The sequence below is a fragment of the Microvirga sp. CF3016 genome (assembly GCF_036314085.1).
GTDB lineage: Bacteria > Pseudomonadota > Alphaproteobacteria > Rhizobiales > Beijerinckiaceae > Microvirga.
Map to the genome: position 1 here is coordinate 167,898 of NZ_JAYGGM010000003.1, position 55,567 is coordinate 223,464.

General features: G+C 64.9%; 54 protein-coding genes and 1 tRNA gene (1 of these 55 running past the window's edge). 14 read left to right on the plus strand and 41 right to left on the minus strand.

From position 1 onward, the window contains the following. The 3 genes from cobT to VB672_RS05315 form a co-directional block, all read right to left on the minus strand. A protein-coding gene (cobT, locus tag VB672_RS05305; protein WP_329783135.1) for a cobaltochelatase subunit CobT crosses the window boundary here: on the minus strand, positions 1-1,413 show its 5' portion. It extends 486 nt beyond the left edge of the window; 1,413 of the gene's 1,899 nt are visible here — the first part of the coding sequence; its start codon is at positions 1,411-1,413; its stop codon lies off the left edge, out of view. 146 nt (positions 1,414-1,559) lie between these two features. Continuing rightward, positions 1,560-2,549 (minus strand): cobaltochelatase subunit CobS, encoded by a 990-nt coding sequence (cobS, locus tag VB672_RS05310; protein ID WP_329783136.1) that lies wholly within the window; start codon positions 2,547-2,549, stop codon positions 1,560-1,562. 116 nt (positions 2,550-2,665) lie between these two features. Continuing rightward, entirely contained in the window at positions 2,666-3,295 is a 630-nt protein-coding gene (locus VB672_RS05315) for a J domain-containing protein (protein WP_329783137.1), read from the minus strand. A gap of 90 nt (positions 3,296-3,385) precedes the next feature. Between VB672_RS05315 and VB672_RS05320 the strand changes: the two genes are divergently transcribed. Further along, positions 3,386-3,652: a BolA family protein gene (locus VB672_RS05320; RefSeq protein ID WP_329783138.1), complete on the plus strand. Its 267-nt coding sequence runs from the start codon at positions 3,386-3,388 to the stop codon at positions 3,650-3,652. Positions 3,653-3,814: 162 nt separating this feature from the next. Here the strand turns inward: VB672_RS05320 and VB672_RS05325 are convergent, their stop codons facing one another. Next, positions 3,815-4,981, minus strand: coding sequence for an acetyl-CoA acetyltransferase (locus tag VB672_RS05325; RefSeq protein WP_329783139.1), 1,167 nt, complete (start codon positions 4,979-4,981; stop codon positions 3,815-3,817). A gap of 166 nt (positions 4,982-5,147) precedes the next feature. On the opposite strand from VB672_RS05325, the gene VB672_RS05330 reads away from it, so the two are divergent. Next, positions 5,148-5,726: a TIGR00730 family Rossman fold protein gene (locus VB672_RS05330; RefSeq protein WP_329783140.1), complete on the plus strand. Its 579-nt coding sequence runs from the start codon at positions 5,148-5,150 to the stop codon at positions 5,724-5,726. Then, a complete protein-coding gene (locus tag VB672_RS05335) occupies positions 5,723-6,133 on the plus strand; it encodes an NUDIX hydrolase (protein WP_329783141.1) in 411 nt (136 codons plus the stop codon). The genes VB672_RS05330 and VB672_RS05335 overlap by 4 nt, the downstream gene beginning before the upstream one ends. Here VB672_RS05335 and VB672_RS05340 read toward each other — a convergent pair. Both VB672_RS05340 and VB672_RS05345 read right to left on the minus strand, forming a co-directional pair. Further along, entirely contained in the window at positions 6,121-7,275 is a 1,155-nt protein-coding gene (locus VB672_RS05340) for a 2OG-Fe(II) oxygenase (protein ID WP_329783142.1), read from the minus strand. The genes VB672_RS05335 and VB672_RS05340 overlap by 13 nt on opposite strands. A gap of 70 nt (positions 7,276-7,345) precedes the next feature. Next, positions 7,346-8,248, minus strand: coding sequence for an EamA family transporter (locus tag VB672_RS05345; protein ID WP_329783143.1), 903 nt, complete (start codon positions 8,246-8,248; stop codon positions 7,346-7,348). Positions 8,249-8,440: 192 nt separating this feature from the next. Between VB672_RS05345 and VB672_RS05350 the strand changes: the two genes are divergently transcribed. The 3 genes from VB672_RS05350 to VB672_RS05360 all read left to right on the plus strand — a co-directional run bounded on the left by VB672_RS05350 (position 8,441) and on the right by VB672_RS05360 (position 12,038). Continuing rightward, the gene (locus tag VB672_RS05350) at positions 8,441-9,871 is read left to right on the plus strand and encodes a serine hydrolase (RefSeq protein ID WP_329783144.1); all 1,431 of its coding nucleotides are present in this window, start codon (positions 8,441-8,443) and stop codon (positions 9,869-9,871) included. 117 nt (positions 9,872-9,988) lie between these two features. Next, a complete protein-coding gene (locus tag VB672_RS05355; RefSeq protein ID WP_329783145.1) occupies positions 9,989-10,897 on the plus strand; it encodes a DMT family transporter in 909 nt (302 codons plus the stop codon). A 4-nt stretch (positions 10,898-10,901) separates the two neighbouring features. Next, on the plus strand, positions 10,902-12,038 hold the full coding sequence (locus VB672_RS05360) for a CobW family GTP-binding protein (RefSeq protein WP_329783146.1): 1,137 nt from the start codon (positions 10,902-10,904) through the stop codon (positions 12,036-12,038). 33 nt (positions 12,039-12,071) lie between these two features. Here the strand turns inward: VB672_RS05360 and VB672_RS05365 are convergent, their stop codons facing one another. Genes VB672_RS05365 through VB672_RS05375 form a run of 3 tightly spaced genes read right to left on the minus strand, consistent with a single transcriptional unit; the run spans position 12,072 to position 14,736 of the window. Further along, positions 12,072-12,839: an ABC transporter permease gene (locus VB672_RS05365; protein ID WP_329783147.1), complete on the minus strand. Its 768-nt coding sequence runs from the start codon at positions 12,837-12,839 to the stop codon at positions 12,072-12,074. Positions 12,840-12,846: 7 nt separating this feature from the next. Beyond that, positions 12,847-13,638, minus strand: a complete 792-nt coding sequence (locus VB672_RS05370) for an ABC transporter ATP-binding protein (protein WP_329783148.1) — start codon at positions 13,636-13,638, stop codon at positions 12,847-12,849. A gap of 60 nt (positions 13,639-13,698) precedes the next feature. After that, on the minus strand, positions 13,699-14,736 hold the full coding sequence (locus VB672_RS05375) for an ABC transporter substrate-binding protein (RefSeq protein ID WP_329783149.1): 1,038 nt from the start codon (positions 14,734-14,736) through the stop codon (positions 13,699-13,701). Positions 14,737-15,038: 302 nt separating this feature from the next. On the opposite strand from VB672_RS05375, the gene VB672_RS05380 reads away from it, so the two are divergent. Continuing rightward, complete coding sequence (locus tag VB672_RS05380; RefSeq protein WP_329783150.1) at positions 15,039-16,046, plus strand: TerC family protein; 1,008 nt, start codon at positions 15,039-15,041, stop codon at positions 16,044-16,046. A gap of 42 nt (positions 16,047-16,088) precedes the next feature. Here the strand turns inward: VB672_RS05380 and VB672_RS05385 are convergent, their stop codons facing one another. Then, on the minus strand, positions 16,089-16,550 hold the full coding sequence (locus VB672_RS05385) for an Lrp/AsnC ligand binding domain-containing protein (RefSeq protein WP_201839525.1): 462 nt from the start codon (positions 16,548-16,550) through the stop codon (positions 16,089-16,091). A gap of 112 nt (positions 16,551-16,662) precedes the next feature. Between VB672_RS05385 and putA the strand changes: the two genes are divergently transcribed. Beyond that, positions 16,663-19,761 carry a bifunctional proline dehydrogenase/L-glutamate gamma-semialdehyde dehydrogenase PutA gene (putA, locus tag VB672_RS05390; protein ID WP_329783151.1) on the plus strand — a complete coding sequence of 1,033 codons (3,099 nt, stop codon included), beginning with the start codon at positions 16,663-16,665 and terminating at the stop codon, positions 19,759-19,761. A 125-nt stretch (positions 19,762-19,886) separates the two neighbouring features. On the opposite strand, the gene VB672_RS05395 is transcribed toward putA, so the two are convergent. The 8 genes from VB672_RS05395 to VB672_RS05430 form a co-directional block, all read right to left on the minus strand. Then, the gene (locus tag VB672_RS05395) at positions 19,887-20,399 is read right to left on the minus strand and encodes a 2'-5' RNA ligase family protein (RefSeq protein ID WP_329783152.1); all 513 of its coding nucleotides are present in this window, start codon (positions 20,397-20,399) and stop codon (positions 19,887-19,889) included. A 57-nt stretch (positions 20,400-20,456) separates the two neighbouring features. After that, positions 20,457-20,858 carry a F0F1 ATP synthase subunit epsilon gene (locus VB672_RS05400; protein ID WP_329783153.1) on the minus strand — a complete coding sequence of 134 codons (402 nt, stop codon included), beginning with the start codon at positions 20,856-20,858 and terminating at the stop codon, positions 20,457-20,459. Between the two features lie 115 nt (positions 20,859-20,973). Further along, on the minus strand, positions 20,974-22,428 hold the full coding sequence (atpD, locus tag VB672_RS05405; protein WP_329783154.1) for a F0F1 ATP synthase subunit beta: 1,455 nt from the start codon (positions 22,426-22,428) through the stop codon (positions 20,974-20,976). A 23-nt stretch (positions 22,429-22,451) separates the two neighbouring features. Then, positions 22,452-23,324: a F0F1 ATP synthase subunit gamma gene (locus VB672_RS05410; protein WP_329783155.1), complete on the minus strand. Its 873-nt coding sequence runs from the start codon at positions 23,322-23,324 to the stop codon at positions 22,452-22,454. Between the two features lie 55 nt (positions 23,325-23,379). Next, positions 23,380-24,909 (minus strand): F0F1 ATP synthase subunit alpha, encoded by a 1,530-nt coding sequence (atpA, locus tag VB672_RS05415; protein ID WP_329783156.1) that lies wholly within the window; start codon positions 24,907-24,909, stop codon positions 23,380-23,382. Beyond that, positions 24,909-25,481: a F0F1 ATP synthase subunit delta gene (locus tag VB672_RS05420; protein ID WP_329783157.1), complete on the minus strand. Its 573-nt coding sequence runs from the start codon at positions 25,479-25,481 to the stop codon at positions 24,909-24,911. The genes atpA and VB672_RS05420 overlap by 1 nt, the downstream gene beginning before the upstream one ends. Positions 25,482-25,722: 241 nt before the next feature. After that, positions 25,723-26,283: a histidine phosphatase family protein gene (locus VB672_RS05425; protein WP_329783158.1), complete on the minus strand. Its 561-nt coding sequence runs from the start codon at positions 26,281-26,283 to the stop codon at positions 25,723-25,725. 32 nt (positions 26,284-26,315) lie between these two features. Further along, a complete protein-coding gene (locus VB672_RS05430; protein WP_329783159.1) occupies positions 26,316-28,478 on the minus strand; it encodes a primosomal protein N' in 2,163 nt (720 codons plus the stop codon). Positions 28,479-28,524: 46 nt separating this feature from the next. Here VB672_RS05430 and VB672_RS05435 point away from each other — a divergent pair, with 46 nt between their 5' ends. After that, on the plus strand, positions 28,525-29,511 hold the full coding sequence (locus tag VB672_RS05435) for a tyrosine recombinase XerC (protein ID WP_329783160.1): 987 nt from the start codon (positions 28,525-28,527) through the stop codon (positions 29,509-29,511). A 794-nt stretch (positions 29,512-30,305) separates the two neighbouring features. Here the strand turns inward: VB672_RS05435 and VB672_RS05440 are convergent. From VB672_RS05440 to sdhC, 14 genes are all read right to left on the minus strand, one after another. Beyond that, on the minus strand, positions 30,306-30,929 hold the full coding sequence (locus VB672_RS05440) for a thymidine kinase (RefSeq protein ID WP_329783161.1): 624 nt from the start codon (positions 30,927-30,929) through the stop codon (positions 30,306-30,308). Between the two features lie 9 nt (positions 30,930-30,938). Then, the gene (gene lpdA / locus VB672_RS05445) at positions 30,939-32,339 is read right to left on the minus strand and encodes a dihydrolipoyl dehydrogenase (protein WP_329783162.1); all 1,401 of its coding nucleotides are present in this window, start codon (positions 32,337-32,339) and stop codon (positions 30,939-30,941) included. A gap of 117 nt (positions 32,340-32,456) precedes the next feature. Continuing rightward, complete coding sequence (gene odhB, locus VB672_RS05450) at positions 32,457-33,701, minus strand: 2-oxoglutarate dehydrogenase complex dihydrolipoyllysine-residue succinyltransferase (protein ID WP_329783163.1); 1,245 nt, start codon at positions 33,699-33,701, stop codon at positions 32,457-32,459. A 66-nt stretch (positions 33,702-33,767) separates the two neighbouring features. Beyond that, entirely contained in the window at positions 33,768-36,728 is a 2,961-nt protein-coding gene (locus tag VB672_RS05455; protein WP_329783164.1) for a 2-oxoglutarate dehydrogenase E1 component, read from the minus strand. Between the two features lie 58 nt (positions 36,729-36,786). Then, positions 36,787-37,674, minus strand: a complete 888-nt coding sequence (gene sucD, locus VB672_RS05460) for a succinate--CoA ligase subunit alpha (RefSeq protein ID WP_329783165.1) — start codon at positions 37,672-37,674, stop codon at positions 36,787-36,789. A gap of 12 nt (positions 37,675-37,686) precedes the next feature. Next, positions 37,687-38,886: an ADP-forming succinate--CoA ligase subunit beta gene (sucC, locus tag VB672_RS05465; RefSeq protein ID WP_329783166.1), complete on the minus strand. Its 1,200-nt coding sequence runs from the start codon at positions 38,884-38,886 to the stop codon at positions 37,687-37,689. A gap of 111 nt (positions 38,887-38,997) precedes the next feature. Further along, entirely contained in the window at positions 38,998-39,960 is a 963-nt protein-coding gene (mdh, locus tag VB672_RS05470; RefSeq protein ID WP_329783167.1) for a malate dehydrogenase, read from the minus strand. Between the two features lie 224 nt (positions 39,961-40,184). After that, positions 40,185-40,814 (minus strand): TetR/AcrR family transcriptional regulator, encoded by a 630-nt coding sequence (locus VB672_RS05475; RefSeq protein ID WP_329783168.1) that lies wholly within the window; start codon positions 40,812-40,814, stop codon positions 40,185-40,187. Further along, positions 40,811-42,004, minus strand: coding sequence for a cell division protein ZapE (gene zapE / locus VB672_RS05480; protein WP_329783169.1), 1,194 nt, complete (start codon positions 42,002-42,004; stop codon positions 40,811-40,813). Before zapE ends, VB672_RS05475 begins: the two co-directional genes overlap by 4 nt. 81 nt (positions 42,005-42,085) lie before the next feature. Then, entirely contained in the window at positions 42,086-42,670 is a 585-nt protein-coding gene (locus tag VB672_RS05485; RefSeq protein ID WP_329783170.1) for an AprI/Inh family metalloprotease inhibitor, read from the minus strand. Between the two features lie 167 nt (positions 42,671-42,837). Continuing rightward, positions 42,838-43,620 (minus strand): succinate dehydrogenase iron-sulfur subunit, encoded by a 783-nt coding sequence (locus VB672_RS05490; RefSeq protein WP_329783171.1) that lies wholly within the window; start codon positions 43,618-43,620, stop codon positions 42,838-42,840. A gap of 15 nt (positions 43,621-43,635) precedes the next feature. Beyond that, positions 43,636-45,459, minus strand: coding sequence for a succinate dehydrogenase flavoprotein subunit (gene sdhA, locus VB672_RS05495; protein ID WP_329783172.1), 1,824 nt, complete (start codon positions 45,457-45,459; stop codon positions 43,636-43,638). A gap of 11 nt (positions 45,460-45,470) precedes the next feature. Next, a complete protein-coding gene (sdhD, locus tag VB672_RS05500; protein WP_329783173.1) occupies positions 45,471-45,890 on the minus strand; it encodes a succinate dehydrogenase, hydrophobic membrane anchor protein in 420 nt (139 codons plus the stop codon). Between the two features lie 12 nt (positions 45,891-45,902). Further along, positions 45,903-46,298, minus strand: coding sequence for a succinate dehydrogenase, cytochrome b556 subunit (gene sdhC, locus VB672_RS05505; RefSeq protein WP_329783174.1), 396 nt, complete (start codon positions 46,296-46,298; stop codon positions 45,903-45,905). A 200-nt stretch (positions 46,299-46,498) separates the two neighbouring features. Between sdhC and VB672_RS05510 the strand changes: the two genes are divergently transcribed. From VB672_RS05510 to VB672_RS05520, 3 genes are all read left to right on the plus strand, one after another. Continuing rightward, complete coding sequence (locus VB672_RS05510) at positions 46,499-47,392, plus strand: LysR substrate-binding domain-containing protein (RefSeq protein WP_329783175.1); 894 nt, start codon at positions 46,499-46,501, stop codon at positions 47,390-47,392. A 186-nt stretch (positions 47,393-47,578) separates the two neighbouring features. Continuing rightward, on the plus strand, positions 47,579-48,421 hold the full coding sequence (locus tag VB672_RS05515; protein WP_329783176.1) for a hypothetical protein: 843 nt from the start codon (positions 47,579-47,581) through the stop codon (positions 48,419-48,421). Between the two features lie 207 nt (positions 48,422-48,628). Continuing rightward, positions 48,629-49,267 (plus strand): hypothetical protein, encoded by a 639-nt coding sequence (locus VB672_RS05520; RefSeq protein ID WP_442931931.1) that lies wholly within the window; start codon positions 48,629-48,631, stop codon positions 49,265-49,267. A 176-nt stretch (positions 49,268-49,443) separates the two neighbouring features. Here VB672_RS05520 and VB672_RS05525 read toward each other — a convergent pair whose 3' ends face one another. The 4 genes from VB672_RS05525 to VB672_RS05540 form a co-directional block, all read right to left on the minus strand. Continuing rightward, a complete protein-coding gene (locus tag VB672_RS05525; RefSeq protein ID WP_329783177.1) occupies positions 49,444-49,743 on the minus strand; it encodes a TM2 domain-containing protein in 300 nt (99 codons plus the stop codon). A gap of 108 nt (positions 49,744-49,851) precedes the next feature. Continuing rightward, on the minus strand, positions 49,852-50,757 hold the full coding sequence (folD, locus tag VB672_RS05530; RefSeq protein ID WP_329783178.1) for a bifunctional methylenetetrahydrofolate dehydrogenase/methenyltetrahydrofolate cyclohydrolase FolD: 906 nt from the start codon (positions 50,755-50,757) through the stop codon (positions 49,852-49,854). Further along, positions 50,754-51,071, minus strand: coding sequence for a DUF167 family protein (locus tag VB672_RS05535; protein ID WP_329783179.1), 318 nt, complete (start codon positions 51,069-51,071; stop codon positions 50,754-50,756). Before VB672_RS05535 ends, folD begins: the two co-directional genes overlap by 4 nt. Positions 51,072-51,085: 14 nt before the next feature. Beyond that, positions 51,086-51,376 carry a YggT family protein gene (locus VB672_RS05540; RefSeq protein WP_329783180.1) on the minus strand — a complete coding sequence of 97 codons (291 nt, stop codon included), beginning with the start codon at positions 51,374-51,376 and terminating at the stop codon, positions 51,086-51,088. A 183-nt stretch (positions 51,377-51,559) separates the two neighbouring features. Here VB672_RS05540 and VB672_RS05545 point away from each other — a divergent pair. Further along, positions 51,560-51,635, plus strand: a tRNA-Ala gene (locus VB672_RS05545). Positions 51,636-51,730: 95 nt separating this feature from the next. Here the strand turns inward: VB672_RS05545 and VB672_RS05550 are convergent. After that, complete coding sequence (locus VB672_RS05550) at positions 51,731-52,381, minus strand: hypothetical protein (RefSeq protein WP_329783181.1); 651 nt, start codon at positions 52,379-52,381, stop codon at positions 51,731-51,733. 203 nt (positions 52,382-52,584) lie between these two features. Continuing rightward, positions 52,585-52,893: a hypothetical protein gene (locus tag VB672_RS05555; protein ID WP_329783182.1), complete on the minus strand. Its 309-nt coding sequence runs from the start codon at positions 52,891-52,893 to the stop codon at positions 52,585-52,587. 324 nt (positions 52,894-53,217) lie between these two features. Here VB672_RS05555 and VB672_RS05560 point away from each other — a divergent pair, with 324 nt between their 5' ends. Beyond that, complete coding sequence (locus VB672_RS05560) at positions 53,218-53,952, plus strand: hypothetical protein (protein ID WP_329783183.1); 735 nt, start codon at positions 53,218-53,220, stop codon at positions 53,950-53,952. A gap of 82 nt (positions 53,953-54,034) precedes the next feature. Here the strand turns inward: VB672_RS05560 and VB672_RS05565 are convergent, their stop codons facing one another. The 3 genes from VB672_RS05565 to VB672_RS05575 all read right to left on the minus strand — a co-directional run bounded on the left by VB672_RS05565 (position 54,035) and on the right by VB672_RS05575 (position 55,530). Then, complete coding sequence (locus tag VB672_RS05565; RefSeq protein ID WP_329783184.1) at positions 54,035-54,325, minus strand: hypothetical protein; 291 nt, start codon at positions 54,323-54,325, stop codon at positions 54,035-54,037. Between the two features lie 199 nt (positions 54,326-54,524). Then, positions 54,525-54,722 (minus strand): hypothetical protein, encoded by a 198-nt coding sequence (locus VB672_RS05570; protein WP_329783185.1) that lies wholly within the window; start codon positions 54,720-54,722, stop codon positions 54,525-54,527. Positions 54,723-54,957: 235 nt separating this feature from the next. Continuing rightward, positions 54,958-55,530, minus strand: coding sequence for a PRC-barrel domain-containing protein (locus tag VB672_RS05575; RefSeq protein WP_329783186.1), 573 nt, complete (start codon positions 55,528-55,530; stop codon positions 54,958-54,960). Positions 55,531-55,567 lie beyond the last annotated feature (37 nt).

Genomic DNA, 55,567 nt, shown 5'->3' on the forward strand with positions numbered 1-55,567 from the left:
GCCGTTCTGCAGCCACGTCTCGCGCGCCTGCCCGCCCTTCCAGGCGCGGGTGGTGAAGCCGAGGATCTCGACCTTCACGCCGCAGCGCTCGAGGGTGCGGGCGAGGATGTCCGCGCAGGTGGCCGCGACCGTGATGGGGCGCCCGCGCATGGAGCCGGAATTGTCGAGGAGCAGGGTCACAACCGTGTCGCGGAAATTGGTGTCCTGCTCCTGCTTGAAGCTGAGGGGCTGGAACGGATCCATGACGATGCGCGGCAGGCGCGCGGGATCGAGCGTTCCCTCCTCAAGATCGAACTCCCAGGACCGGTTCTGCTGCGCCATGAGGCGGCGCTGCAGGCGGTTCGCCAGGCGTCCCACCACGCCCTGGAGATGGGCAAGCTGCTTGTCGAGATAGGCGCGAAGGCGCGTCAGCTCGTCCGCGTCGCAGAGATCCTCCGCGTGGATGATCTCGTCGTATTTCTGGGTATAGGCCTTGTAGTCGGGGCCGCGTGCCTCGTTGGGGCGCGAGGGCGGCCGCCAGGATTCGCCGGCATCCTCCGAATCCGCCTCCTCGGATTCTTCAGGCAGCTCGCCGGAAGGGCCGTCGGCCTCCTCGGACGCGCCATCCTCCATCTTGTCGCTCGAATCCTCGCTGATCTCCACCTCGGCCCGGTCGCCTTGGGATTCCTGCTCGGATTCGCCCTCGCCCTGCTGCTCCTGCTCCTCGGACTCGTTCTCGTCCTCGTTCTCCTCGTCCTCGGAATCGAGGGCCGCCTCGTCGGCCATGTCGAGGGAGGAGAGCAGGTCGCGGATGGAGCGGGCGAAGCTGCGCTGGTTCTCGATGTTCTTGAGCAGGCCGTCGAGGTCGCGCCCGGCGCGGTCCTCGATGAAGTCGCGCCAGAGATCGACGATCTTGGCGGCCGATTCAGGCGGCTTCGCGCCGGTCAGGCGCTCGCGCACCATGAGGGCGAGCGCGTCTTCCAGCGGGGCATCGGCGCGATCCGTGATCTCCTCGTATTTGCCGCCGCGATGATAGCGGTCCTCCAGCATGGCCGAGATGTTGGAGGAGATGCCGGCCATGCGCCGGGAGCCGATGGATTCCACGCGCGCCTGCTCGACCGCATCGAACACGGCACGCGCCGCCTGCCCCTCGGGAGCCAGCTTCCGGTGAAGGGAGGTGTCGTGGCAGGCGAGGCGAAGCGCCATGGCGTCGGCATTGCCGCGCAGGATCGCCACGTCCTGCGAGGTCAGCCGCCGGGGCGGCTCCGGCAGGCGGGCCTTGTCCTGTCCCATGAGCACCGGGCGGTCGGACGCGAAGGCGACCTCGAGATCCGGCTTGCGGGCGATTGCCTTCATGGTGCCGGCGATGGAACGCTTCAGCGGCTCCGCCGGCGCTTCCTTCTTCTCACCTGGCTTGCGGTTCGAGATGGACATCTTTGCCTGTCGCTTCCGATAAGCCCTCATTCCGAGGAGGCCGAAGGCCGGCTCGAAGAACGAGGGCGCTTCCAGAAATCGCTAGACCCGGCATCCTCCTCCTTCGAGACGCTATGCTCCTCAGGATGAGGGTGCCTGATCGTCGATTAGCTGAGCACCATGTTCACCGCGCTCTCCGGCAGTTCCTTGCCGAAAGAGCGCTGGTAGAACTCGGCCACCAGGGCCCGCTCCAGCTCGTCGCACTTGTTGAGGAAGGTGACGCGGAAGGCAAAGCCCGTATCGCCGAAGATTTCGGCGTTCTCGGCCCAGGTGATCACCGTGCGCGGGCTCATGACGGTCGAGAGATCACCGTTCATGAAGGCCGAGCGGGTGAGATCGGCCACGCGCACCATCTTGTTGACGATGTCCCGCCCGGACGCATCCTCCTGATAGTGCTTCGCCTTGGAGAGGACGATGTCCACCTCCTTGTCGTGCGGCAGGTAGTTGAGCGTGGTGACGATGGACCAGCGGTCCATCTGGCCCTGGTTAATCTGCTGCGTGCCGTGATAGAGGCCCGACGTGTCGCCGAGGCCCACGGTGTTGGCGGTGGCGAAGAGGCGGAAGGCCGGGTGAGGCCGGATCACGCGCTTCTGGTCGAGGAGGGTGAGCTTGCCCGACTGCTCCAGCACGCGCTGGATCACGAACATCACGTCCGGGCGGCCCGCATCGTACTCGTCGAACACGAGCGCCACGTTGTTCTGAAGCGCCCATGGCAGGATGCCGTCCTGGAAGGCAGTGACCTGCTTGCCCTCCTGCAGCACGATGGCGTCCTTGCCGACGAGATCGATGCGGGACACGTGGCTGTCGAGGTTGACGCGCACGCAGGGCCAGTTGAGGCGGGCGGCGACCTGCTCGATATGGGTCGACTTGCCGGTCCCGTGATAGCCGGTGATCATGACGCGGCGGTTGCGCGCGAAGCCCGCCAGGATCGCCAGGGTCGTATCGCGGTCGAAGAGATAGTCGGGATCGAGATCGGGCACATGCCCTTCGGCTTGCGAGAAGGCCGGGACTTCCAGATCCGAGTCGATGCCGAAGACCTGTCGCACGGACACCTTCATGTCCGGCGTAAGGGTCGCTGTCTCGGTATGTGCCGTCATTGGGGCCTCTCGGTCTTTGAAGTGTATCTCGAAAACGTCCTGGGCTTCTTAACTCTCAGGACGGAATGGCGCAATTTCCTAATCGGCTGATCAGCCCTGCCTGAAAGGATACCGCGTCAGCACAGGCCGGCGCTCTTGAGGGCATCGTGCGCCTTGATGATGTCGCGCAGGCGCTCCTCGAAGGAGCGATCGCCCCCGTTGGCATCGGGGTGGAAGCGCTTCACCAGAGCCTTGTACTGGGCCTTGATGGCAGGTCCGTCGGCGGTCTCGTCGAGGCCGAGGACGTCCAGGGCCCGGCGCACCGCTCCCGTATGGCGCGGACGCTTCGGCTCAGGAGCGGCCCGCCGGGTCCGCGCCTGGGTGAAATCCTCGCCCTTGAGGATCCCGAGGGGATCGAAATAGCCCCAGTCCCGCGGCTCCGCCTTGGCGTCCTGCTCCTCGCCCTGGCCCGAGGCGTTCATGCCCATGGTCCAGGTGGGGCGATGGCCAACGATCGAATCCTTTTGGAAGGCCGCCACGGCGGAATCGGACATGCCCGCGAAATAATTGTACGAGGCATTGTACTCGCGCACGTGCTGGAGGCAGAAGCGCCAGTACTGGCCCTCCCGGTCCCGCCCCTTGGGCGCGCGGTATTCTCCCGCCGCCTTGCAGGCAGGATGCTCGCACACGGGTCCCTTGGCCTCCTGCGGCTCGTCGCAGGAAGGCTTGATCCGGATGCGGTCGAAAAGAGGCGAGTTGAGATCCATGATTCAGTGATTATGAGTGGCTTGGGGCCTTGAGCCAAGGCCTGAACGCTTTTCGCCGCAGACCCGTTCAAAAAGGTTTTACAAAACAGCATGACCCTTCAGCACTGGATCACACAGACTTTGCAGGAGAGCCTGCAGCCGACCGAACTGACCGTCATCGACGAATCAGAAAAGCACCACGGCCATGCCGGCTGGCGGGAGGGCGGAGAAACTCATTTCCAGGTTTATATCGTGTCGGAAGCCTTCTCCGGCAAGAGCCGGGTCGAGCGTCACCGCCTCGTCAACGAGACCCTGAAAGGTGCTTTCGACAAAGGCCTGCACGCCCTGGCCATCCAGGCGAAGGCGCCGGGGGAGTGAGCGAAAACCACTTGCGACGTCATCACCGGCCTTGTGCCGGTGATCCCGACCAGGAAAGGCTCAGCGTCTCACAGGATCGGGATGGCCGGGACAAGCCCGGCCATGACGGCGGAGGGTATTATGGCCGGAGCGTCAGCCAAATGGCCGAGCCCTTATGCTTCGTCACTTGATCCGCTCGAGCACGCTCACGTAGTTCGCCACCGCGGCGCCGCCCATGTTGAAGACGCCGCCGAGCACCGGGTTCCTCACCTGGATGCCGCCGGCCTCCTCGCAGAGCTGCATGGCCGAGAGCGCATGCATGGAGACGCCGGTCGCCCCGATGGGATGGCCCTTGGCCTTGAGACCGCCGGAGGGGTTCACCGGCAGCTTGCCGTCCCGGTTCGTCCAGCCTTCCTTGACCGCGGTCGCGCCCTGGCCGCGGGGCGTGAGGCCCATCGCCTCGTATTCGATGAGCTCCGCAATGGTGAAGCAATCGTGGGTCTCGACGAAGGAGAGATCGTCGAGCTGGATGCCGGCCTGGGCGAGCGCCCGGCGCCAGGCTTCCGTGCAGCCCTCGAACTCGACGATGTCGCGCTTCGACATGGGCAGGAAATCCTGCGCATGGGCCGTGGCCCGGAAGGCCACCGCGCGCTTCATCCGAAGGGCCGTTTCCGTATCGGCCAGGACCAGCGCTGCGGCGCCGTCGGACACGAGGGAGCAATCGGTGCGCTTCAGCGGACCTGCCACGTAGGGGTTCTTCTCGCTCTCGGCGCGGCAGAAGTCGAATCCTAAGTCCTTGCGCATCTGTGCATAGGGATTGTCGACGCCGTTCTTGTGGTTCTTGGCGGCGATCATCGCCAGCGCGTCGGACTGGTCGCCGTAGCGCTGGAAATAGGTGCCGGCGATCTTGCCGAACACCCCGGCGAACCCGCCCGGTGTGCCGCCGTCCTCCGGCAGGTAGGAGGCCTTGAGGAGAATGTTGCCGATCTCCGGTCCCGGCGTCGTCGTCATCTGCTCCACGCCGACCACGAGCACGGTCCTGGCGCGGCGCGCCTCGATGGACTTGATCGCCTGGTGCACGGCGGCCGAGCCGGTCGCGCAGGCATTCTCGATCCGGGTCGCCGGCTTGAACCGGAACTTGTCATTGGCCTGCAACACCAGGGAGGCGGTGAAATCCTGGGCCGAGAAGCCGCCGTTGAAATGGCCGAGCACCACCTCGTCCACGTCTTCGACGGCAAGGCCGGCATGCTCCAGCGCCTCGTTGGTGACGCGGACGATCAGGCTCTCGACGGTCTCGGTATCGAGCTTGCCGAAGGGGGTATGGGCCCAGCCGACGATGCAGGCGGTCATGGATGTCTCCTCAGGGATTGTCTTGTTGGGAGACAAGGTGGCCCTCTTTGGGGCTTTCAGCAAGTCGCCCGATCGCATGTCAGATGCGCTCTTCCAACACGGTCTTGAGCTTGGCCCCGCCCTGTCGTTCATCGACGGATGACGCGAATCACGTGAGGAGGATCCCATGCGCCTGTGTGTCTTCTGCGGCTCCAGCAGCGGCCAAGACCCCATTTATCTCGACGCGGCGCGGGCGCTCGGCGAGACCATGGCCGCCCAGGGGATCGATCTGGTCTATGGCGGCGCCTCCGTGGGCCTCATGGGCGCCGTCGCCGACGCCGTCCTTGCACGAGGCGGTCATGTGACCGGCGTGATGCCGCAGGCTCTGGTCGACAAGGAGATCGCCCATGGCGGCCTGAGCGATCTCCGGGTGGTGGGATCGATGCACGAGCGCAAGGCGCTGATGGCCGAACTCGCGGACGGCTTCGTCGCCCTGCCCGGGGGGCTCGGCACTTTCGAGGAGCTGTTCGAGGTCTGGACCTGGGCGCAGCTCGGCTACCATCGCAAGCCCTGCGCGCTCCTGAACGCCGGCGGCTTCTACGACAAGCTGACCGACTTCCTGGACGACGTGGTCGCGCGCGGCTTCGTGAAGCCGATCCATCGCGCGATGCTGATCGTCGAGAACGAGCCGGCCGGTCTGATCGAGGCGGTGCGCGCCTATGAGCCGCCGAAGGTCGACAAATGGATCAAGGCGGGCGAGCGGTGATCGAGATCGTCACGGCCCTGGTTCGCGACGAGCGCGGCCGCGTCCTGGTCGTGCGCAAGCGCGGCACGGAAAGTTTCATGCAGCCCGGCGGCAAGCGCGAGCCCGGCGAGAGCGATCTGGATGCCCTCGCGCGGGAACTTCGCGAGGAACTCGGCTGCAGCATCGTCGCAGGATCCGCAAAGCTCCTCGGCGTCTTCGTGGCACCGGCGGCGAACGAGCCGGGGCAACAGGTGCGGGCGGCGGTCTATGCGGCCCGTCTTGCCGGAGAGGTCATCTGTCGGGCCGAGATCGAGGATCATATCTGGATCGACCCGCGTGAGCCGCGTGACACGCCTCTCGCCCCACTCACGCGGGACACCATCCTGCCGCTCGCGCTGGCGCTCGACGATCGAGGTCAGGCTTTGTAGGCGCCCACGCCTTCGCCGAGATGGGCATTATTCGCCTTGCGGATCTTGGCGGCCTCCTCATCGTAGAGGAAGGGCAGGAACGCGTAGCGGCGGCCCTGCGTGACTCGCGACACGGCGTGGAGCAGCGGGCACGAGAACACCACGGCGCCGCCGGGCGGCGCCTTGTAGCTGCGCGGTCCGTATTCCGGGAAGCTGACCTCGCCGCCCTCGAAATCGCCGTTGAGGTTGATGGAGACCGCAAAGCGGCGATGGGCCGTGCCGCTCGTGGTGTTGTCCCGGTGGGCCCGGAAATGTCCGCCATCTTCGGCCGCGTAGCAGGAGACGATGTAGCGCTCCATGCGGGAGGCCTTGAAGAAATGCACCCGCTCGATCTCCGGATTGATGCGGCGGATGATGCGGTGCTGCACCTGCCGGATCAGGTTCGGATCTTCGATCGTATAGTCCTTGCGACGCTTGTGGTTCGGATCGTGGACGGCAACGGTCTTGCCGTCGACTTCGCGCATGAAGCCCGATTCTTGGCCGCCATTCCGCTCGTAGAGGCCGATCAGGTGCCGGCAGAATTCATGCTCGAACACGTCCGGAATGACGAGCACGGGGGCCGGGATCTCGAAGCCGGCGAACTGGCTCACCGGCGGCAGGGCACGCAGGTGGGCCATGACCTTCCCGCGGTCGCCGCCGTCAGGCTCGAACGGGAAGATGGCGCGCACCCGCAGGGTCGGATTAAGCACCATCCAGAAACGGCGGATCGGGATCTGCGAATGGCCCGGCAGGGTGTTGCGCGGCAGGGCGCCGTAGAGGCGACCGATAGCGCCGTCGAAGTCCCAGAAGTGACGAATGCCGGGGATGATCTGTTTCGCCCGCATTTCCGACTCGTCCGACGGATCGACGCTGACCCCGAAGATCGCGATCTTGTCGTCGTCGAACAGGTCGCGGTGCTCCTCCTGAAACGACGCGAGGGTCGCACGCCCAACCTCGTCCGATCCCGTGCCGTAGAAGCACAGGACGACGTAACGCCCGGCCACCGTGTCGAAGCTGTAGAGCGGATTGCTGGTCGAGTTCTGTTTGAACCAGGGAACCGGATCCCCGACCTGGAGGACGCGATAGGCCGGTTGAACGGTCTCGGAAGCGGCGGAAACGGTCATAGAAACGGGCTCGAACACGTCCAGAATGCTGAAACGTTATCCGTTACCATGTCGCCGGGGAGGCTACAAGCTAACGTTGCGCCAGGAGGAGCAGCCCGACACCGGCGAGGATCAACAGCATGCCGGCGAGTTCCCGCCTGCTCGTCGTCTGTGCCAGGAAGCGATGGGACACCGCCTGCGCCATCAGGACCTCGACGAGGGCGAGGGTGCGCACATTCGCCGCTGTGGTGAGCGCGAAGCCGATGAACCAGAACTGGGACGCCAGGGCTCCCAGGAACCCTGCCCCCAGCGAGGGGCGCCAGGCCCGGAAGCTCGCCATCAGGGCCTGGCGGTCGAAGAGACCGAGCCAGACAAGGAGAATGCCGGTCTGCATTCCTAAGCCCCAGACCAGGGTCGTGGACGCCCGGATCAGAGGTGAGCCCTCTTCAAGCGACAGAATGGCACCGCGGAATCCGATGGCCGCCAGAGCGAAAAATGCCCCCGAGGCGAGGCCGAAGAGAACGGGCTTCAAGCCCGACGAGGCGAGGTTCGTGCCCGGCTTCACCGACATGAGCAGAACCCCCGACGTAGCGACGGCGATGGCGAGCCCCATGGCGGGTGTCAGATGATCCCCCAGCAGCACCAGCCCGAACAGGGCCACCTGCACCGGCTCGGTCTTGGTATAGGCCGTGACCACCGAGAAGGCCCGCTCCCGCATGGCCGCCAGCATGAGGGCCGTGGCCAGGATCTGGGTGACGGCGCCGGTGAGAGCGTAGGCCAAAAAGGTTGCGTTGGGCCCTGGAACAACCTCTCCGGTCCCAAGGTTCATCACGGCCAGGGCCAGGAGCGCGAACGGGAACCCGTAGAGGAAACGGACCTGGGTCGCGCCTACAGTTCCGATGGTCTCGGTCAGGCGCCGCTGGGTGGCGTTGCGGCCGGTCTGGGCGGCCGCTGCGGCCAGAGTCACCGGAATCCAGAGTAGGGATGCTGTCATATCAATCTTCAAACCGCGCCGCTCTTGCCACTCTCTTGCCATGGATTTCGTTAAGAAGGGCGGCACAAACAAGCAAAAATCCACCCAGCCTAGCCAAAGCCAAGGTTTGGGACTAAAAATGGCCCAGCTGACAGGCGGGGCTTGATCGAGATCCTCTCCTAATCGTTGGACGAAGCCAAGGAGTCGTTCCGCATGAACGTTAGCCGAGCCCTCCGCGTGACAGCCTTTGCCCTTGCCGCCCTGATGAGCGGCTCGGCTCTGGCCGCCGGCGGCCCTGCTCTTGTCGTTGAACTCGAATCCGGCCGCGTCCTCCACGCGGAGCGGGCGACCGACCCCTGGTATCCGGCCTCGATCACCAAGCTGATGACGGCCTATGTTGCCCTCGACAAGGTGCGCTCCGGCCAGATGAGCATGGAGACGCTCCTCAACGTCTCCGACAGCGCGGCGGCCCTGCCCCCGTCCAAGATGGGCTTCAAGCCCGGCACGGAGATCCGTCTCGACAACGCCCTCAAGATCATGATGGTGAAGTCGGCCAACGACGTTGCCGCGACCATTGCCGAGAACATCGGCGGCTCGATCGACGGGTTTGCCGAGTTGATGAATGCTCATGCCCAGCGCCTCGGCATGTCGAGCAGCCGCTTCGCCAATCCCCATGGCCTGCCAGACGAGCGCAACCAGACCTCGGCCCGCGACATGGCGGTTCTGGCCCGTGCGCTGCTGCTGGAATTCCCCGAGCACAAGGATCTGTTCGACATCGGCGCGGTTCAGTTCGGCCGGCGCATCATGCGCAACACCAACGGGCTCATCGGCCGCTATCCCGGCGCCGACGGCATGAAGACCGGATTCATCTGCTCGGCCGGCTTCAACGTGGTGGCGAGTGCCACTCGCAACGGTCGCCATCTCATCACGGTTGTGCTCGGTGCTCCCTCGGCCAACGAGCGCACGATCAAGGCCGCCGAGCTGTTCGACCGCGGCTTCAGCAGCAAGGTGAATTTCACCAATCCGGAACTCGCGGCCCTGCCGGCCTCCGCCAACACCACGCCGCCGGACATGCGCCCGGTCATCTGCGACCGCCGCGGACCGATGCCGCAGGAGGAGGATACCCCGGCGGTTGCCGAGACGGACAGCAACATCCCGAACCTGTTCTCCTCCGAAGTGATGGCCTTTGCCGGGGACACGGCTGCGAAGCCGGCGCGCACCGTGCTCGGCCCACGCACCGCAGTTCAGCCGGAGCGTGTGTGGATCGGGCTCAATCCTCCTTCCGAGACCGAGCTTGCCGCTCAGGCTGCGGCGGAAGAGGCTGCCGAGCAAGCCCGCAAGGCGAAGACCAGGAAGGCGACCGCATCCAAGAAGACACCTGCCAAGGAGGCTGATGCCAAGGCGACGGATTCTAAGGCGACGGAATCCAAGGAAGCCGCGGCCAAGACGGCGGACGACAAGAAGGCCGACGGCAAGGAGCCCGTGAAGTCCGCGGCGAAGGGCAAGGAGCAGCCGCGCGCCAGCGTCGCCGTCAAGCCGGTGACCGGCACCTCCAAGCCTGCCGCGAAGACCCCGGCTGACACGAAGGCAAAGGCACCCCAAAAGGCCGATGCCGCCGCAAAGCCCAAATCCGTCGCGAACTAATCGGACAAACACCATCGCTTCGGCAACGCCCGGTCATCGACCGGGCGTTTTGCTTGCTCCCTTGCTTTCACGGGCGATCCGCGCGAACGGTGCAGCGACCCCATCAAAAATGCCGTGATGACCCGCTCTTCCTCTCCCACCAATGGCCTGCTCTTCGCCCTCGCCTCGGCCGGCCTCTACGGCTTCAACATCGTCTATGCGCGCATCGCGTCCTTCGCAGGAGCGAGCGGATCGGCCATCGTGGTCTACCGGGTGCTTCTGATGCTGGTGCTGGTCGGCATCGTCGCCGCCATCATGCGAAGCTCCCTGAAGGCGGCCAGGGAGGAGCGGGGCACATTGCTGCTGCTCGGGATTTCCACCGCTTTCGTGGGCATCTGCTATCTCTCCTCGGTGGCGTTCATCCCGGTCACCGTGGCGGCGGTGGTGTTCTACACCTTTCCGGTTCTGATCGTGCTCGCGAGCCCTTTCGTGGAGGGAACCAGGCTCACGCCCGCTCTCCTCGGCGTGGTGGCGCTTGCCATCCTCGGCGTGGCCCTCGTGGTGGGGCCCGCTTTCGCAGACCTCGACTGGCGCGGCCTAGCCCTGGCTTTCGGGGCGAGCATCGCCACGGCCATCCAGTTCTTTGCGGCAGCACGCTGCCGCAGGACCGGCGTGATGGCCAAGACCTTCTGGATTCATCTGCTCGTCCTGCCGACGGCAGCCCTCATCAGCCTGGCGGCGGGGCAGCTCGCGCCGCCGTCCACCCTGGCTCTCGCCCCCTTCGCGGTGGCCATGACTATCGGCGGCTATATCCTTGGCTTCGTCCTGCAGTTCCTCGCCCTCGGACGCATCACGGCGGTGGCGGCCGGGATCATCTATTGCGCCGAGCCCGTGGTGGCGGCTCTCTCCTCGGCTCTCATCCTGAACGAGACGCTTGCCCCCCTGCAGATCGCCGGCGGGGCTCTTGTGCTGGCGGCCATCGTCGCCAACGTACTGCTGGAACAGCGCCGCCTGAAAGACGCACCCCTGGTGCCGATTGCCGACTGACAGGATGACGATCATGACCCCTCCCGCCCCGATCCCTCTCACCATTCTCACGGGCTTCCTAGGCTCCGGGAAAACCACCCTCCTCAACCGGCTCCTGAAGGACCCGGCGCTGCAGGACACGGTGGTGATCATGAACGAGTTCGGCGAGATCGGGCTCGATCACCTGCTGGTGGAAACCGTCGATGAAGGCATGGTGCTGCTTTCCGCCGGCTGTCTCTGCTGCACCGTGCGCGGCGACCTCATCGCGACCCTCGAGGATCTCCTGCGCAAGCGCGACAACGACCGGATCCTGCCGTTCAGGCGCGTGGTCATCGAGACCACGGGCCTGGCCGATCCGGCGCCGATCCTCCACGCGGTGCTCTACCATCCGTATCTGTCGATGCGCTACGCGGTCGAAGGCGTGGTGACGGTGGTCGATGCGGTCAATGGCCCCGCCACCCTGGACGCCCATCGCGAAGCCGTGAAGCAGGCCGCCGTCGCCGAGCGAATCGTCCTCACCAAGACCGATCTCGTTCAGGACCAGGACACCCTCGCCCGGCTGCGCGATAGATTGCATCAGCTCAATCCGGGCGCGGCTCTCCTGGAAGCTCATGCTCCGGCCGAAACCGTCATCTCGGGCGGCCTGTTCGGTCTCGACGGCAAGATCGCCGACGTGGCCGCATGGCTGAAGACGGAGGCCGTGGAGGAGGCGGAGCACGAGAGTCACGCCCACCAGCACGGGCACCACCATCATGGACACGGTCATCACCACTATCATCACGATGTGAACCGGCACGACGACAAGATCCGCGCCTTCTGCATCACCAGCGATCAGCCGATCCGTCAGGGGACCCTCGACATGTTCCTGGATCTCCTGCGCTCGTCTCAAGGATCGAAGCTTTTACGCGTGAAAGGCCTCGTGGCTCTGGCGGAAGATCCGGAGCATCCCGTCATCATTCACGGCGTCCAGCACGTGATCCATGTTCCCGCCGTGCTGCCGCGCTGGCCGAGCGAGGACCGGCGCAGCCGCATCGTCTTCATCGTGGACGATCTGGAGCGCGAGGCGGTGGAAAAGCTCTGGAACGCCTTTCTGGGCAAGCCCGCCATCGATCAGCCCGACGCGGCGGCTTTGTCGGACAATCCGCTGTCGCTGAGGCGGTGAGAGCAGTTTACCTCTCCCGGTGGGAGAGGGAGTTTACGCCGCCATCTGGGAGCGCTGCGCCCAGCCGGTCATGGAGCGCTCCGCATAAGCCGTGATCGCGTACATGACGACGCCGAGCACCGCGAGCACCAGGAGGGCCGCCCAGACGAGCGGCACCTCGAAGGCGGCGGACGCGCGGGTGAGCAGGTTGCCGATGCCCACGTTGGACGCGTTCTGCTCGCCGATGACGGAACCCACATAGGCCAGCGTGATTGCCACTTTGAGCGAGCCGAAGAAATACGGCATGGCGCGGGGTACGCCGACCTTGAACACGATGTCGCGCTTCGAGGCACCGAGTGCCCGCAGCACGTCCTCCATCTCCGGCTCCACCGTGGAGATGCCCGTGGCGACGTTCACCACGATGGGGAAGAACGAGATCAGGAAGGCCGTCATGACCGGCGGCACCCAGCCGACGCCGAACCAGAACACCAGGATCGGCACCACGGCCACCTTGGGGATCGAGTTGAAGCCTACGAGCAGCGGATAGGAGCCGGCATTGATGAGCCGCGAGGAGCCAAGCACCATGCCGAGCAGCAGGCCGGTTCCGACTGCGAGCCCGAACCCAGCCAGCGTCATCCAGAGCGTGTGCATGGCGTGATAGGCGAGCTGGTTCCGGTATTCCCACACGGCGAGCATAATCGTGGAGGGCGCCGGCAGGATGAAGCTCGAGATTCTCAGGACATGGCAGAGGATCTCCCAGAGCGCGAAGAAGCCGATGGTGAAGATCCAGGGGGCAAGAGCGAGCTGGTTCTTGGTTTTCATGGATTTCTCACGCCGCCTGACGCGCCTGCGCGATGTGGCCGCGCAGTTCATGGACGAGTTCGGAAAATTCCGGCGTATAGGTGATCTCGAGGTCGCGCGGCCGTGGAAACGGCACCTCCCGCTCGGCGACGATCCGGCCCGGCCGTGCGCTCATGCAGAAGATCCTGTCCGCCAGGAAGGCCGCCTCACGCAGATCGTGGGTGACGAGAATGATCGTGACCTTCTGCGCCGCGTGGAGATCCCGCATCACGCACCACAATTCCTCGCGCGTGAAGCTGTCGAGTGCGCCGAAGGGCTCGTCGAGCATCAGCAGCTTCGGCTCATGGATCAGCGCACGGCACAGGGAGGCGCGCTGCTGCATGCCGCCCGAGAGCTGCCAGGGAAACTTGTCGCCCTGCCCTTTCAGGCCGACCTGGGCAAGCAGGCTCTCGGCCTTGGCCACGTACTCCGCCTTGTGACGGCGCAGCCGCGAGCGGTGCGGTTCCACGATCTCGAGCGGCAGGAGGATGTTGTCGAGGGTCGTGCGCCAGGGCAGCATGGTGGGGTTCTGGAAGGCCATGCCGGCCAGCTTGACAGGAGCTCCCACCTGCTTGCCATCGACGATCACCGCTCCCTCGCGGGGAAACTGCAATCCGGTGGCGAGCTTCATGAGGGTGGACTTGCCGCAGCCCGATGGACCGACGATGGCGGCGAACTCGCCCTCGTTCACCTTGAGGCTTAGGTTCCGGACGGCAGGCAAGCCGTCCTCGGCCCGCGCATAGACGTGGGTGACGTCGTGAATGTCGACAAAGGGTTTCATGAAGCCGTGCCGGTGAGCCAAAAGTAAAGCCCGGTTGCCGTGGCGGCCGGGCTCGGGCGATCAGTTCACTTTGCGCTGGTCGGCGGCGGGGAGGAACTCCTCCGTGAACACGGCACCGACCTCGGGCTTGGCCTTGTAGGTGAAAGTCAGGCCGATCTGGTCGAGGGCCTTGGCGAAACGCTCCTTGTCGATGCCGCCGAAAGCGTTCTCCTTGACCCAGGGGGTGATCATGTTTTGCTCCAGCACCATCTTGAGGCGCTCGAGCTCCACGTCCTTCTTGGCCACATCGTTGCGCTTGATCACCGCATCGACCGCGCTCGAGGGATCCTTCACTGTATCCTGCACACCCTTCATGATCGCACGCAGCAGGCCCTTTACAGCTTCCGGCTTCTCTTGGGCGAATTTCTGCGACACGATGATCGTGTTGCCATAGAGATCGACGCCGTAATCGCTCATGAGCATCACGACGATGTCGTCCGCCGGAACGCCGCGGGACTTCAGGTTGATGTAGGAGGACATGGAGAAGCCGAACACCGCGTCGACTTCCCCTTGAGCCAGCATGGGCTCGCGGACCGGGAAGCCCACATTCTCGAACTTCATGGTGGAATCGTCGATCTTGTTGACCGCCTTGAAGATCGGCCATTGCGCATAGGCGCCGTCGGCGGCAGGGGCACCGAACTTCTTGCCCTGCAGGCTCGACACCTCCTTGGTGATGCCGCGGCTCTTGCGCCCGATGAGGGCGAAGGGCGGGCGGTCGTAGATCACCATCACGGCCTTGATGTCGGTGCCCGGGTTCTCGTCGCGGAAGCGCACGAGGGAGTTCACGTCGCCGAAGCCCACGTCATAGGTGCCAGACGCCACGCGCGAGATCGGCTCGCGCGAGCCCGCCGCCGGATCGATCGTCACGTCGAGCCCCTCGGCCTTGAAATAGCCCTTGTCGATCGCCACCGCGAACGGGGCCGCCGGCCCCTCCCAGCGCCAGTCCAGGGAGAACCGCACCGGTGTCTGAGCCTGGGCAGCCGCGGATCCAAGAAGCATGGCTGCGCCTGCCAGCATCCCGTTGATCCACTTCGCCTTCGCCGAACGATCCACAAACATTACCGTCACCTCTGATTTTTATGGTCTGGAGCCTCGTGGCACCCGTTTCGGCCGCCTGCCCGGTTCCTGACCATGCAATCAGATCGGCCCTCCGGGTCAAGTCTCTTGCCCGGGCATCCCTGCTCTCGGAGCGGGCATTTGACGAAAATTTGAGCAGATGCTCTCGCGATCAAGGCCCTTGACGGCCGGGAGAGCGCTTCCCACGTTGGTCTCATCGGTGACCGGGCCCCTCTGGCAGGACGTGAGCACACGCCTGTGATGTCGGAGCCGATGCTTGAACAGAAGCAATCATAGGTCCGGTTATGCCAGAATTCCTGCTCATGGAATGGCTGGGAAAGCCCGTCTGGATGTGGACGGCTTTCTTGAGCCTTGTCGTTTTTCTCCTCGCTTTCGATCTCGGTGTCCTGAACAGGAAGGACAAGGAGCTCGGCGTGAAGGAGAGTCTTCTTTTGTCTGCCTTCTATATCGCGATCGCGGCGCTCTTCGGCGCCTATATCTGGTGGTCGTTCGAGACCGGCCTCCTGGTGACCCAGGACGGCAGCCATGCGGGTATGGCCTACTTCACGGGCTTCTTCATCGAGAAGTCCCTGTCCATCGACAACGTCTTCGTGATCTCGCTGATCTTCAGCTACTTCGCGATCCCCCGGAAATACCAGTACCGCGCCCTCGTGTGGGGCATCATCGGCGTCATCGTCCTGCGCGGCATCATGATCGCGTTGGGTGCTGCGTTGGTGCAGGAATACGCCTGGATGCTCTACATCTTCGGCGCCTTCCTCATTGCGACCGGCATCAAGATGCTGTTCGTTCCTGAGAGCGATCCCGACATCGAGAAGAACCCGCTCGTCCGCTTCCTGCGCAAGCACATGCGGGTGACCAACCGCCTTCACGATCAGCACTTCTTCGTGCGCGAGCCGGATTCGAAGACCGGCAGGATCGTCACCTGGGCCACGCCGCTCTTCCTGGCGCTCGTGGTGATCAATGTGGCCGACCTGATCTTCGCGGTCGACTCGGTGCCGGCGATCTTCGCCATCACCACCGACACCTTCGTGGTCTACACGGCCAACATCATGGCGATCCTGGGCCTAAGGGCGCTGTACTTCGCCCTGGCCGCCATGGTGCACCGGTTCCATTACCTGAAATACGCCCTGGCGTTGGTGCTCGTCTTCATCGGCGGCAAGATCTTCTGGAACCAGATCGTGGGCAAGCTCGATCCCACCATCTCGCTGGGCGTGACGCTCGCCCTGATCGCAGGCGGCGTCGTCTTCTCCCTCTGGAAGACGAAAAACGAGCCGGAAGCGATTTCCGGCTAAAGACACCCGAAGACGAGAGAGGCGGCTTCAAGCCGCCTCTTTTTACACCGGCAGCATCCCGTCGCTCTTGACCTCCTCCATTACCGCATAGGTGCGGGTCTCCTTCACGCCCGGCAGCGCCAGCAGGATCTCGCCGAGGAAGTGGCGGTAAGCCGCCATGTCGGCCACGCGGGTCTTGACCAGATAATCGAAGCCGCCCGCCACCATGTGGCATTCGAGAACCTCGGGGGCCCGCTTCACGGCGGCGGCGAACTTCTCGAAGACATCCGCCGTGGTCTTGTCGAGGGAGACCTCCACGAAGACCAGAAGCCCAAGGCCGAGCCGGTGGGGATCGAGCCTCGCACCGTAGCCGGCGATGACGCCTTCCCGCTGCAGGCGCTTCACCCGCTCGCCGGTCGAGGTGGGCGACAATCCCACCTTCTCGGCCAGCTCCACGGTGGCGATGCGGCCATCGGCCTGGAGAGCTTTGAGGATCTTGCGATCGATCCGGTCCAAATCCGTCATTTCCGCGGCCATTCCCATTTCACTCCGCTGTTCCTAAGCCGAACAGGTCAATTTTGCCATCGAAACACGGCCGCCAGCCTCATATATTCCGGAAAACGCCCAGAGGATCCCCATGAACCCCGTTTCCAGCGCCGCCCTGCCCTTCAACCCACCCTTCGCCGAAGACGACAAGGCCATCGCGGCCCGGCTTCTCGCCAGTTCGCGGCTTTCGCCGGAGCGGGAGAAGCGCGTGGACGAGCAGGCCACCCGTCTGATCGAGGCGATCCGCGCCAAGGGCGGCGGGCTCGGCGGCGTCGAGGAAATGCTGCGGGAATATGCGCTCTCCACCAAGGAGGGGCTCGCGCTGATGGTCCTGGCCGAGGCCCTGCTGCGAGTGCCGGACGCGGCCACCGCCGACCGGCTGATCGAGGACAAGCTCGGTCAGGCCGATTTCGCCGGTCATGAGGCGAAATCCGACGCCTTCCTGGTCTCGGCCTCGGCCTGGGCGCTCGGCATCACGGCGCGGATCATCCAGCCCGGCGAGACGCCGGAGAGCATTCTGGGCCAACTCACCAAGCGCCTGGGCCTGCCCGCCGTGCGGACCGCCACTCGCCAAGCCATGCGGGTCATGGGCAACCACTTCGTGCTGGGCCAGACCATCGAGGAGGCCCTGAAGCGCGCCACGTCCTCCAAGGGCCGACTGTACCGTTATTCCTTCGACATGCTGGGCGAGGGCGCCCGCACGGCCGAGGATGCGCGCCGCTATTTCGACTCGTACGCCTCCGCCATCGATGCCATCGGCCGGTCAGCCGGCAACGAGCCGCTCCCGAACCGGCCCGGCATCTCGGTGAAGCTCTCGGCCCTTCACCCGCGCTACGAGGCCACGAGCCGCGAACGGGTGATGCGCGAGCTCGTGCCGCTGGTGATCGAGCTGGCGCAAAAGGCCAAGTCCTACGACCTCAACTTCACCGTCGACGCCGAGGAAGCGGACCGGCTGGAGCTGTCACTCGAGGTGATCGAGGCGGTGCTCGCGGATCCGTCGCTCGCCGACTGGAAGGGTTTTGGGCTTGCCATTCAGTCTTACCAAAAGCGCGCCGGTTCGGTGATCGACGCCATCGCGGCCATGGCGGAGAAGTATGACCGCCAGCTCATGGTGCGCCTCGTGAAGGGCGCCTATTGGGACACGGAGGTGAAGCGCGCCCAGGAGCGCGGGCTCGACGATTACCCGGTCTTCACCCGAAAGGCCATGACGGATCTGCACTACATGGCCTGCGCGGAGAAGATGCTGGCCTTGCGACCGCGCATCTACCCGCAATTCGCCACGCACAACGCGCTCACCGTCGCGTCCATCATCGAGCGCGCCGGCGGCACGGAGGGCTACGAGTTCCAGCGCCTGCACGGCATGGGCGAGGCGCTCTATGCACGGCTGCTCGAGGACAAGCCGGGCCTCGCCTGCCGCGCCTATGCGCCGGTCGGCGGCCATCGCGATCTTCTCGCCTATCTCGTGCGCCGTCTCCTGGAGAACGGAGCGAACTCCTCCTTCGTGTCGGTCGCGGCCGACACCGACGTGCCGGTTCAATCGCTGTTGAAGCGTCCGGCCGACATCATCGTATCGGCCGACAAGGCGCGTCACCCCAAGCTGCCGTTGCCCCGCGATCTCTATGGTCCCGAGCGCGCCAATTCGAAGGGCGTGGAGTTCGGCCATCAGGCTTCACTCGACGCGCTCCTGGCCGAGATCAGGCGCGGCGCGCAGCAGCACTTCAAGGCCGAGCCGCTGATCGACGGCAAGGCGGCGGCCGGGGCGGCACGCCCGGTCGTCAGCCCCATCGACGGCAGCACCGTGGCCGGCCAGGTGACGGAAGCCTCGCCCGAGGTGGCGGATCGCGCCATGGCGGCGGCGCAGGCAGGCTTTTCAACCTGGAGCCGCACGGACGCGAATACCCGCGCCAAGACACTCCAGCGCGCCGCCGATCTGCTGGAGGAGCGGCGTGGTGCGCTGCTCCACCTCCTGCAGGTCGAAGCCGGCAAGACCCTCGACGATGCACTCTCCGAGGTCCGCGAAGCGGTCGATTTCCTGCGCTACTACGCCGTCCAGGGCCGCACGCTCTTCGGCGCCGGCGAAGCGATGCCGGGACCGACGGGCGAGAGCAATGTGCTGCGCCTGCGCGGGCGCGGCGTCTTCGTGGCGATCTCGCCCTGGAACTTCCCGCTCGCCATCTTCCTCGGCCAGGTCAGCGCGGCCCTGATGGCCGGCAATGCGGTCGTAGCGAAGCCGGCCGAGCAGACGCCGCTGATCGCCGACCTCGCCGTGCGCATCCTGCACGAGGCGGGCGTTCCCAAGTCGGCGCTTCATCTCGTTCCTGGCGACGGGCGCGTCGGGGCTCGCCTCGTGGAGCACAGGGATGTGGCCGGCGTGGTCTTCACCGGCTCGACGGAAGTCGCCCGCATCATCAACCGCACGCTCGCGGGCAAGGATGCCGCCATCGTGCCGCTGATCGCCGAGACCGGCGGCATCAATGCGATGATCGTTGATGCCACGGCGCTGCCTGAGCAGGTCGCCGACGACGTCGTGATGTCGGCCTTCCGTTCCGCCGGCCAGCGCTGCTCGGCCCTGCGCCTGCTCTGCGTCCAGGAGGACGTGGCCGACCGCATGATCGAGATGATCGCCGGCAATGCCCGCGAGCTGAAGATTGCCGATCCGCGCGAGATCTCGACCCATGTGGGTCCGGTGATCGACCGCGAGGCGAAGGACAAGCTCGACGCGCATGTCGCGGCGATGAAGGCATCGGCGAAGGTGCACTATGCCGGCGAGGCACCCGCAGTCGGCACCTATGTGGCGCCGCATATTTTCGAGCTCAACAGGCCGCACGACCTCGCCCAGGAGGTGTTCGGCCCCGTGCTCCATGTAGTGCGCTACAAGGCGGAACGCCTGGAGGAGGTGCTGCGCGCCATCGAAGGCACCGGCTACGGCCTGACGCTCGGCGTTCACTCGCGCATCGACGCGACCGTGGAGCGGATCGTGCAGGCGCTGTCGGTCGGCAATGTCTACGTGAACCGCAACATGATCGGCGCGGTGGTGGGCGTGCAGCCCTTCGGCGGACACGGCCTCTCCGGCACGGGCCCGAAGGCTGGTGGCCCGCACTACCTCCTGCGCTTCGCCACCGAGCAGACGGTGACGATCAACACGGCAGCGGCGGGCGGCAACGCCAATTTGATCGCCATGGGGGAGTAGTGCTCCACGCCTGAGTGATTTGCTCGACGTCGTCACCGGCCTTGTGCCGGTGATCCCGTTTGGAGGGGCACAGCGTTTCATGCGATCGGGATGGCCGGCACGAGGCCGGTCGTGACCTAGGTAGGCTATTGCTCGAACACGAAGGTCCTCACCTTCTCCCACGGCCCGCTGCGATACCACCACAGCTCCAGCCCGACAGCCTCGACCTGGAACGGCGTGAAACTGTCGCTCAACTCTTCCAGAAGTGCTCGGGCCTGCGTGGGATCGACCTTGTTCTGCACTGTCACATGCGGCCTGTGGTTCTGCCGGTCCTGGGACTTGAGCCAGTCGTTCCATACCAGCGCGAAGTGACGGCGGATGTCCGTGAGTTCTACGGAGGCAAGAGCGTAGGCCACGCCACGCCCGAGGGGACGCAAACCTGTCACGTCGAGACTGAAAGGCTTCTGGTCTGACGCACGAACCTCGATGTCCCGCTGGACTTTCTCGAGTTGCTCGCCCGGCAGAGCATGAAACAGGGTCAGGTGTGCCGGGATGAAGTTTCGCTCAGGGGGAAAGTAGCGCCGTCGCTGCTCATCGAAGTATGCGAATGAGCGTTCGTCGAACTGGAGCGTGAGGATGAGAGGCGCTGTTGTGTCCATAAATAGAAAAACCCGGCTTGGCGCCGGGTTGTTTCAGATCTTAGGCTTAAATCGCTTCTAGAAGTTCAGCGCCGCCTTGGCTTCGCGCAACTGGGCGACGGCCGATTCGGCTGCATGCTTGGCCGCCGGATCGTTGGTGGCGTCGTAGTGCATCTCGGCGGTCAGGATCTCGTGGTCGAGGATCTCCTGGGTCAGTTCTTCCTCGGGCAGTGCGCGCTCGGCCAGAACTGTCAGGCCGTTCTGGTTGACGTCGGCGAAGCCGCCGCGGACGAGAACGCGCCGTCCGTTGCCGGGATTGCTGGTGATGACGAGGAACCCGGTCTTGAGGGCGGTCATCACCGGCGAATGACCGGCCAGAACCGTCATGTCGCCCTCGGTCGCCGGCAGCACGACCGCATCCACGTCGCCGGAAAACAGCACGCGCTCGGGAGAGACCAGTTCGAAGTTGAAGGTAGCCATCTGAGCTCCTCGTCATCCCGCGGTCGATGAACGCTCGGGAATCGTTTGGGAGATACGCTTGGACGCGAACATCCCCGAGCGTGCGGGCACGCTCCGGGATGATGTTGAGTTTACCTTAGGCCGCTTCGGCTGCGAGGCGCTGGGCCTTCTCGACGGCTTCCTCGATGGTGCCGACCATGTAGAAGGCAGCCTCGGGGAGGTGATCATACTGGCCCTCGACCAGACCCTTGAAGCCCTTGATCGTGTCTTCGAGCGCGACGAGCTTGCCGGGCGAGCCGGTGAACACTTCCGCCACGTGGAACGGCTGCGACAGGAAACGCTCGATCTTGCGGGCGCGGGCGACGGTGAGCTTGTCCTCCTCGGAGAGCTCGTCCATGCCCAGGATCGCGATGATGTCCTGGAGTGCCTTGTAGCGCTGCAGCACCTGCTGGACCTGGCGGGCGACGTTGTAGTGCTCTTCGCCGACGATGGCGGCAGAGAGCATGCGCGAGGTCGAGTCGAGCGGGTCCACAGCCGGGTAGATGCCCTTTTCGGCGATCGAGCGCGACAGCACGGTCGTGGCGTCGAGGTGGGCGAAGGACGTGGCCGGAGCAGGATCCGTCAGGTCGTCGGCGGGCACGTAGATGGCCTGCACCGAGGTGATCGAGCCCTTGGTGGTGGTGGTGATGCGCTCCTGCAGGGCGCCCATGTCGGTCGACAGGGTCGGCTGGTAGCCCACCGCCGAAGGAATGCGGCCGAGAAGCGCCGACACCTCGGAGCCTGCCTGGGTGAAGCGGAAGATGTTGTCCACGAAGAACAGCACGTCCTGGCCCTGGTCGCGGAAGTTCTCGGCGACGGTGAGGCCGGTGAGCGCGACGCGGGCGCGGGCGCCCGGGGGCTCGTTCATCTGGCCGTACACGAGGGCGCATTTGGAGCCGGCGGCAGAGCCGTTCTCGCGAGGATCGACATTCACCTTGGATTCGATCATCTCGTGATAGAGGTCGTTGCCCTCACGGGTGCGCTCACCGACGCCTGCGAACACGGAATAGCCGCCGTGCGCCTTTGCGACGTTGTTGATGAGTTCCATGATCAGCACGGTCTTGCCGACGCCCGCGCCGCCGAAGAGGCCGATCTTGCCGCCCTTGGCGTAGGGAGCGAGCAGGTCGACGACCTTGATGCCCGTGACGAGGATCTGACCCTCGGTGGACTGCTCGGCGTAGGACGGTGCCGGCTGGTGGATGGCGCGGGTGCCTTCGCCGACGATGGGGCCGGCTTCGTCCACCGGCTCGCCGATGACGTTCATGATGCGGCCCAGCGTAGCGGCGCCGACAGGCACCGAGATCGGGGCGCCGGTGTCGGTGACGGGCTGACCGCGCACCAGACCCTCGGAGGTGTCCATGGCGATGCAGCGCACGGTGCTCTCGCCGAGCTGCTGCGCCACTTCGAGCACGAGGCGGTTGCCGCCGTTCGTGGTCTCGAGAGCGTTCAGGATCTCCGGCAGATGGCCTTCGAACTGCACGTCGACGACGGCGCCGATGACCTGCGTGATGCGGCCGGTCGCGGTGCGCTGGGTAGTGGCGGTGTTGGCCATGATTGGCTCCTCTCGGATGCTTGTCAGAGCGCCTCGGCGCCCGAAATGATTTCGATCAGTTCCTTGGTGATCATCGCCTGACGCGACCGGTTGTAGGTCATCGTCTGCTTCTTGATCATTTCGCCCGCGTTGCGGGTCGCATTGTCCATGGCGCTCATGCGGGCGCCCTGTTCGGAGGCGGCGTTCTCCAGCAGCGCGCGGAAGATCTGCACGGTGAGATTCCGCGGCAGGAGCGTCGTCAGGATCTCGCCTTCGTCCGGCTCGTAGTCGTAGACCGCGTCGGTGGAACCGGCGCTGGTCTCGATCTGGGCCGGGATGATCTGCTGCGCCGTCGGGATCTGGGCGATCACCGAGCGGAAGCGCGAGTAGAACAGAGTCGCCACGTCGAACTCGCCGGCCTCGAAGCGGGCAAGCACCTTCTGGGCGATCATGTCCCCCTGCTCGAAGCCGATCTGGCGCACGGAACGCAGGTCGACGAATTCGATGATCTGCTCGGCGAACTGGCGACGCAGGATGTCGTAGCCCTTCTTGCCGACGCAGATGATCTTGACCGTCTTGCCCTCGGCGAGCAGCCGGTTGGCATGGTCGCGGGCGAGACGGGCGATCGAGGAGTTGAACGCGCCGCACAGGCCGCGCTCGGCCGTGCAGACGATCAACAGGTGAACCCGGTCGGAACCGGTGCCGGCGAGAAGCCGCGGCGTCTCGGGCCCGACGGTGATGCCGGACGCGAGGTTGCCGAGCACCACGGCCATGCGCTCCGCATAGGGGCGCGCAGCCTCCGCCGCGGTCTGCGCGCGGCGCAGCTTCGCGGCGGCCACCATCTGCATGGCCTTGGTGATCTTCTGCGTCGCCTTGACCGAGGCGATGCGGTTACGAAGGTCTTTCAAGCTCGGCATCGAGCGGCCCTACCCTCTCCGGAAATCCGGCTGGATCTTACGAGAACGGATGTCTTTACGAGAAAGACTTGGCGAAGGTCTGGACGACGTCCTTGAGCTTCGCTTCCGAGTCGCTCGACAGATCCTTCGAAGCGCGGATCGCCTCCAGGATGTCGGCGTGCTTGCCGCGCAGGAGCGAGAGCAGACCGTCCTCGAAGGCCTTGACCCGGTTGAGGGGCAGGTTGTCGAGGTAGCCGTTCACGCCGGCATAGATCACGGCGACCTGCTCTTCCATCTTCAGCGGCGAGAACTGCGGCTGCTTCAGGAGTTCGGTCAGGCGCGAGCCGCGGTTCAGCAGGCGCTGCGTGGTGGCGTCGAGGTCGGAGCCGAACTGGGCGAACGCCGCCATCTCGCGGTACTGCGCCAGCTCGCCCTTGATCTTGCCCGCGACCTTCTTCATCGCCTTCGTCTGGGCCGAGGAGCCCACGCGCGACACCGAGAGGCCGACGTTCACGGCTGGGCGGATGCCCTGGTAGAACAGGTCCGTCTCCAGGAAGATCTGACCGTCGGTGATCGAGATCACGTTGGTCGGGATGTAGGCCGACACGTCGTTGGCCTGGGTCTCGATGACCGGCAGAGCGGTGAGCGAGCCCGCGCCCTGGCTGTCGTTGAGCTTCGCGGCGCGCTCGAGCAGGCGGGAGTGCAGGTAGAACACGTCGCCCGGATAAGCCTCGCGGCCCGGCGGACGGCGGAGCAGGAGCGACATCTGACGATAGGCGACGGCCTGCTTGGACAGGTCGTCATAGACGATCACGGCATGCATGCCGTTGTCGCGGAAGAACTCGCCCATGGCGCAGCCCGAGAAGGGCGCCAGGAACTGCATCGGAGCCGGATCGGACGCAGTGGCCGCGATGATGATGGAATATTCCAGAGCGCCCTGCTCTTCGAGAACCTTCACGAACTGGGCGACCGTGGAGCGCTTCTGACCGACGGCCACGTAGACGCAATAGAGCTTCTGGCTCTCGTCGTTGCCCTGGTTCAGCGGCTTCTGGTTGAGGATCGTGTCGAGCACGACCGCGGTCTTGCCGGTCTGACGGTCGCCGATGATCAGCTCGCGCTGGCCGCGGCCGACCGGGATGAGGGCATCGATGGCCTTGAGGCCCGTGGCCATCGGCTCGTGCACCGACTTGCGCGGAATGATGCCGGGAGCCTTCACGTCCACGCGGCGGCGCTCGGTGGCCTGGATCGGGCCCTTGCCGTCGATGGGGTTGCCGAGGGCGTCGACGACGCGGCCGAGCAAGCCCTTGCCGACCGGCACGTCCACGATGGCGCCCGTGCGCTTCACGGTCTGGCCTTCGGCGATTTCACGGTCGGAGCCGAACACCACGACGCCGACATTGTCGGTCTCGAGGTTGAGGGCCATGCCGCGCACGCCGCTCTCGAATTCGACCATCTCGCCGGCCTGGACCTTGTCGAGGCCGTAGCAACGGGCAATGCCGTCACCGACGGACAGAACCTGCCCGACTTCGGTGACTTCAGCCTCGGTGCCGAAGTTCTTGATCTGCTCTTTGAGGATCGCGGAGATCTCAGCGGCTCGAATGTCCATCAGCGGACCTCTTTCATCGCTAGACGAATGGAATTGAGTTTGGTGCGCACCGAGGCATCCACCATGCGGGAGCCCATCTTCACGATGAGACCGCCGATGAGGCTCGGGTCGATTTTGACGTCGAGAGCAACGTCAGCCTTGGCGACGTCGCGCAGCGCCGCCTTGATTTCGTTCAGGACCGTGTCGGACGGCGCCTCCGCCAGGGTGACCTGCGCCCGGACGATGCCCTTCGCGTCGGACACCAGGTTCTGGAAGGCACGGATCATGTCGGGCAGCGCGAAGAGCCGGCGCTTGGACGCGACGAGACGGATGAAATTGCCCGCAAGGCCCGAAATGCCGGCTTTGTCGAGAATGGCGCCGATCGCGTTCGACTGCTCCTCGGCCGTGAAGATGGGGTTTTGGATCAGGCGCTGCAAGTCTTCGCTGCCGCGGATCAGCTGATCGAAGCGGGCGAGGTCGCCGGCGACGGCTTCCACGGCATTCGCTTCCCTGGCGAGTTCGAACAGCGCCGAAGCATAGCGCAATGCCACGCCCGACAGGAGGGGTCCTTCTTGCGAACCGCTTTGCGCCACGTAACCGTCTCTCTCGTGTCTTAACGGGTCTCGGACCGGGGCAGCCTGCCTACGAGGCCCTCGGGAAACCCGTCAGGTGTGGAAATGAGCCCGGGGCGAAAGCCTTCTCCGCCCGTCAGGCGAGGGTGCACTAGCATGGGTTTTTCCGAGGCGCAAGGCGAGCTGGGCCCTGATTTACCGGGAAAAACCGGGCCGGCGGTTAAGGTAAAGGCTCAAGTGAGCCCCTTCGCCGAAAAATGCTTCAAAGCTCCAGGGCGGCGACTTCGCAGTTGTTCAGGAACCGGCCGGTGAGTCTGCTGAAGAAGGTGCCGTGGCCCACCACGGCAATCATGGTCTCCGGCCGCTCGGCGAGCCAGAGACGGAACCTCTCGACCCGTGCCTCGAAGACGTGGGCCGGCTCGTAGACGAAACCCCGCTCGTTCACCTCGCCGTCGCTGTGCCACCAAACCTCGTCCAGGTGCCCGAAGTGCAGGTGTGGGAAGTCACGGGACAGCCGGGAGACGGTGCTGCCCACGTCGCAGCTGCTCTCCAGATGCTCGCGATGGAGGCACTCGACCAGGATCTGGGGCGAGGCCGGATGGGTTCCGAACAGGCCCACGGTGGTCTGGATCGCCCGGGTCAGCGGCGAGGTCACGACGAGCTCGTAAGGATGTTGGCGCAACTCCGGCGCCCGCTCGGCCACCTGGCGCTGGCCGAGCTCCGTGAGAGGCGCATCGAAATGGCCCGGATCCTCGCCGTGCTCGGCCCAGTGCGCGTTGAAGGTGGATTGGCCGTGGCGGATGCAATGGACGATCTTGGTCATGGGCCCTGTCTCGTTCGTGGACGTTCGCTTGATCACAAAAAGCTCTGCGGGTCCACGTCGATGGACACGCGGGTGTTGCCGCGGATCTTCGGGCAGCGGGCCATCCAGCTGCGCAGATAGGCCTGGAGATCCACCTCGCGCTCCGTCTTGACCAGGAGCCGGAAGCGGTAGCGGCCGCGGATCAGGGCAAGGGGCGCTTCGGCCGGGCCGAGCACGGTCACGCCGGGCGGCGGTTCCGCCACGAGCGCCATGGCGCGAGCATGGGCCTCGGCCGCCTCGCGCTCGGCGGCCGAAACGATCAGGGAGGCGAGGCGTCCGAACGGGGGCAGGCCGGCCATCTCGCGGACGCGGGTCTCCTCCTCGTAGAAGCGCTCCGCATCGCCGGAAATCAGGGCCGCAATTACGGGATGATCCGGCTGCCAGGTTTGGACGAGGGCGCGGCCCGGCTTCTCGCCGCGCCCGGCCCGGCCCGTCACCTGCTGGAGCATCTGGAAGGTGCGCTCGGCGGCGCGCGGGTCGCCGGAGGTGAGGCCGATATCCGCATCGAGCACACCGACCAGGGTCATGAGCGGGAAGTTGTGTCCCTTGGCCACGAGCTGGGTGCCGATGACGATGTCGAACTCGCCCGCCGCGATGGCGGCAAGCTCCGCCCGCAGCCGCTCCGTGCCCCCGGGAAAGTCGCTGGAGAGCACGATGCAGCGCTGGTCCGGAAACAGTGCCGCAGCTTCCTCGGCGATCCGCTCGACGCCGGGCCCGCAGGGCACCAGCGAATCGATGCTGCCGCATTCGACGCAGGCCTGAGGCGTGCGCTCCACGTGACCACAATGGTGGCAGACGAGGGAGCGGCGGAAGCGGTGCTCCACCAGCCAGGAGGAGCAGTTGGGACATTCGTAGCGATGGGCGCAGGCCCGGCAGAGGGTGAGCGGCGCATAGCCGCGCCGGTTGAGAAAGAGCAGCGCCTGCTCGCCTCGGGCCACCGTGTCCTCCACAGCCGCCACTAGGGTCGGCGAGAGCCATCGACCCTTCGGAATGGCTTCCTTACGCAGGTCCACGGCGCGGATCTGCGGCATGGAGCGGCCGCCGAATCGTTCGGGGAGCTTCACGTGGCGGTAGCGTCCGCGCTCCACATTGACCCGGCTTTCGATGGAGGGGGTCGCAGAGGCCAGTACCACCGGGGCGTTCTCGATCTTGCCGCGCACCACCGCCATGTCACGGGCGTGGTAATGCACTCCGTCGTCCTGCTTGTAGGCGGTCTCGTGCTCCTCGTCGACGATGATGAGACCGAGATCCGCATAGGGCAGAAACAGGGCCGAACGGGCGCCCGCCACCACCTTTACCTCGCCGGCCGCGATGGCCGCATAAAGCCGCTCGCGCCTGCGGCCCGTGACGCCGGAATGCCAGGTGGCGGGCTTGACGCCGAAGCGGGCGGCGAACCGGTCGAGGAACTGGGCCGTCAGGGCAATTTCCGGCATGAGGATCAAGGCCTGCCGGCCGGTCCGCACGGCCTCGGCCACCGCCTCGAAATAGACCTCCGTCTTGCCCGATCCCGTGACGCCTTCGAGCAGGATCACGGGCGAGTGCTCCTCGCCCATGGCGGCGACGATTTCTTCCGCTGCGGCGTGCTGGCCGTCGGAAAGCGCCGTGTGGCCGAAAGCGGGATTGGGCATCTCGGCCACGGGCTCGGCCAAAAGCGCCACCGTCTCCAGGGTTCCCTCGTCGATCAGCCCGTCGACGACGCCGTTGCTGACGCCGGCCGCATGGGCCAGCTCGCTCTTGAGCCGCACGATCCCATCCTGCGCGATCTCCACCACTTTTTGCCGCGCGGGCGTCATGCGCTTCGGCAGGGCTCCCGCCAGCCTGACGCCGACGCGCGCCACCTCCTGCCGGTCCGGATCCGGGATCTTGAGCCCCATGGCCAGCGCCGAGCCCTTGGGCGCCAGGGTGTACCAGGCGATCCAGTCCAGGAACTTGCGCATCTTGGGCGACAGGTTCGGCGCCTCGATGACGCCCGTGACCTTCTTCAGGTTACCGCCCTGCCCGTCGCGCAGGCCCCAGACGACGCCCGCCACCTCGCGATTCGACAGCGGCACCTGCACCACGTCGCCCTCCTCGAGCGCGAGGCCGTCCGGCACGGCATAGGAATAGGCCGTGTCCAGCGCCAGCGGGATGAGGACATCGGCGATGCGGCTTGTCATTCGAAAGGGGTTAACCTGTGACTGTTAGGGTTCTGCCCTTGCATAAATGGGACTCATGTCAAGCAGCGCCACGAAAAATGTTCTCGATCTGGTCCTTCCCGGCGCGGATGACACCCGCAGGGAGGCGATGGCGTGGCTCGCCTCGCTGGCCAAGGAGCGGCGGCTCTCGGCGAAGACCGTCGAGGCCTATGGGCGGGATCTGCGCCAGTTCCTCGCGTTCCTGACGAACCATCTCGGCGAGCCGCCGGGCGTGACGGGCATCCTGGGCCTGAAGCCCCTGGACATCCGCGCCTTCCTGGCGGCCCGGCGGATGAATTCGGTCGGCAGCCGCTCGCTCATGCGCCAGCTCGCGGCCCTGCGCTCCTTCGCCCGGCACCTGGAACGCGAAGGCTATGGCACAGCCTCGGCCTTCGCGGCGATTCGCACGCCGAAGGTGGACAAGAACCTGCCCCGCCCCCTCTCCGCCTCCTCGGCGGTTGCGGTGACGGATGCCGAGACGCGGGCGTCCGAGAACCGCAAGCCCTGGATCCTGGCGCGGGACGCGGCCGTGCTCTCCCTGCTCTATGGCGCGGGCCTGCGCATTTCCGAAGCGCTCGGGCTGCAGCGCCGCGATGCGCCGGTCAACGGGATCGACACGGTCACCGTCACCGGCAAGGGCGGCAAGATGCGCAGCGTGCCGGTGATTTCCCCCATCCAGCGCGCCGTGGAGGACTATCTGCAGCTCTGCCCCTATGCGATCCCACCGGAAGGTCCGCTCTTCGTCGGCGCCCGCGGCGGTCCGCTCTCGCCGCGCATCATCCAGCTTGCCGTCGAGGAGCTGCGCGGTTCGCTCGGTCTGCCGGACAGCGCCACGCCCCATGCCCTGCGCCATTCCTTCGCCACCCATCTCCTCGCCAAAGGCGGCGACCTGCGCGGCATCCAGGAGCTTCTGGGCCACGCCTCGCTCTCGACCACGCAGCTCTACACAAAGGTGGATGCAGCCCGTTTGATGGATGCCTTCAATGCGGCCCATCCGCGGGCGCGGGTGAAGTGAAGGCTCAGGCGAGGCTGCGGTCAGCGAAGCCGGCCCGGAACCACGCGGGGAGAGTGGCGCCTGCATCTCGACACTGTCATTGCCTCCTGCGCGGGCAGGCTGCTGCGTATGTGTCTGATGTCAAAGAGGCAGCACCTTGGGGCCCGCAGCTTGCGCTGCGAGCCTTGCGGTGGATCGAGGGTGGCGCGAGTGGCAGCCCGGCTCGATGATGATGGTGGGAGATGGAAGAGCCGGACGGCACCTCGCGCACGGTACTTTTCAGGCGGACCAGCTGGGACGACACCCAAGGTCGGCCTCCTGCGCTCCCAGGCGTGCGAGGCCTGCCGCAGGACCGTGCCGGCTCCCGTCACTGCGACGCCTCGCGAGCGCGCCCCTCGCAGGAACCGATCTGCACAAGGGTATAGCTCAGGTGCAACCCTGTGTCAAGAACAAAATGAGAACATAGCGTTGCGCTGGGATATCGGCAGCACTGCTTCCAACACCTCTGCCGTCGTCACCGGCCCTGTGCCGGTGATCCCGATTTGTTGGGCGTGGCGCTTCAAACAAGCGAGATGGCCGGGCTCATCCCGGCCATGACGGCAAGGGGATGACGAGGCTACATACTCCCGTGATCCACGCCCTCTCACCCTCATCCTGACGAGGCTGCGCAGCGGCCGTCTCGAAGGAGGATCCAGAGAGCACCGCACCCTCCTTCGAGACGCAGAAGGACGTCTGCGCCTCAGGATGGGGTGAGGGAGGTGACGTCGGACGTGGGTGACCCGTATAGGGCCAGCCATGGCGGGAAGGTTCGTCGACTACTCCGCCGCCACGGGCCGGGCCAGCAATTGCCGTGCGGCGGGGCCGATGTCGCCTGCCGTCCAATGGGGCCGGCAGACCGAGACGTAGCGGCCCTCGCCGCCGATCTCGACCACCTCGCCCGAGCGCACGGCCTCGCCGTTGCGGTCGTATTTGAGGATCATCGTGGCCTTGCGGCCGCAATGGCAGAGCTGCTTGATCTCCTGGAAATCGTCCGCAAGGGCCATCAGGACGACGATCGCATCGCTGAACAGCGTCCCGTAGACGTTGTTCTTGAGCCCGTAGGCCATGACGGGGATCTTCAGCTCGTCGACGATCCAGGCCAGCTGGCGGATCTGGTCCGCGGTCATGAACTGGACCTCGTCGATGAGCACCGCCGTCACCGGGCGCTTCGCGTGCTCCGCCGCCACGATGGCGTCGATGGCGTCTTCCTTCCGCAAGGGCGTCGCGTCGGCCTCAAGGCCGAGGCGCGACTTCACCTTGCCGACCCCGAATCGGTCGTCGATCACGCTCGTGAACAGCAGCACGTTGCCGCCGTTCTCGATGTAATTGTAGCGAACCTGCAGGAGATGGGTGGTCTTGCCTGCATTCATCACCGAGTAGAGGAAGTGGAGCTTGGCCATCCGGCGATCTTACATGTGGATCGCGCGCTTTTCGACGGCGAGCGCTGCTTCCTTCACAGCTTCCGCAAGCGTCGGATGCGCATGGCAGGTGCGGGCCATGTCCTCGGAGGATCCTCCGAACTCCATGGTGATCGCCGCCTCGTGGATGAGGTTGCCGGCTTCCGGGCCGATGATGTGGACGCCCAGCACCTTGTCGGTCGTCGCATCGGCCAGGATCTTCACGAAGCCGTCCGTGGTACGGTTGACCTTGGCGCGGCCGTTGGCCGTGAAGGGGAACTTACCTGCGTTATAGGCAACGCCCGCGGCCTTCAGCTCCTCCTCGGTCTTGCCGATGGAGGCGACCTCGGGGAACGTATAGACCACGCTCGGGATCACGTCGTAGTTCACGTGTCCCGCCTTGCCGGCGATGATCTCGGCCACGGCAACGCCCTCGTCCTCGGCCTTGTGGGCGAGCATGGGGCCGGCGATCACGTCGCCGATGGCGTAAATGCCCGTGACGTTGGTGGAGAAATGCGCGTCGGTCTGGATGCGGCCGCGATTGTCGAGCTGGACGCCCACATGATCGAGTCCCAGACCCTGCGTGTAGGGCACGCGGCCGACCGCCACGAGCACCACGTCGGCTTCAAGGGTTTCAGCTGCACCGCCGGCGGCGGGCTCGACCGTCAGCTTCGCGCCGTTGCCGGTCTTCTCGACACCGGTCACTTTGGAGCCGAGCTTGAACGCAAAACCCTGCTTGGTGAGGATGCGCTGGAAGTTCTTGGCGACCTCGCCGTCCATGCCGGGCAGGATGCGGTCGAGATATTCCACCACCGTCACCTCGGAGCCGAGGCGGCGCCACACGGAGCCGAGCTCGAGGCCGATCACGCCGGCGCCGATGACCACGAGGCGCTTCGGCACGGTCTCAAGGTCCAGAGCGCCGGTGGAGGAGACCACCACCTTCTCGTCGATCTCGATGCCCGGCAGGCGCGTCACGTCCGAACCCGTGGCGATGACGATGTTCTTCGTCTCGAGCATCTGGTTCGAGCCGTCCTCGGCCGTCACCTCGACCTGACCGACGGCGGCGATGCGGGCGGTGCCGATGAAGGCGTCGATCTTGTTCTTCTTCAGCAGGAACTCGACACCCTTGGTGTTGCCGTCGACCCCTTCCTGCTTGAAGGCCTGCATGGTCTTGAGGTCGAGGGTCGGTGCGGAAACGCCGATGCCGAGGCCGGCGAAATGATCGCGCGCGTCTTCGAACATGTGCGAGGCATGCAGCAGGGCCTTCGAGGGGATGCAGCCGATGTTCAGGCAGGTGCCGCCGTGGGTCTTGCGCTTTTCGACGACGGCGGTCTTCAGGCCGAGCTGCGCGGCCCGGATGGCGGCCACATAGCCGCCGGGGCCGGTGCCGATGACAATAACATCGTAGGACATTGGATTCGCCCCCTTGGACGTCATGGCCGGGCTTGTCCCGGCCATCCACGTCTGGGATGGCCACCCGGCGTCAAAATCGTGGATGCCCGGCACGAGGCCGGGCATGACGGTGAGTTCTTAAAGATCGAGCACGAGGCGCGCCGGATCCTCCAGCGCGTCCTTGACCCGTACGAGGAAGGTCACGGCCTCCTTGCCGTCGACGATGCGGTGATCGTAGGAGAGCGCGAGATACATCATCGGGCGCACGACGACCTGGCCGTTGCGGACGACCGGACGGTCCTCGATGCGGTGCATGCCCAGGATGCCCGATTGCGGCGCGTTGAGGATCGGCGTCGACATGAGCGAGCCGTAGATGCCGCCGTTGGTGATGGTGAAGGTGCCGCCCTGCATCTCGTCGATGGAGAGCTTGCCGTCTCGGGCGCGCTTGCCGAAATCGGCGATCTTCTTCTCGATGCCGGCGACCGAGAGGTCGTCCGCATCGCGCACCACGGGCACCACGAGGCCCTTCTCGGTGCCGACCGCGATGCCGATGTGGTAGTAGTTCTTGTAGACGAGGTCCTGCCCGTCGATCTCGGCATTGACGGCCGGAACGTCCTTGAGCGCCTGGATCACCGCCTTGGTGAAGAAGCCCATGAAGCCGAGCTTGGTGCCGTGCTTCTTCTCGAACACGTCCTTGTACTGGCTGCGCAGGTTCATCACCGCGCTCATGTCCACGTCGTTGAACGTGGTGAGCATGGCGGCGGTGTTCTGAGCGTCCTTCAGGCGGCGCGCGATGGTCTGGCGCAGCTTGGTCATCTTGACGCGCTCTTCGCGCTCGGCATCGACCGGCGCGGAGGGGGCGCGGACCTGGACGGGCGCGGCAGGCGCAGGAGCGGCAGCAGCGCCGCCGGTAGCGATGGCGGCGAGCATGTCGCCCTTGGTCACGCGGCCGTCCTTGCCGGTGCCAGGAATGCCCGCCGGGCTCACGCCGCTCTCGGCCGCGAGACGGGCGACCGCCGGGCCGTGATCCTTGGCGGCGGCGGGAGCGGCCGCTGCAGGCGCCGCGGCCACGGGAGCCGGGGCCGGCGCAGCCTTGGGAGCTTCCGCCTTCGGCGCCGCCGCAGGAGCCGCAGCGGCAGCACCGCCACCCTCGACGATGGAGCCGAGCACCGCACCGGGGCTCACCGTCTCGCCGTCCTTGGCGACGATGTCGCCGAGCGTGCCGCTCGCGGGAGCGTTGACCTCGAGGGTGACCTTGTCGGTCTCGAGCTCGAGCACGGGCTCGTCGGCCTTCACGGGATCGCCGGGCTTCTTGAACCAGCGGCCGATGGTGGCCTCTGACACGGATTCGCCAAGGGTGGGTACGCGGATTTCGGTTGCCATGGTCGTCTTCGGGTCTTGCGGAGCTCGGACGAGCCCCTCGGAATCGGGTGAGAGCCGTCGCGGGTCTTACGCCGCGAAAGCCTCGTCGAGGAAGGCCTGCAATTGGGCCGTATGCTTGGACATGAGGCCGGTGGCCGTGGCGGCGGAGGCGGGGCGTCCCACGTAGCGCGGGCGGTCCACCTTGGAGCCGGCGGTCTTGAGCACCCACTCGAGATAGGGCTCGACGAAGGTCCAGGAGCCCATGTTCTTGGGCTCTTCCTGGCACCACACCACGTCGGCCTTCTTGAAGCGGGCGAGCTCGGCCGCCAGCGACTTCGCCGGGAAGGGATAGAGCTGCTCGACGCGCAGCAGGTAGACGTCGTCGATGCCCCGCTTCTCGCGCTCCTCGAGCAGGTCGTAATAGACCTTGCCCGTGCAGATCACCACGCGCCGGATCTTGTCGTCCTTCACCAGCTTGATGCCGTCGCGCCCGGCTTGGGCATCGTCCTGCAGAACACGATGGAAGTAGGTTCCCTCGGCAATGTCGGCGAGGCTCGAGGTGCAGCGCTTGTGGCGCAGCAGGCTCTTGGGCGTCATCAGGATCAGCGGCTTGCGGAAATCGCGCTTCAGCTGACGGCGCAGGATGTGGAAGTAGTTCGACGGAGTCGAGCAGTAACCCACCTGCATGTTGTCCTCGGCCGACATCTGCAGCCAGCGCTCGAGGCGAGCGGAGGAGTGCTCCGGTCCCTGGCCCTCATAACCGTGCGGCAGGAGGCAGACGAGGCCCGACATGCGCAGCCACTTGCGCTCGCCGGACGACACGAACTGGTCGAACACCACCTGGGCGCCGTTGGCGAAGTCGCCGAACTGCGCTTCCCAAAGGGTCAGGGCGTTGGGCTCGGACAGGGTGTAGCCGTATTCGAAGCCCAGCACCGCCTCTTCCGACAGCATGGAGTTGATGACCTCATAGCGGGCCTGGCTGTCCGAGATGTGGTTAAGAGGCGTGTAGCGCTCCTCGTTCTCCTGATCGGTCAGAACCGAGTGGCGCTGCGAGAAGGTGCCGCGCTCCACGTCCTGGCCGGACAGGCGCACCCGATGCCCTTCGAGCAGGAGCGAGCCGAAGGCGAGCGCCTCGGCCATGGCCCAGTCGAAGCCCTCGCCGGTTTCCAGCATCTTCTTGCGGTTGTCGAGGAAGCGCTGGATCGTGCGATGGAGGTGGAAGCCCTCCGGGATCGTGGTCAGCGCCTTGCCGATCTGCTGCAGGGTCTCGGCCGACACGCCGGTCTGCCCGCGGCGCGGATCGTCCTGATCCTCGCGCACCGCCTTGAGGCCCGACCAGCGTCCGTCGAGCCAGTCGGCCTTGTTGGGCTTGTAGCTGGTGGCGATGTCGAACTCGGCGTCGAGCTTCGAGCGCCAGCTCGACTTCATCTCCTCGACCTCGGCCTCGGTGACGATGCCTTCGGCCATGAGCTTCTTGGAATAGAGCTCGACGATTGCCGGATGCGACCGGATCTTGCGGTACATGAGCGGCTGGGTGAAGGCCGGCTCGTCGCCCTCGTTGTGGCCGAAGCGGCGGTAGCAGAACATGTCGATGACGACGGGCTTCTGGAAGCGCTGGCGGTATTCGGTCGCCACCTTCGCGGCGAAGACCACGGCCTCCGGATCATCGCCGTTCACGTGGAAGATCGGCGCCTCGACCATCTTCGCCACGTCCGATGGATAGGGCGAGGAGCGCGAGAAGCGCGGATCGGTGGTGAAGCCGATCTGGTTGTTGATGATGAACGAGATCCAGCCGCCGGTGCGGTGACCGCGCAGGCCCGACAGCCCGAAGCATTCCGCGACAACGCCCTGGCCGGCGAAGGCCGCATCGCCGTGGATGAGGAGCGGCATGACGGCGGTGCGGTTGTCGGGCGTGCAGCCGTGCTGGTCCTGCTTGGCGCGAACCTTGCCGAGCACCACGGGATTGACGATTTCCAGGTGCGACGGGTTGGCGGTCAGCGACAGGTGGACGTTGTTGCCGTCGAAGTTGCGGTCCGATGACGCGCCGAGGTGGTACTTCACGTCGCCCGATCCTTCCACGTCGTCAGGCGCGAAGGAACCGCCCTTGAATTCGTGGAACAGGGCACGGTGCGACTTGCCCATCACCTGGGTCAGCACATTGAGGCGGCCGCGATGGGCCATGCCCAGCACGATCTCCTTCACGCCGAGATTGCCGCCGCGCTTGATGATCTGCTCGAGCGCCGGGATCAGCGACTCGCCGCCGTCGAGGCCGAAGCGCTTGGTGCCGGTGTAGCGGACATCCAGGAACTTCTCGAAGCCTTCCGCCTCGACGAGCTTGTTGAGGATGGCGCGCTTGCCTTCCTTGGTGAAGGTGATCTCCTTGTCCGGACCCTCGATGCGCTCCTGGATCCAGGCCTTTTCGACCGGGTCGGAGATGTGCATGAACTCGACGCCGAGCGTCTGGCAATAGGTGCGCTCGAGGATCGCGACGATCTCGCGGATCGTGCCGAACTCGAGCCCGAGCACGTTGTCGAGGAAGATCTTGCGGTCCCAGTCGGCATCCGTGAAGCCGTAATGGGAGGGATGCAGCTCCTGGTCGTTCGGCCGGGGATTGATCTCCAGCGGATCGAGCTTGGCATGCAGGTGGCCGCGCACCCGATAGGCGCGGATCAGCATGATGGCGCGCACGGAATCGCGGGTCGCCTGCTGCACGTCGATCTGGCTGATCTCGGCGCCCTTGGCTTCGGCCTTGGCCTTGATCTTGTCGCCGACCGCCTTCTCGACCTGGGCCCAGTTGCCGTCGAGCGCCGAGACGAGCTCGCCATTGGCGTGGATCGGCCAGTTCGGCTTCTCCCAGGACGGACCGTTGGCCGCCTTCTCGACAGCCTGCTTGTCGTCCCTGAGGGCGCCGAAGAACGCCTGCCATTCGGCATCGACCGAGGACGGGTCCTTCTCGTAGCGGGCCTGGAGCTCCTCGATGTAGGACGCGTTCGCCCCGTAGAGGAAAGCGGTGTTCAGGAAGTTCTGATTGGCGTCTTGGCGTGCCATGGCAATCTACAATCCAAAAAGCTGGTTGGCCGCCCCGACATCGGGGCGGCCTGACGTGTTACTGACCCTTGAGAACCTCGACCAGGGTCTTGCCGAGGCGGGCCGGCGACGGCGACACACGGATGCCCGCGGCCTCCATGGCGGCGATCTTGTCCTCGGCGCCGCCCTTGCCGCCGGAGATGATCGCACCGGCATGGCCCATGCGGCGTCCGGGAGGAGCCGTGCGGCCCGCGATGAAGCCGACCATCGGCTTCTTGCGGCCCTTCTTGGCCTCGCGGGCGATGAACTCGGCCGCCTCTTCCTCGGCCGAGCCGCCGATCTCGCCGATCATGACGATCGACTCGGTCTTCGGGTCGGAGAGGAACATGTCGAACATCTCGATGAACTCGGTGCCCTTCACCGGGTCGCCGCCGATGCCCACCGCGGTGGTCTGGCCGAGGCCCTCGTTGGTGGTCTGGAACACGGCCTCGTAGGTGAGCGTGCCGGAGCGCGACACGATGCCGACCGAGCCGGGCTTGAAGATGTTGGCCGGCATGATGCCGATCTTCGACTCGCCCGCCGTCACGATGCCGGGGCAGTTCGGGCCGATGAGGCGCGACTTGGAGCCCTCGAGGGCGCGCTTCACGCGCACCATGTCGAGCACCGGAATGCCTTCCGTGATGCAGACGATGAGCGGGATCTCGGCCTGGATCGCCTCGCAGATGGCGTCAGCCGCGCCCGGCGGCGGAACGTACACGACCGAGGCGTCGGCGCCGGTCTTCTCGCGCGCTTCCATGACCGTGTCGAACACGGGCAGGTTCAGGTGCGTGGAGCCGCCTTTGCCCGGCGAGGTGCCGCCGACCATCTTGGTCCCGTAGGCGATGGCCTGCTCGGAATGGAAGGTCCCGTTCTTGCCGGTGAAGCCCTGGCAGATGACCTTGGTGTTCTTGTCGATGAGGATGGACATCAGCTCGAAACCTTACTTTCCGCCGCGCACGGCGTTCACGATCTTCTGGGCGGCGTCGTCGAGGTCGTCCGCCGGGATCACGTTGAGGCCGGATTCGCGGATGATCTGCTTGCCCTCTTCCACGTTGGTGCCCTCGAGGCGCACCACCAGCGGAACCTGCAGGCCGACGGTCTTCACCGCGGCGATCACGCCGCGGGCGATGACGTCGCACTTCATGATGCCGCCGAAGATGTTGACAAGGATGCCCTGCACGTTCGGATCGGCCGTGATGATCTTGAACGCCGCCGTCACCTTCTCCTCGGACGCGCCGCCGCCCACATCGAGGAAGTTCGCCGGCTCCTCGCCGTAGAGCTTGATGATGTCGAGCGTCGCCATGGCAAGGCCGGCGCCGTTGACCATGCACCCGATGGTGCCGTCGAGCGCGATATAGGCGAGGTCGAACTTGGAGGCCTCGATTTCCTTCTCGTCCTCTTCCGTGAGGTCGCGCAGCTCCATCACCTCGGGGTGGCGGTAGAGGGCATTGCCGTCGAAGGAGATCTTGGCATCCAGGCACTTGAGGTGCTGGTCCTTGGTGACGATGAGCGGATTGATCTCCAGCATCTCCATGTCCTTCGCGATGAAGGCCTTGTAGAGCTTCGCGACCACGTCTTCCGCTTCCTTGGCGAGCGCGCCCCTGAGGCCCAGCGCCTTGGCGACCGCACGGCCGTGATGGGGCATGATGCCGGTGGCCGGATCGACCGAGAAGGTGACGATCTTCTCGGGGGTGTCGTGGGCGACCTGCTCGATGTCCATGCCGCCCTCCGTCGAGACCACGAAGGCCACGCGGCCTGTCTCGCGGTCGACCAGCATCGAGAGGTAGAACTCGGTCTCGATGTCGGATCCGTCCTCGATATAGAGGCGGTTGACCTGCTTGCCGGCTTCGCCCGTCTGGATCGTGACCAGGGTGTTGCCAAGCATCTGCTGGGCGAATTGCTTCACCTCGTCGATGGACTTGGCGAGACGCACGCCGCCCTTCTCGCCGGCGGCGGCTTCCTTGAACTTGCCCTTGCCGCGGCCGCCCGCATGGATCTGGGACTTCACGACCCAGAGCGGACCACCGAGTTCCTTGGCGGCCGCTTCCGCCTCGTCGGCCGAGAAGATCGCCTTGCCGCGGGAGACAGGCAGGCCGAACTCCTTCAGGACTGCTTTGCCTTGGTATTCATGAATGTTCATCTGTTTTCCTCTTCGTCATGCTCAGGCCTCGGCCCGGGCATCCACGCCTTGAGCGGCGTGGCGAGTGAAGACGTGGATGGCCGGCACGAAGCCGGCCATGACGCGAATGGGTTAGGCGAGAGCCGAGTTGATCTGCTTGCAGGCGTCGACAAGGCCCTGCACCGAGGCGACGGACTTCTCGAACATGGCCTTCTCGTCGGCGGAGAACTCGACCTCGACGATGCGCTCGACGCCGTTCTCGCCGATCACGATCGGCACACCCACGAACATGTCCTTCACGCCGTACTGGCCGTTGAGGTAGGCCGCGCAGGGCAGGACACGCTTCTTGTCCTTGAGGTAGCTCTCGGCCATGGCGATCGCCGAAGCAGCCGGAGCGTAGAAGGCCGAGCCGGTCTTGAGCAGGTTGACGATCTCGCCGCCGCCTTTCCGGGTGCGCTCGACCATGGCGTCGAGCTTCTCCTGGCTCGTCCAACCCATCTTCACTAGGTCGGGCAGCGGAATGCCCGCCACCGTGGAGTAGCGAACGAGCGGCACCATGTCGTCGCCGTGGCCGCCGAGCACGAAGGCGGTCACGTCCTCGACCGACACGTTGAACTCTTCGGCCAGGAAGTGACGGAAGCGGGCCGAGTCCAGCACGCCGGCCATGCCGACGATCTTCTCAGGGCGCAGGCCCGAGAACTTCTGGAGCGCCCACACCATGGCGTCGAGCGGGTTGGTGATGCAGATGACGAAGGCGTTCGGGGCATATTGCTTGATGCCGTTGCCGACCGCTTCCATGACCTTGAGGTTGATGCCGATGAGATCGTCGCGGCTCATGCCGGGCTTGCGCGGCACGCCGGCGGTGACGATGATCACGTCGGCGCCTTCGATAGCCGCGTAGTCGTTGGCGCCTTTGTACTTGGCGTCGAACCCATCGACCGGGGCGGATTCCGCGATATCGAGACCTTTGCCCTGGGGAATGCCTTCCGCGATGTCGAAGAGAACGACGTCGCCGAGTTCCTTCAAGCCGACGAGATGAGCGAGGGTTCCGCCGATCTGGCCTGCACCGATGAGCGCGATCTTTTTCCGGGCCATGGTCTGTCCTTGGGTTTTTGGCACGAGCCTTTTTGAGGTGGCGCTGTTTGCCATGAGAGATGGGCCGCCATCAAGCGACCAAAAGGTTAACAGGCAAGGCTTTGAGCCTTGGAAAAAGTCCCGGCAAGCTTAACATTTCGAAAACACTTCGCTTTTACAGTGACTTGACTGTATCGAAGTCGCCCGAATTTTTGTGTTACATTTTTTGAAATTTGTAACTGACGTTACACGCTACCGTTCGCCAGGGCTCTCAGAACCACCCGGATCATGGTGGCGAGCCGCTGATCGAGGATGTCCTGCGGCACCTCTGCATCAAGCCGGACGGTCAGCGGATTGATGAAGCGATAGACGGAATCCGTGATGAAGGCATGGGCCTTTTCCCGATCCCGGGGGTCGAACTTGGCCGTCGTGATGCCCTCGTCCAGGACCCGGTCGATCAGCAGGCGCATCCGGGCCCGGTGCTTGCGGATGAGGGGGCGTGCCGTCTCGGTCGCCGTGCAATAGACGTCGAAGAGATGCCGGTCCTCCTTCAGGAGGTCCCGATGGATCCGCGCCCAGGCCTGGATCAGGCGTTCCAGCTTGTCGTCGGCGGGATCGGGGGAGTCGGCGATGTCCGCGATGGTGGCCTCCATCCGCCGCAGCCATTGCCCGGCCACCGCATCGATGAGGGCCGCCTTGCTGGCAAAGTAGCGGTAGACATTGGCATGGGTCATGCCCGCGGCATCGGCAATGCCCACCACGGTGACATGCCGGGGCCCGAATTCCTTGAGCTGGGCGGCCGCAATGGCGAGAAGCCGGGTGTCGGCCGGCGTGGCCTCCGTCACCCGCAGCGACGCGCCGGACGGCCTCTTCATGTCTCGGCGAGCCCGGTGGTGCTGCCGGAGGCCTCCGAATCCGAACGGCCATGCGGCAGGGACAGGTATTCCTCGGAGCGCATCTCGATCAGGCGGGACACGGTCCGGTCGAACTCGGAGGCCTCGCGGCCGGACTCCGCGTGGTAGAGCTCATGCACTTCGGCTTCGGCCGAGGCCAGGAGCTTCACATGGGCGTCGTAGAGAGCATCGATGAGCAGGATGAAGCGCTTGGCCTCGTTGCGGCGCTCGATGGTCATCCTCGGGATGCCTTCGAGGATGACCGTATGGAAATCTTCGGCCACCGCGAGATAGTCGGCGGCGCCGAGGGGCTTGGAGCAGAGATCCTCGAAGGAGAAGCGCGCCACCCCGCCGGCGGCCTGCGGCACCTCGACCGGATGCCCCTTGACGGTCAGGGTCAGGGGCTTGCCCTGTTCGCGCCCGGTCAGGCTCCTGAAGGCGCGGGTGAGCGCCGCATGGGTGCCCTCGTCGGCCGGGGTATAGAACACCGGACTGCCGGCGAGCTTCTCGAGCCGGAAATCCGTGCGGGATTCGAGCTTCACCACCGCCATGCGCTCCTGCAGCAAACCGATGAAGGGCAGAAAGAGCGAGCGGTTAAGGCCGCCCTCGTAGAGCCGGTCCGGCTCCACGTTGGAGGTCGCCACCACCACGACGCCCCGGGCGAAGAGCGCCGTGAACAGGCGCCCGAGGATCATGGCATCGGCGATATCCGTGACGGTGAACTCGTCGAAGCAGAGCACCCAAGCCTCGCTGGCGAGCGCCTCCGCCACCGGGCCGATGGGATCGTCGCCCGTGACCTGGCCGCTTTTGAGCTTCTGCCGGTACGCGTGGATGCGCTCGTGCACGTCGGCCATGAAGGCGTGGAAATGGACCCGGCGCTTGCGCCGCACCGGCAGCGCCTCGAAGAACAGGTCCATGAGCATGGTCTTGCCGCGCCCGACCGAACCCCAGACATAGAGACCCTTCGGCGGTTCGCTGCTCTTCTTGCCGAAGAGCCAGCCGAGAGCGCTGGGCTTGCGGGCGAGGCGGTGATTGGCGAGGTTTCCGGCGAGCGCCTCAAGCCGTTTGAGCAGCGCCACCTGCGCCGGATCGCGCTCGATGGCACCCGACGTGACCAGGGCGTTGTAGCGGGCCGTGATGGATTGAGGCGAGGAGAAGGAGGTGTCGTTCACGGGTTGACCGATATCCTTCCCCGCCCGGGAGCGCAAACGTCTTCAGGTCGATTTTTGCCGGAAATGGGCCGGTTTCCGGGCTCAGCGCGTAAGGGACAGAGGGGCCCCGGACTTGGCGAGCACACCGCTGAGCGACGAGGACGAGCCGCGCAGGCGCGCCGCCACCGAGCCGCCGGTTTGGTAGAGATAGACCTCGCCGTCACGGTAGTCCCAGGCATTGACCTTGGACAGGTCCTGGTTCGAGCAGCCGGACGCCGATGCCCGGTAGAGATCGAGGGCGGGCGAGCTCGAAAGCTGGACCCGGCACGAGCCGCCGGAGGTCTGAACGCTCCAGTTGCCGACCATGGCGGTGCGGCTGGACGGGGCCGGGGCGGGAGCGGGCGCAGGTGACCCGAGGGTCGGCGGCGGAGGTGCCGGCGGCAGGCCCGCGATGTCGGTGCCGCCGGCCGGGGGAGCAGTCATCTCGGGTGCCATGGGCGCGCCGGCGAGCGGCGGCAGCGGCGCCGCCTCGACCGGCCCGGACGGCACGGCTTCGACCGGAGGAGCCTCGGTAATCGGCGCCGCAGCACCGCGGGCCGGCGGTCCGCCGAGGCGGGTCGAGGAGCACGCGCCGAGCGCCAGGGCGGAGCAGAGTACGGCGGTCGTCAGCCACAGAGGCTTCGTCATCTTGGTCCTCGCATGCATGGCCGTCCATTCGGACGGGTTATGGCAGCCCAGGGTATAGAGAGGAATATGAACCCAGGCCGACATGGTTCCGGCTTCGACATATGGGATCGGCAGAGACAAAAAAAGGCGCCCGGGGCGCCTTTTCGTGAAGTTGTTGCAAGGAAGCGTCACACGACCCGCGCGATCATCATCTTCTTGACCTCGGCGATGGCCTTGGCCGGGTTGAGGCCCTTGGGGCAGGTGTTCGCGCAGTTCATGATCGTGTGGCAGCGGTAGAGCCGGAACGGATCGTGCAGGTTGTCGAGGCGCTCGCCGGTGTTCTCGTCACGGCTGTCGATCAGCCAGCGATAGGCCTGGAGCAGGGCTGCCGGCCCCAGGAACCGGTCGCCGTTCCACCAATAGCTCGGGCAGGAGGTGGTGCAGCAGGCGCAGAGAATGCACTCGTAGAGGCCGTCGAGCTTGGAGCGCTCCTCCGGGGTCTGACGCCACTCCGTCTCCGGCTCTGCCGTCACCGTCTGGAGCCAGGGCTCGATGGAGGCGTGCTGGGCGAAGAAGCTCGTCAGGTCGGGCACCAGATCCTTGAGCACCGGCATGTGCGGCAGCGGATAGATCTTGATGGAATCCGACGCGCAATCGTCGATGCCGAGCGTGCAGGCGAGCGTGTTGCCGCCCATGATGTTCATGGCGCAGGAGCCGCAGATGCCCTCGCGGCAGGAGCGGCGGAAGACCAGCGTCGAATCGACGTTGTTCTTGATCCACAACAGCGCGTCGAGAACCATCGGGCCGCAATCGTCCCGGTCGACGTAATAGGTGTCGATGCGCGGGTTCTGCCCGTCGTCCGGGTTCCAGCGGTAGATGCGGAATTCCTGGACGTTCGAGGCGCCGGCCGGCTTCGGCCAAGTCTTGCCTTCGGTGTACCGGGAGTTCTTGGGAAGAGTGAACTGAGCCATCGTTTTTCGTCTTCCTTAGTACACGCGAGCCTTGGGCTCGATGTACTGGATGTCGTTCGACATGGTGTAGGTGTGCACCGGGCGGTAATCGAGGGTCACCTTGTGCGAGGTGTCGTCAAGCCAGGCCAGGGTGTGCTTCATCCAGTTCTTGTCGTCGCGCTCGGAGAAGTCCTCGCGGGCATGGGCGCCGCGGGATTCCTCGCGGTTCGCCGCGCCCTCCATGGTGACGACCGCCTGGCCGATCAGGTTGTCGAACTCCAGGGTCTCGAGGAGGTCCGTGTTCCAGATCAGGGAGCGGTCCGTGACCTTGATGTCGGCGGCCGCGTTCCACACGTCGTGGATGAGCTTGCGGCCTTCTTCCAGAACCTCGCCGGTGCGGAACACCGCGCAGTTGTTCTGCATCGTCTTCTGCATCTGGAGGCGCAGCTCCGCCGTCGAGGTCGAGCCATTGGCGTGGCGGAACTTGTCGAGGCGCGAGAGCGCGAGCTCGTCGGCGTTCTTGGGCAGGTCCGCGTGGCGGGCGTTCGGCTCCAGGATCTCGGCGCAGCGCAGGCCCGCCGCGCGGCCGAACACCACGAGGTCGATGAGCGAGTTCGAGCCGAGGCGGTTCGCCCCGTGCACGGACACGCAGGCCGCTTCGCCGAGCGCCATCAGGCCGGGCACCACCGTGTCCGGGTTGCCGTTCTTCAGGGTCAGCACCTCGCCGTGATAGTTCGTCGGGATGCCACCCATGTTGTAGTGGACGGTCGGCAGGACCGGGATCGGCTCCTTGGTCACGTCGACGCCGGCGAAGATCTTCGCGCTCTCCGAGATGCCGGGCAGCCGCTCGTGCAAGATCTTCGGATCGAGATGGTCGAGGTGGAGATAGATGTGGTCCTTGTTCTTGCCGACGCCGCGGCCGGCGCGGATCTCCATGGTCATGGCGCGCGAGACCACGTCACGGGAGGCCAGGTCCTTGGCGGACGGCGCGTAGCGCTCCATGAAGCGCTCGCCTTCCGAGTTGGTGAGATATCCGCCCTCGCCGCGCGCGCCCTCGGTGATGAGGCAGCCGGAGCCGTAGATGCCGGTCGGGTGAAACTGCACGAACTCCATGTCCTGCAGCGGCAGGCCGGCGCGGAGCACCATGGCGTTGCCGTCGCCCGTGCAGGTATGGGCCGAAGTGGCCGAGAAATAGGCGCGTCCGTAGCCGCCCGTGGCCAGGATCGTCATGTGGGCGCGGAAGCGGTGGATCTCGCCGGTGGACTGGTTCAGGGCCACGACGCCGATGCAGCGGCCGTCGGAATCCATCATCAGGTCGAGGGCGAAATACTCGATGAAGAAGTTGGTCTGGTTACGCACCGCCTGGCCGTAGAGCGTGTGCAGGATCGCGTGGCCCGTGCGGTCGGCGGCCGCGCAGGTGCGCTGCGCCGTGCCCTTGCCGAAATCCGTCGTCATGCCGCCGAAGGGACGCTGATAGATCTTGCCCTCGGCCGTGCGGGAGAAAGGAACGCCCCAGTGCTCCAGCTCGTAGACGGCGGCGGGCGCGTTGCGCACGAGATACTCGATGGCATCCTGGTCGCCGAGCCAGTCGGAGCCCTTCACAGTGTCGTACATGTGCCAGCGCCAATCGTCTGGCCCCATGTTGCCGAGCGAGGCAGAAATGCCGCCCTGCGCCGCCACCGTGTGCGAGCGGGTCGGGAACACCTTGGTGATGCAGGCGGTGCGCAGGCCGGCCTGCGAGCAGCCGACGGTGGCGCGAAGACCCGCGCCGCCCGCGCCGACGATCACCACATCGAAGGTATGGTCGATGATATTGTAGGCCTTGCCGTTAACGGCGGCGCCGTTCGTTGCTTGAGCCATGTGTGAATTCCTTAAGCGAGGATGCGGCCGAGGCTGACCTTGAGGATGGCGTAGAGGCAGGCCACCCCGACGATCACGGCATAGAAGTTGTTCGCCATGACGGCGGCGATCTTCTGGCCTTTGTCGTGGACGTAGTCCTCGATGACGATCTGCATGCCGAGCCGCATGTGGTTCGTGACTGAGATCACCGCGAGGATCAGGATGATCGCGACCAGCGGATGCGAGATGACCGCAATTGCCTCCTGGTAGGACGGGGAGGCCGCGAGCGACGCGACGATGATCACGAAGGCGATGATGAGGGGGATGTTTGACGCCGCCGTCATGCGGTGGATCCACCAATGCTCGACCCCGTGCCCGGAGGCGCCGAGGCCCTTCACACGGGCGAGCGGGGTGCGCATGGAAACGCGGGTGTCAGCCCTGTTGTCGGCCATGAGTCCTACTCCTTAGAACACGAGGAAGGCGACGACCCAGATCGCCAGGGTCAGGGTGATTGAGCCGACGAGGGTGAAGCGGGCCATGTTGATGCGCTGCGCCGGCTCCATGCCATGGCCGAAATCCCACACCAGGTGGCGCACGCCGCCGAGCATGTGGTGCATCAGGATCCAGGTGTAGGCGAACAGGATCAGGTACCCGAGGGGCGAGCCGAAGAACCACTGCACGGCGTCGAAAGCCGAGGGCCCGGAGGCCAGGGCCACGAGCCAGATGGCGAAGAGCGCGATGCCCCCATAGAGCGCGATGCCCGTGAGACGGTGGGCGACGGACATCGCCATCGTCCAGCTCCACTTGTAGACCTGAAGATGCGGGGACAAGGGCCGCGGGGCCACTTTCGCCTCAGCCATGGTGTTCACTCCTGATCGGCGACGTCGGCCGCCCGTAGTTTGGAATGGTTCGTAATGGAAGCGCGGCAACACCGCAATGCACCTTCTGCCGAACGCGCGGCAGGAGACACACTTCGTCAGCCGCGAAGTTTGCACCAGGCTCGCTTATCGCACAATTTTTAATTATTCTTATCTCCCTTCGCGAATGACGAAGGATAGCGATGCAATTCGATCTGACCGATCTGAGCCTCTTCCGGCATGTGGTCGAGGCGGGCAGCATTACCCACGGGGCCGAACGGGCCCATCTGGCGCTGGCGGCGGCAAGCACCCGCATCCGCAACATGGAAAAGTCCCTTGGCGCTCCCCTCCTCCTACGAACCCGGGCCGGGGTGACCCCGACGCCTGCCGGCCGGACCCTGCTCCAGCATGCCCGCGCCCTCCTCGCGCAGGCCGAGCGCCTGCGGGAGGATCTGGGCTCCTATACGGGCGGACTGACCGGCCAGATCCGGATCCTCTCCAACACCAACGCCCTCACGGAGTTCCTGCCCGAGGCCCTCGGCGCCTTCCTGGCCGAGCATCCGCAGGTGTCCATCGACTTGGAGGAGCGCCTGAGCGACGAGATCGTGGGCCTGATCGCCGAGGGCGTCGGCGATCTCGGGATCGTGGCTGGCACCGTCGATACCGGGCGGCTCGAAACCTACCCGTTCCGCAGCGACCGCTTCGTGCTCGTGGTGCCGAAGGGCCACGCCCTCGCCTCCCGGGCCAGCATCCCGTTCGCCGAGGTGCTGGAGCATGACTTCGTCGGCCTGGACCGGGCGAGCGCCCTCCAGCGCTTCCTCGCCGGCAAGGCCACGCGCATCGGCAAGCCCATCCGCCTGCGGGTGCAGCTGCGCAGCTTCGATGCGGTCTGCCGCATGGTGGAGGCCGGCGTGGGCCTCGGCATCGTGCCCGAGACCACCGCCCGCCGCGCCGCCCGCACCACGGCCATCATCCCGGTCGAACTGGAGGATGCTTGGGCGGCCCGCGACCTGACGCTGTGTATCCGCTCCCTAAAGGACCTGCCGCCTTCGGCACGGCAATTGGTGGAGCATTTGCGACAACAAAAAGGGAGCTGATAAAAGAGATTTACCATTACCTGGCGATGAATAGCATATCTAAAACAGCAATATTTATCGGTAACACATTTATGATATTTTTATCTTCTATAGAATTACTTGAATGCATTTAAGGCATATTGCCTGACAAGAATCACAAATTTATAAGCAGCTGATCTAAATCGTTGCTTTGTGATGGTGTACAAGATGGCTCAGATGTCTATTGAAAAGCTCTCGCTCTCACGGACCTTGAGCCTGTCGCGAGTAATAGCAACTTGCTTCCTGTTCTTGAGCGGGTGTCAGGCCGAGAGTGAGATATTAACAGATGAGCAACTCGTGCTTCTTTTTGGCGAAAGAACTATGTTCACCGACGAATCTGATCTTCAGATCTCAAATAAGACTGTCGAATGCGTTCGGCTGATATCCGGCTTGGATGAAGAGATTTACAAGGATGCCCCCGCAGACATGCTGGGACGTATCAAAACAGAATGTCGGATGGATTTGGATGCAAAGATTAAGCACACGAAACTTGGTAACGCAAAACTGACTTTGAATGACATTGGGAACAAAGCCATTGCAGAACGCCTCACAGCTTTGAAGCAACGAATCGATGCTGACCTGAAGGCAAAGGCCGAGGACGCAAGAAAGAAAGAGCTATCTGATAGAACCGCAAAGATTCGGGACAGTCTTGCCAGAGTTGAGAAGGAAGCGACACGGTTTGCGGGCTCGTTAGAGACTCAGTTCCGCGACATCGACAGGCTCTGCGACGATTGGAAAAAGCTGAAAGACCAGATCGTCAAGGCAGATAAGAATTCAAAGTATCGCTGGCGGTTCACCCCCACTACATGCGGACAAACCTTTCGTGAAAACCTTCAGCGTCAGATGGTGGCCACAGTTCAACGCCTGGCGGAAGCCAAAGCTAAAGAGCCCAGCGAAGTGTCGGAGTTCATTATCCCGAGTCTTCACTATATTAATAGTTTCAATGAGGTCATCTCATCGCTCGCAGAAGAGGTAAAAACTATGCAAGCAATGACTGCAAAGGTTAATTGAACAAACTTTCAGCGCATTCTCAATGAACCTGACCGCTCGCGCAATCGCGAGCGCGCCCCTCTCCCGCCCGCCTTCAAAACGACGTGAGGATGGAATGATGATCCTCACCGGATCGTCTGTAGAGCCGTCCGTCCCGAACAAGGACGGTGCGACACCATCAAGGAGGAAGCAATGCGTGGAATGGACCGCCTCTCGCTTATCGCCGCCATGAGCGTTTTGACCTTCGCGCCCCTGAGCCCTGCTCAGGCCCAGAGCGCTCAGGAGACCACGTTCTTCGTGACCAGCGTCGGCTCCGGCAAGGGCGCGGATCTCGGCGGGCTCGAAGGGGCGGACCGGCATTGCCAGACCCTTGCCGAAGCCGCCGGCATTCGCGGCAAGATGTGGCGGGCTTATCTGTCGACACAGGCGACGGGCGGCGCCACGGCCGTCAATGCCCGGGACCGGATCGGCCGCGGGCCGTGGCAGAACGCCAAGGGCGTCGTGATCGCCAAGGACGTGGCGGACCTGCACGGCGCCAACAACAATCTCACCAAGCAGACGGCGCTGACCGAGAAGGGCGAGATGGTGAAGGGACGCGGCGACCAGCCGAACCAGCACGACATCCTCACCGGATCTCAAGCAGACGGCACCGCCTTCGCGGGCAGCCAGGACATGACCTGCGGCAACTGGACGAAGAGCGGCACGGACGGCGCGGCCATGACGGGGCATCACGACCGCATGGGGCTCGACGACTCACCGCCCGCCAAGTCCTGGAACTCCTCGCACGCCTCCCGCGGCGGCTGCAGCCAGGACGCCCTGCGCGGCACCGGCGGCGCCGGGCTGTTCTACTGCTTCGCGGCAAACTGATCAGGCCGAAGCGCATCTTCCCTCCCCCTTGTGGGGAGGGCCAGGGTGAGGGTGTTGGCGCCTCACCTTCATAGGCACTCGCTCACACCCCCACCTCCAACTCCTCCCCACAAGGGGGAGGAGGGTTTGAGCTGTGATCAGCCCACCTTGGAGCGCCAGGTCGAGGAGCGTTAGCCCTATGCCGGGATCAGACCTGACTGAGCACTGAGCTGGTAAGCAAGGCGCTGCCTGATGTCTTGCTGCTTGCTACGCACCATCCCAGGAATCAGGAAAGCATCGATGAGAAGCCAGAGAAATCCAATCAGGATAAAATAGGAGAGTATCTGAAGGATCGCCGTGCCGGGACGCCCAAGATAAAAACGGTGTGCCGAAAATATCCCGAGAAAGAACCAGAAGAGATAGGCTACTACAACACTCGGCCCCTCATTCGTGACCCGCGTTTCAATGAGAAGATGTTGCTCTGTTGTCAGTGTCATTGTTGCCCCCACTTTCTTTCTGACTGCCAGAAGCTGTGGTTGCAGTCGAGGCTTTCGCTTTGCACAGTTGTGAATTGCTTGCTTCTTGCAACACGAAAGCTGGCCTAACTAAATTTTGGCGAAATCCACCGCCGGCATGGCGAGCCCACGCCGCAGGCAGGCGGCCTCGAGCGTGTTGCGCAGGAGGCACGCGATGGTCATCGGGCCGACGCCGCCGGGAACCGGCGTGATGGCGGAGGCGACCTCGGCCGCTTCCGCATAGGCCACGTCCCCCACCACCTTGGTCTTGCCCTCACCGGCGGCCGGATTCGGCACCCGATTGATGCCCACGTCGATCACGATGGCGCCGGGCTTCACCCAATCGCCGCGCACCATCTCAGGCCGCCCCACGGCGGCGACGAGGATGTCGGCGCCGCGGCAGACCGCTGGAAGATCACGGGTCTTCGAATGGGCCACCGTCACCGTGCAGCTCTGGGCGATGAGCAGTTGCGCCATGGGCTTGCCGACGATGTTGGAGCGCCCGACCACCACGGCGTTGAGGCCCGAAAGATCCCGTCGCACCGATTGCGCCAGCAGCAGGCACCCCAGGGGCGTGCAGGAGACGAGGCCCGGCACGCCGGTCATCAGCCGTCCGGCATTGATGGGATGGAAGCCGTCCACGTCTTTCGCCGGATCGATGGCCTCGATCACCTTCTGCGCGTCGATCTGCTTCGGCAGCGGCAATTGCACAAGGATGCCGTCCACGGCCGGATCGGCGTTGAGCCGGGCGACGAGGTCGAGGAGCTCGGCCTCGCCGGTGGTGGCCGGAAGCTTGTGCTCGAAGGAGCGCATGCCGACCTCGACGGTCTGGCGCGCCTTGTTCTTCACATAGAGCTGGCTCGCCGGATCCTCGCCGACGATCACCACCGCAAGACCGGGCGTGACGCCCTTCTCTCCCAAGCTCTTCACGGCTCCGGCGATGCGGGAGCGCAATCCCTCGGCATAGGCTTTTCCGTCGATGATCGTGGCGCTCATGGGGTGTTCCGTCCTGTCAAAGCGGCGAGGGCGGCGGCAAGCCTGTCTCCTTCGCCCGAAACGAGAAAAGTTTTCAGCCGGGCGGTGGCGCCCGTCTCCAGGCTCACCGCCGAGGCTGGACGCTTCAGAGCCTTGGCGAGCAGGCGCCGGACCGCCTCGTTCGCCGCACCGTCCTCCGGCGCGGCCCTGACCCGGACCTTCAGCACGGCCTTGCCGTCCGACAGGGCCTCGACCCCGTCGATCGCATCCCGCCCGCCCCGGGGCGTCACCCGGACCCGGATGTCGAGCCCGTCGGGGCGGATGCTCCAGGCCAAGGGCTGGCTCCCTCTTAGAAAGCGATTGGCATCAGGTAGTCGACGATCAGGTTCTGGATGAAAATGATCAGCAGGATCAGGATGATGGGCGAGATATCGACGCCCCCGAGATTGGGCAGGATGCTCCGGATCGGCCTGAGGACCGGCTCGGTCACCGCATCCAGGAAGTTCCAGATCGAGCGGACGAAATCGTTGCGGGTGTTGACCACGTTGAAGGCCACGAGCCAGCTCAGGACCGCCGAGGCGACGATGAGATAGGTATAGAGCTGCAAGGCCAGCAGAATGACGTTGAGGAGCGCGCGCATGGGAAACCTGTCAGGGATCGGCTTTGCTCATGTAACGATTGAAGCGGGGCCGAACAACCCATAACCGCCCTGGCAGCGCTGCCTTTTCCCGTTCGGATGCCGCTCCAGTCCTTCGCCGGCCCGATTGACAGATCAAAGCCGGCAGGCCTAAAACTTGCGCCACTTGGCTCGATTGAATCGACCGGGGCTGTAGCTCAGATGGGAGAGCGCTGCAATCGCACTGCAGAGGTCAGGGGTTCGAATCCCCTCAGCTCCACCAAGCTTTTCAGAGACTTGCTTCCAAGTGCGAGCGGAGCTCGCCTCCGTCGTATAGGCGAGCCGTTGATGCTGCCTGTCCGGACATGTTCCTTATCCTCAGGACGGGGGTGACGGCGGGGGTTTTTCGACTGGTGATGCCTCTTTCTCCTGCTGACCGAGAGCCTGCTGCAGATCCGGACCCAGGCTCCCGACAGGAATGTTCTCATACTGCGAAACCGTTATGCAGCGTCCCTCGATGCTCGCCATCACCACAGCATTGGCAGACGGTTGCTGAGCGTCGCTCGTCGAGGAATTCATGATGTTACGCCGCTCGTCGCCCGGATCGTTCTCCTTCCTCACGGCTATGACGTACCAGACGTTTCCCGTCCTGGCCGCTTCAGCCAGCAGCCGTGCTCGTTGCTTTGCCTCGTTCAAGGCCTTGCGGCGTTCTTCGATTGATTCACCTCGCGTGAAGGCCAGATTGGGCGGCGTATCTCCACTCTCGCCATAGAGGTGGACGAAGTTCAACGTCATCCGCAGACCGTCGACCTTGACCTCCGTGACGGGAAGAGCCGCGGCTTCCTTTCGCCCTTGAACGAACTCGCGGACCGATACGTCGCACGACCGGAACTCGTCCGGTTCCTGCCCTGCCTGCTGGGGCTTCGATTGTTCCTGAGCAGAAGGATTGCGCTTTCGGGATGGTGCACTCTCGGCCGCAGCGGTGAGAGCAAAGATACATGCAACAGCTAATGAAAATGCTCGCACCATGGCTCCATTCTCCTGAAGTCAGGAAGAACGTCGCCAACCCGGCCACCGGCCAAGCCGCTTGCTGGTAACGAGTCCTCAGCCGAGATGGCTACAATCAAGAAAACAACGCTTGGGCCGTTTCTTGGTTGCTCGGCGGGCGCTACGCCCAACAGCTCTGGCTGCCTATCGTCCCGCCATATGAGCGCCCATAAAGCCCGAACGGCTCACGCCCCGCGGCTCTCCAGATAAACCCTCGCCGCCTTCACCGCCGCATCGCATTGGGCCGACGTGCCGCCGAGAACCCCTTCGGGGGCGGTGCGGCCGGTCCAAACGTCGAGCGTGGTCGTGACGACCCAGAGCGGCTCGGCCATCGCGCGGTCGGCGAGCGTCGGCAGGGAGGATTGAGCGCATGCTCGCACATCGGCGATGATGGCCTGGGGCGCACGGACCTGGGCCAGGCGCTCGCTCATCTCCGCCTGGAGCGGATCGACGATCAGCACGCTGACCACGGCGGACAGGAGTTCTTGAAGCATTCTCACCTCTGGCCGGCTTCGGATCATGAAAAGATCCGACATCACGCGAGCGCCGGCACGGCTTGCGTCAGAGGGGCCCGGATCGGGGTCACCTGAGATGTAAGGATGGCAGGCCAAGGTTCAAGACTGTGCCGCTCGGTCCGTCTGCGCCCGCACAGGCCGGCCCGACGATCGACGGGGCCCCGAAACGCCATTGAAGGACAAGATTCCCCTGCGACCAAACGTACTTACGTCACAGGGTGTCCGAGCCTCAAAGTTGCCTGGATTGGACCTGTATGACCGAACCTGTGTCGGAAGCGATTTGCGGATCGGATCATCAGCCTCATGAGCAGCCCGCCCCAGTCCCGAAGTGACTTTACCTTTCCGTGGTCTGTCGATCATCAACCGCAAAACGGGCTCATCGAGAAAATCGAACAGTTCTACAGGCTCTGCCTTCTGCGCTGGCAGTTCATCGAGACCTGCCGGAAGGCGGCGCAACCGGCGCTCGCGCGCGTCGGCACGGTCACCGATCAGACCGTTCTTGCCACCGCCCTGATCGTCCTGCCCAAGGTGTTCGCCCGATGGGACGCGCTGCGTCCCACTTTGGTCTCCCACACACGGGCGCTTCTGCCGTTCGTCCCGCTGGCCAGTGCCGAGGACAAGGCGATCGACAGCGACCCCGCCTGGGAGCTTCTGGCCGAGTTCCAGGCGCTTTCACCGGACCAGCAGGACAAGGCGGCCAAGAACCTGTCTCTCCTGTGGGATCATTTCGAGCACATGTTCGGGGGCCTGAGCGGCTTTCTGGCGGAGTCGCCGATCGAGCAATCGCTCTACCTCGACAAGCTGGTGACGGCCTCGCGCCGCATGAAGCTGGCGCGCGGGTCCGAGGTCGCCTTCCACTATGTGACGGTCGAGCTCATGCGGCTTTACGTGCATGGCCTGCAGCTCGGGCGCTCGGATCGCGCCGCCCTGTCGCTGGCGTCCACCGTCGTTGCCCTGATCAATCGCGGGCGCATGATGACGCTGGCCATTACCGCCGAGGTGGATTCACGCCCAACGCTGCATGCGGCGGTCGCATGACCGGCTCATGCCCGAATCGGACCAAAGGAGAACGCCTGAGAGGCAGCGCCCCTCAGGCATTTCAACAGGATCGGTTTTGACGTTAGCGGCAGCGGCGCACGCGGCGGGTGACGATGTCGCCGTTTGGTTCCTCCTCGCGGATCACCACGGTGCGGCAGCGTTCGACGCTGCCGGTCGACAGGTCATCACGGTCGTAGACGCGGCGGCGCTCGATGTAGCGGCGCTCGTAACGGTCGCGGTCGCGGTCCGGCCCGACCTGGACGCTCGGACCATCGGGACCGATGCCGAACTGCACCTGGGCCGACGAAGGTGTCGATACGACGAGGCTCGAACCGATGAGAGCGGCTGCCAAGAGCCAAGCTGATTTCTTCATCATTCCATCTCCACGTATTGTCGTTTGATGATCAACGCGTTACTTCGCTTTACGTTTCATGGAATGGAACGACAGGATGCATCATCCTCGCAGATCACGACTGTACGAGGAAGCGCCGAGAAACAACTACAAACAACGATCGGCATCGGGGCCGAATACGCAAGGCGAGGAAAGCTCGCGGCCAAGCTCGACTCGGGCGCTAGCGCAGCGCCGCCTCGATGTCGCTTTGTTCGACGACGCGCTCGATCAGCTCCGCCTGGCTCTTGATGCAGTAGAGCGGCACGCCTCCGGCCGTTGAGGGCAGGAGCCGCAGAACCCGGAAAAGATCGTTCGGAAGGCTGTGGCAGGTCGCTTTGGGCCGCACGGCTTGGCCGATTTTGAACACATGCTCGATCATGGCACCCTCCTGGAATCGGGGATGAGGCCATCATAGCAGTCCCGCGCTCCTGCCGTGAGGCTTTGCTCACCGGCGCATGGTGCGGACTCAGAGGGCCACGTCAGCGAAAACCGGGCCCCACTTTTCCGCACCATGCGCCGGTCATAGTTTGGACCATCGGATTGGTCCCAAAAGTGGATTCCACTTTTGGGACCGATGCTCTAAGGGCGCGGCTCCTGCGGGGCAGGCCGTGCGCTCAGATCGGACCTCTCGGGATATCGTGCCAGTAATCCCGCATCTCCTGCTCCCGCTTGCGGTCGGGCCAGATCCGATCGTCGCCGTAGAACGCCGGGGCGGCCTGCACCTGGGCCTCGGTCACATCGGTGCGGTAGCCTTCGAGTTCCTTGTCGTAGGACAGCTTGTCCCATGGGATCGTATGATGATGCACCCCGAGGCCCAGAAAGCCCCCGAAGGTCACATCGACGTAGAGAACCCGCCCGCTCACCTTCTCGATCAGCAGGCGCTTGATGGTGCCGATCTGCGTCTCGTCCGGGCCGTAGACGGCCGTGCCTTCCACCCGGTCGCTTGCGATCACCGGATGCCATACGTCCGACCGCTCGATCGGTCCCCAGAGATAGAAGCCGTTCTCGAGAATGCCGGCGACGACCACCGCCCGGCTGACATTGAGCGTCCACTCGTCATCGGGGCCGATCTGTCGCTCGAGAGCCCACGGCCCGTGTTCGGCGGGCAGCGTTTCGCCCATTGCGCTCTCGGTGAAGCCGCGCAGGTCGGGAGTTCTCTTGGACTGGAACACATAGTACGTTCTCATGAGCGCCTCCCATCGACAGGATCGATCGCTCCGCACC

Bases quoted from the DNA above. Each gene is read 5' to 3' on its own strand.
- folD (WP_329783178.1), bottom strand. From the start codon at position 50,757: ATGAGCGCCACGATCATCGACGGAAAAGCCTATGCCGAGGGATTGCGC.
- VB672_RS05455 (WP_329783164.1), bottom strand. From the start codon at position 36,728: ATGGCACGCCAAGACGCCAATCAGAACTTCCTGAACACCGCTTTCCTC.
- sucD (WP_329783165.1), bottom strand. From the start codon at position 37,674: ATGTCCATCCTCATCGACAAGAACACCAAGGTCATCTGCCAGGGCTTC.
- VB672_RS05550 (WP_329783181.1), bottom strand. From the start codon at position 52,381: ATGGTGCGAGCATTTTCATTAGCTGTTGCATGTATCTTTGCTCTCACC.
- VB672_RS05515 (WP_329783176.1), top strand. From the start codon at position 47,579: ATGGCTCAGATGTCTATTGAAAAGCTCTCGCTCTCACGGACCTTGAGC.
- VB672_RS05425 (WP_329783158.1), bottom strand. From the start codon at position 26,283: ATGACCAAGATCGTCCATTGCATCCGCCACGGCCAATCCACCTTCAAC.
- VB672_RS05485 (WP_329783170.1), bottom strand. From the start codon at position 42,670: ATGACGAAGCCTCTGTGGCTGACGACCGCCGTACTCTGCTCCGCCCTG.
- VB672_RS05525 (WP_329783177.1), bottom strand. From the start codon at position 49,743: ATGACACTGACAACAGAGCAACATCTTCTCATTGAAACGCGGGTCACG.
- VB672_RS05565 (WP_329783184.1), bottom strand. From the start codon at position 54,325: ATGAAGAAATCAGCTTGGCTCTTGGCAGCCGCTCTCATCGGTTCGAGC.
- VB672_RS05340 (WP_329783142.1), bottom strand. From the start codon at position 7,275: ATGACCGTTTCCGCCGCTTCCGAGACCGTTCAACCGGCCTATCGCGTC.
- VB672_RS05435 (WP_329783160.1), top strand. From the start codon at position 28,525: ATGGGACTCATGTCAAGCAGCGCCACGAAAAATGTTCTCGATCTGGTC.
- odhB (WP_329783163.1), bottom strand. From the start codon at position 33,701: ATGGCAACCGAAATCCGCGTACCCACCCTTGGCGAATCCGTGTCAGAG.
- cobS (WP_329783136.1), bottom strand. From the start codon at position 2,549: ATGACGGCACATACCGAGACAGCGACCCTTACGCCGGACATGAAGGTG.
- VB672_RS05315 (WP_329783137.1), bottom strand. From the start codon at position 3,295: ATGGATCTCAACTCGCCTCTTTTCGACCGCATCCGGATCAAGCCTTCC.
- VB672_RS05540 (WP_329783180.1), bottom strand. From the start codon at position 51,376: ATGCGCGCGCTCCTCAACGTCATTCTGCTGGCCTTGCAGCTCTATACC.
- VB672_RS05385 (WP_201839525.1), bottom strand. From the start codon at position 16,550: ATGACGGATTTGGACCGGATCGATCGCAAGATCCTCAAAGCTCTCCAG.
- VB672_RS05490 (WP_329783171.1), bottom strand. From the start codon at position 43,620: ATGGCTCAGTTCACTCTTCCCAAGAACTCCCGGTACACCGAAGGCAAG.
- VB672_RS05555 (WP_329783182.1), bottom strand. From the start codon at position 52,893: ATGCTTCAAGAACTCCTGTCCGCCGTGGTCAGCGTGCTGATCGTCGAT.
- VB672_RS05430 (WP_329783159.1), bottom strand. From the start codon at position 28,478: ATGACAAGCCGCATCGCCGATGTCCTCATCCCGCTGGCGCTGGACACG.
- VB672_RS05365 (WP_329783147.1), bottom strand. From the start codon at position 12,839: ATGAAAACCAAGAACCAGCTCGCTCTTGCCCCCTGGATCTTCACCATC.
- sdhC (WP_329783174.1), bottom strand. From the start codon at position 46,298: ATGGCTGAGGCGAAAGTGGCCCCGCGGCCCTTGTCCCCGCATCTTCAG.
- VB672_RS05570 (WP_329783185.1), bottom strand. From the start codon at position 54,722: ATGATCGAGCATGTGTTCAAAATCGGCCAAGCCGTGCGGCCCAAAGCG.
- atpD (WP_329783154.1), bottom strand. From the start codon at position 22,428: ATGGCCAACACCGCCACTACCCAGCGCACCGCGACCGGCCGCATCACG.
- sdhA (WP_329783172.1), bottom strand. From the start codon at position 45,459: ATGGCTCAAGCAACGAACGGCGCCGCCGTTAACGGCAAGGCCTACAAT.
- atpA (WP_329783156.1), bottom strand. From the start codon at position 24,909: ATGGACATTCGAGCCGCTGAGATCTCCGCGATCCTCAAAGAGCAGATC.
- VB672_RS05395 (WP_329783152.1), bottom strand. From the start codon at position 20,399: ATGGACACAACAGCGCCTCTCATCCTCACGCTCCAGTTCGACGAACGC.
- VB672_RS05510 (WP_329783175.1), top strand. From the start codon at position 46,499: ATGCAATTCGATCTGACCGATCTGAGCCTCTTCCGGCATGTGGTCGAG.
- VB672_RS05575 (WP_329783186.1), bottom strand. From the start codon at position 55,530: ATGAGAACGTACTATGTGTTCCAGTCCAAGAGAACTCCCGACCTGCGC.
- sucC (WP_329783166.1), bottom strand. From the start codon at position 38,886: ATGAACATTCATGAATACCAAGGCAAAGCAGTCCTGAAGGAGTTCGGC.
- VB672_RS05330 (WP_329783140.1), top strand. From the start codon at position 5,148: ATGCGCCTGTGTGTCTTCTGCGGCTCCAGCAGCGGCCAAGACCCCATT.
- VB672_RS05355 (WP_329783145.1), top strand. From the start codon at position 9,989: ATGACCCGCTCTTCCTCTCCCACCAATGGCCTGCTCTTCGCCCTCGCC.
- VB672_RS05375 (WP_329783149.1), bottom strand. From the start codon at position 14,736: ATGTTTGTGGATCGTTCGGCGAAGGCGAAGTGGATCAACGGGATGCTG.
- VB672_RS05560 (WP_329783183.1), top strand. From the start codon at position 53,218: ATGAGCAGCCCGCCCCAGTCCCGAAGTGACTTTACCTTTCCGTGGTCT.
- VB672_RS05350 (WP_329783144.1), top strand. From the start codon at position 8,441: ATGAACGTTAGCCGAGCCCTCCGCGTGACAGCCTTTGCCCTTGCCGCC.
- mdh (WP_329783167.1), bottom strand. From the start codon at position 39,960: ATGGCCCGGAAAAAGATCGCGCTCATCGGTGCAGGCCAGATCGGCGGA.
- VB672_RS05380 (WP_329783150.1), top strand. From the start codon at position 15,039: ATGCCAGAATTCCTGCTCATGGAATGGCTGGGAAAGCCCGTCTGGATG.
- putA (WP_329783151.1), top strand. From the start codon at position 16,663: ATGAACCCCGTTTCCAGCGCCGCCCTGCCCTTCAACCCACCCTTCGCC.
- VB672_RS05520 (WP_442931931.1), top strand. From the start codon at position 48,629: ATGAGCGTTTTGACCTTCGCGCCCCTGAGCCCTGCTCAGGCCCAGAGC.
- VB672_RS05345 (WP_329783143.1), bottom strand. From the start codon at position 8,248: ATGACAGCATCCCTACTCTGGATTCCGGTGACTCTGGCCGCAGCGGCC.
- VB672_RS05320 (WP_329783138.1), top strand. From the start codon at position 3,386: ATGACCCTTCAGCACTGGATCACACAGACTTTGCAGGAGAGCCTGCAG.
- VB672_RS05370 (WP_329783148.1), bottom strand. From the start codon at position 13,638: ATGAAACCCTTTGTCGACATTCACGACGTCACCCACGTCTATGCGCGG.
- sdhD (WP_329783173.1), bottom strand. From the start codon at position 45,890: ATGGCCGACAACAGGGCTGACACCCGCGTTTCCATGCGCACCCCGCTC.
- VB672_RS05400 (WP_329783153.1), bottom strand. From the start codon at position 20,858: ATGGCTACCTTCAACTTCGAACTGGTCTCTCCCGAGCGCGTGCTGTTT.
- VB672_RS05475 (WP_329783168.1), bottom strand. From the start codon at position 40,814: ATGAAGAGGCCGTCCGGCGCGTCGCTGCGGGTGACGGAGGCCACGCCG.
- VB672_RS05410 (WP_329783155.1), bottom strand. From the start codon at position 23,324: ATGCCGAGCTTGAAAGACCTTCGTAACCGCATCGCCTCGGTCAAGGCG.
- lpdA (WP_329783162.1), bottom strand. From the start codon at position 32,339: ATGTCCTACGATGTTATTGTCATCGGCACCGGCCCCGGCGGCTATGTG.
- VB672_RS05325 (WP_329783139.1), bottom strand. From the start codon at position 4,981: ATGACCGCCTGCATCGTCGGCTGGGCCCATACCCCCTTCGGCAAGCTC.
- VB672_RS05440 (WP_329783161.1), bottom strand. From the start codon at position 30,929: ATGGCCAAGCTCCACTTCCTCTACTCGGTGATGAATGCAGGCAAGACC.
- VB672_RS05360 (WP_329783146.1), top strand. From the start codon at position 10,902: ATGACGATCATGACCCCTCCCGCCCCGATCCCTCTCACCATTCTCACG.